Genomic DNA, 44683 nt, shown 5'->3' on the forward strand with positions numbered 1-44683 from the left:
GCTCCCAGGCGGTCAGCCCGGCGCCCTGGTTGCGCGGTCGCGTCTCGTCGACCCACACATGCACCGGGATGCCGGCATCGTGCGCCTGGTAGATCGGCGAGGTCGCCGTGCCCCAGTCGACGGTGGCCAGCCACCCGGCATTGCAATGGGTCAGGATGTTGACCGGTTCGCCCCCACCCTTGCGCGCGGCGATCTCGCGGATCAGCGCCAGCCCGTGCCGGCCGATCGCGTGGTTGACCGCGACATCCTCCTCGCAGATCTCGCCTGCCTTCGCCCAGGCCGCGGCCGCGCGCTGGTCTTCGGCCAGCGGGGCGACATGTGCGGTCACCGCGTCGAGCGCCCAGCGCAGGTTGATCGCCGTCGGCCGGGTCGCGGCCAGCAGGGCGGCGGCCTGCGAAAGGCCCGCATCGGAAGGATCGCGCGCCAGCGCCATGGCGAGGCCATAGGCGGCGGTGGCGCCGATCAGCGGCGCGCCGCGCACCCACATGTCGCGGATCGCCGTCGCAGCGGCGTCCAGCGTCGCCAGTTCCGTGGTGACGAAACCATGCGGCAGCCGCGTCTGGTCGATGATGTGCACCGACCGGCCATGCTCTGCCGGCCAGATGGAGCGGTGGGCAACGCCGTCGATCTTCATGACATCTCCGTACCGATGGGGCCGATCCCTGTCGGGGAGGTAAAGCATGTTTTCGCCGTGTCCACCACCTGCGGGCGAAAAGGCGGCCCAAAAGCGCATGCGACAAGGGCGGGGTCCTCGCGAACCCCGCCCTTCTAATCCTTCGCAGCCGAGGCCTCAGGCGGTTTCGGTCAGCACCGCCTCGAAGCCCTCGAACTCCGGTGGCCCGAGATAGAGCGGCTTGTTGTCGCCCGCGCCCTTGTGCGCGTCGCGGAACGCCTGGCTCTTGGTCCAGGCGAGGAAGGCGTCCTTGTCCCGCCAGATCGTGTGCGAGGCATAGAGCGTGTGGTCCTCGCGGTCCGGACCCTTCAGCAGGTGGAACTCGACGAAGCCGTCCATCTCCGCAAGGCGCCGCTCGCGGTTGCGCCACACTTCCTCGAAGGCGTCCTCGTTGCCGGACTTCACGCGGAAGCGGTTCATCGCAATATACATCAGACAGTGTCTCCCTCTTCTGATCCTGGCCCCTGCGGGGCAAGGTGGACCGCCGACCGCTCGCCGACAAGGTCCTGCAGGGCCTTGCGGAACGCGGTCTGGCCGGTGCTGCGCAGCGGCACGAACGGCTTGTTGAGCTTCTGGCAGATCTTCTTGGCCCGCAGGCAGGCGTCGTGGCTGACGCAATTCACCGGGCAGAAGACGCAATCGACCGACGGCAGCAGGTGGTCGAGCCGCTGCGGCGCGTCCTCGACGCCGCCGTCATGGTGGACGAAGGTGGTGTTGAACGCCTCGGCGATGCCGCGCAGCCGGTCGCGGTGGCCATGCATGCCGCCGACATAGAGGATTGCCTTCGGCCGTGCCGCCTCGCCCGCCGGCACCGGCGCGTTGTGCGCCATCGCCGCCCCGGCCGCCACCCTGGCCGCCCCATTGGCCGTCATGCCTGTCGGCTGCGCCGCCCGGCGCCGCGTCCAGACCCCGCTCTCGCGCGTGGCAGCACGAAGGTAACGTCCGGCAGGTCGAGCCTTTCCACGATATGCGACTGCATTTCCTCGGGCGACTGGCCGCGGCCGTGAACCAGAACGCAAAGCCCCTTGGCTCGGCCGCGGGCCCGCAGGTGGAGAGCCTCTGCCCTCATCAGGTGAACTCGGCCGCTTCCAGGCCCTGACGCAATTCGTCCTCTCGGTCCTTGAACCAGGGCGGGAAGACCAGCGTCTTGCCGATCTGCCCGGGAGGTTCGTCACGCGCCCAGCCCTCCGGAGTCGTCCAGGCAAGCTCGAAGAGTGCGCCGCCTGGCGAACGGACGTAGCAGGACTTGAAGTAATTTCGGTCCTTTTGCTCGGAGATATCGGTAAAGCCGAGCCCCTCGATATGGGCGCGCAGCTTGAGTTGGTTTTCCTCGTCGCCGGTGTTGAGTGCCAGATGGTGAATCGTACCGCCGGAAAGGGTCCATGTACCTTGAGGGCTCTCACGGTCAGTGATGACCTCCACACGCTGGATGACACCGCTTGCGTCGGGCACACGATAGACCGTGCCTTCGTCCGAATCCGCTTCCTTCTCGAGCGGCAGTGCGACGGTCATGAAGTCATCCATGCACGTTCGGTCGAAACAAGCGACGACCGCGCCGTAGATGCCCTTGATACCGTGGTCCGCGCTGATGCCCCCTGCCTCGTTGGCAATGGGAGTTCGGTTGTCGCCGTCGCTCTCGACCAGTTCGTGTGGGATGCCGCACGGGTGGGCGAAGATGACGCGGTCCGCCCCGAAACGGGTGATCTTGTCCGCCTTGACGCCCCGGCCGTTCAGCCGGTCGACCCAGAAGTCGGCCGCTCCCTTGGGGATGGCCTGCAGGATGGCACGGGACTGGTTGGTCCCCCGACGCCCGTATACGCCCGGCTTTCGGAAGGGAAATGTCGTGATGATGGTCGAAGCGTCGCCATCGGGCGAGCCGTAATAGAGGTGATAGACCGGGATCACGCCGTCGAAGAGCACCGTGCGTTTAACGGAATAGAGACCCAACGTCTTCGTATAGAAATCGAAATCCTCTTGTACCCCGTCCGTGGAAAGCGTCAGGTGGTGATAGCCGCTGATCTGAGCCAAAATGAAATCCTCCCTGGATATGCGACTTGGTGGATGCGGGCTTGCGCAACGCCGAAAATCCGGCCGGACAATCCCTCATTGGCACCGTAACGACGTTACGCACGCCCGCCGTCAGCCCGCCCTCCTCCGGATGGAACGCGCTGTCGAAAGGCATATTTGTTGTGAAGGAACTTGGCGCGGCGACCGTCACCGCCCTGATCCGCAACGCCGGCACCGATCGCGAGAGTCGAAACGCGAGTTGACCCCTGGCCACCGATGGCGCACGTGACTTCGCTTCAGCGTATGGATTTCCATCCATCCGTCCTTCCTCCCGTCTCATAACCGTAGCGCATGAGGACATGGACGTTTATGCGATGTTGGACGCCTTACATCGCGTTTTGTTATAAGAGGCATAAGTAACAAATGACCTGCGGAAGAGGAATGAACCGCTAGTGCCCGTCTCCATTTTAGGTGACGAGGGAAGAGCGTGCGCCACTCCGAAGAAGCGCCGGTCCATATCGAGGGTTTTGGCGGGTGGCCAGCCGCTACCCGCGCCAGAAGCATGAGGGGGTCAACTACAGGAGGTATAATTAGAGTCGGGACAATCCAGCGCTTCAGATGCCGCTGGAAGCTCCGGGAGGCAGGAGACTGCGCTGCGCCATACCAATTCCAATGGCGCGCTACCGCATTCAGCAATGCGATTTCATCTGCTTACATGCCGAGCGCTGAGGAGCGTGCAAGCAAAAGGCGCCTCTCAAGGCGCCTTTTAAGCTCTTACTTTCTTTTGGAAAACTGGAGCGGGCGATGGGATTCGAACCCACGACCCCAACCTTGGCAAGGTTGTGCTCTACCCCTGAGCTACGCCCGCATCAGTTTGTGGCTGCCGGCCGCGACCGGCGCCTGAGGTGGGCTGTATATGAACCAAGGCGCTACGGATTGCAACAGTGTTTTTCGCGCGTCGCGGGCTGTGGATGATCAGTGGATTTCCGGGCCCTTGCAAGCTTTGCGCGAGCCCCGGCTTGTGCGGAACCCGCCGCCTCGGCTAGATCGTTGGAGCCTCGGTTCGCGAGGCGAAATCGAGCCTTCCCGCCGGAAATCCGGTTCCCAGGATCAGGACAGGAGCCCATGCCGGCCAGCCGCCAGGACCTTCTCGCTTTCTCGACGGCCTCGCCATCGACGTCACGACGCGCGATCATCCGGCCGTCTTCACGGTCGCCGAATCCACCGAAATCCACGACGAAATTCCCGGCGGCCATACCAAGAACCTGTTCCTGAAGGACAAGAAGGGCCGCATCTTCCTCGTTGTGGCGCTGCATGACACGGAGATCGACCTGAAGTCGATCCACCAGCGCATCGGCGCGCAAGGACGGGTCTCCTTCGGCAAGCCCGACCTCTTGATGGAGGTGCTTGGCGTACCACCCGGATCGGTGACGCCGCTCGCCCTGATCAACGACCGCGACGCGCAGCGCGTCACGCCGATCTTCGATGCGACAATGATGGAGGTCGAGCCGCTCAACTTCCACCCGCTGGAGAACACCGCGACCACGACGATCTCGCGCCAGGGGCTGTTGGCGTTTGCGCGCGCCTGCGGTCATGAGCCGCTGATCATCGCCGTCTCGGACAAGCAAGGCGCGGTTTGAATTTTGCCGCCGATGCGCCCATGTTAGGCGCAACAGGCGGGAGCCCTCCCGATCGCCCCGATCCCATCGCGGCGGGCCGAAGGGATCCAGACGAATCACGCCGCGGACAGGCTCATGCAGGCCGTCCGCGCAACCGGGGACGACAGGGTATGAGCAACGACGGTTTTTCGGTCGGAGGCAGCTTCGGCGGCTCCTTCGGCGGGGGCGGCTACGGATCCCGTCCCGCCCCGACGGGCGGCGCCGGCCCCGTGGCACCCGCCCCGGCGGCCGACGTCATTCGCGACGTCACCACCCAGACCTTCATGGCCGACGTCATCGACGCCTCGCGCAAGCAGCCGGTGCTCGTCGATTTCTGGGCACCGTGGTGCGGTCCCTGCAAGCAGTTGACGCCGGTGCTGGAAAAGGCGGTGCGCGATGCGCGCGGCGCCGTCATCCTTGCCAAGATGAACATCGACGACCATCCGGAAGTGGCTGGCCAGCTCGGCATTCAGTCGATCCCGGCGGTGATCGCCTTCAAGAACGGCCAGCCGGTCGACGGCTTCATGGGCGCGCAGCAGGAAAGCCAGGTGAAGGCGTTCATCGAGCGGGTCGCCGGCCCGATCGGGCCGAGCGAACTGGAGCAGGTGCTGACCCAGGCCGAGGCGGCGCGCGCGGCCGGCGATCTGGGTCAGGCCGCACAGCTCTACGCCGCCGCCCTGTCGATGGAGCCGGAAAACACTGTGGCGATCGGCGGCCTGGCCCAATGCTATGTTGCCGCCGAGGCGCTCGACAAGGCGCGCGAGGTGCTGGCGATGGCGCCGGAGGCGGCCGCGTCCGATCCGGCGATTTCGGCCGCCCGTGCGGCGCTGGAGCTGGCCGAACAGGCCAGCAGCCTCGGCGATCTCGCCGGTGTCGAGGCACGCATCGCCGAAGACCCGTCCGACCACCAGGCCCGCTTCGATCTGGCCGTGGCGCTCGGCTCCAGCGCCGCGCGGCGCCAGGAGGCGGTGGACCAGTTGATCGAGATCGTGCGCCGTGACCGGGAATGGAACGAGGACGGGGCGCGCAAGCAATTGCTGCAGTTCTTCGAGGCCTGGGGCCCCAAAGATCCGGCCACCGCCTATGGACGGCGCCGCCTGTCCGCCGTGCTGTTTCGCTGATCCCCGCGCCCCGGACTTCCGGCCGATACGACCGTCCGGAACGTGGCGCCCGTTTCCGCCTCGCGACCCCCGTGACTGGCCGCGAGGCGCCTGCGCGCCCATATAGGAAGAGAGAAGGCGGGCCGCGGCCCGCCGCAACGCTTTCCAACGGGTGATCCGACATGCGCGCCGGAAACGCGATCTATTCCAATTTCTCCGACCTGCCGGCGACGGTGCCGCTGTTCCCGCTTGCCGGCGCGGTCCTGCTCCCCAAGGCGCAGATGCCGCTCAACATCTTCGAACCGCGCTATGTGGCGATGATCGACGCGGCACTGAGCGGCGAGCGGGTGATCGGCATGATCCAGCCGGACTTCGCCTCCGGGCGGGCCGAGGAGGCCGTGCCGCCGCTGGTCGGCATCGGCTGCCTGGGGCGCGTCATCGCCTTTCAGGAAACCGGCGATGGCCGCTACCTGGTGACACTCACCGGGATCGCCCGCTTCCGCCTCGAGGATGAGCTCGCAACGCTCACTCCATATCGGATCGGGCGCATCGCCTCCGCAGGCTTCGCCGAGGATTTCGCCACCGGCCTCGGCGAGGACAAGGTCGACCGCGACGGGCTGGTGAAGACGCTGCGCGCCTATCTCGACGCGAACGATCTGGAAGCGGATTGGGACAGCATCGACCGCGCCTCCACCGAGGTGCTGGTCAACGCGCTCGCGATGATGAGCCCCTATGGCCCGGCGGAGAAGCAGGCGCTGCTGGAGGCGCCGGACCTGCGTACCCGTGCCGAGACCCTGGTGGCACTGACCGAGGTCGACCTGGCGCGCCGCAGCCGCGACGACGGCGGGGTGACGCTGCAATAGCGCGGGCCGCCCCTGGCTCGCTACGCCTGGCCTGATGGTTCCCCCAGCCTGTTGCATTGCCGCGGGTGTCGTGGCAGCAATCGGCGCAGCAGCCGGGCTGCAAGGTCCGCACCGGAGAGAAGACGAGATGGCGAGCGAACCTGTCCACACACTCGACCGCAAGCTCCTGGAGCTGCTGGTCTGTCCGCTGACCAAGACAACGCTGGAATACGACGCGCAGAAACAGGAGCTGATCTCGCGTGTCGCAAAGCTCGCCTATCCGATCCGCGACGGCATCCCGATCATGCTGCCGGACGAGGCGCGCCCGCTTGACGATAGCGACACGGCCTGACCGGGTCGCACGCGGCAGGCTGAAACGACAAAGGGCCGGCCTCCCGCAGGAGCCGGCCCTTCGCAGTCGTATTGCAGAATTCCGCCTTGGTCAGGCGCTCAGTGCCTCCAGTTCGGCGACGATGGCATCGCCCATGGCCGCGGTGCCGATGGCGCTGTCGCCCTTGCCGGCGATGTCGCGGGTACGCAGGCCCTTGTCGAGCGTCGCCGAGATGGCCTTCTCCAGCAGGTCCGCTTCCTCGACGAGGCCGAAGGAATAGCGCAGGCACATGGCAAAGCTGGCGATCATCGCGATCGGATTGGCCGCGCCCTTGCCGGCAATGTCCGGCGCCGAGCCGTGCACCGGCTCGTAGAGCGCCTTGCGCTTGCCGGTTTCCGGATCCGGCGCACCGAGCGAGGCCGAGGGCAGCATGCCGAGCGAGCCGGTCAGCATGGCCGCGACGTCGGACAACATGTCGCCGAACAGGTTGTCGGTGACGATGACGTCGAACTGCTTCGGCCAGCGGACCAGTTGCATGCCGCCGGCATCGGCCAGCATGTGCTCCAGTTCAACGTCCTGGTAGCCGTCCGCGTGGGCCTGGGTCACCACCTCGTTCCACAACACGCCCGACTTCATGACGTTGCGCTTTTCCATCGAGGTGACCTTGCCGCGGCGGGTGCGGGCCAGCTCGAAAGCGGCGCGGGCGATGCGGTCGATCTCGTAGGTCTCGTAGACCTGGGTGTCGACGGCGCGCTTCTGGCCGTTGCCGAGATCGGTGATCTCCTTCGGCTCGCCGAAATAGACGCCGCCGGTCAGCTCGCGCAGGATCAGGATGTCGAGGCCCTCGATCACCTCGCGCTTCAGCGACGAGGCATCGGCCAGCGCCGGATAGCAGATCGCCGGGCGCAGGTTGGCGAAGAGCTCCATGTCCTTGCGCAGCCGCAGCAGGCCGGCTTCCGGGCGCACGTCATAGGGAACGCCGTCCCACTTCGGGCCGCCGACCGCGCCGAACAGCACCGCGTCCGACGCCATGGCACGGCCCATCGCCTCTTCCGAAATCGCCTTGCCATGCGCGTCATAGGCGCAGCCGCCGACGAGGTCTTCCTCGGTCTCGAAGCTGGCGGTGCCGCGCGCGTTGAACCAGCCGAGCACCTTCTTCACCTCGCCCATGGTCTCGGGGCCGATGCCGTCGCCGGGCAGGAGCAGCAGTTTGTAGGTCGTCATGGAAAGCGTATCCTCGTAGATTTTCCGGGAAGGGCGGAAGAGATGATCTTTCAGGTTTTTGCTAGAACGTCGCGCGCCGCTTGGCAAGCACGCGCCTCACCAGGCAGCGATGCTGCCCAGTTCGACATTGCCGCCGCAGACGAGCACGCCGACCCGTTCTCCCGGCGCCGGCCGGTAGGCGCCCGAGATCAGCGCCGCAAGCGCGGTCGCCCCGCCAGGCTCGGCCGCCACCTGCAACTCGGCCCATAGCCGCGTCTGCGCCTCGCGGATCGCCTCGTCGGTCACCAGCAGGCTCTCATCCACATGACCCGAGCAGATCTTGTGCACCAGATCGCCGCAGCGCCGGGCACCGAGACTGTCGGCGGCGAGGCTGTCGACCGGCACATCGACCGGCCGGCCCGCCTCCAGCGCAGCGTTGAGCGCGCGCGAACCTTCCGGCTCGACCGCAACGACCCGCACCTTGCCGGCCAGCCACAGCGCGCAGCCGGAAATCAGCCCGCCGCCGCCGACCGCGATCAGCACCGTGTCGAGATCGGGCACCTGCTCAAGCCACTCCAGCGCCACCGTACCCTGGCCGGCAATCGTGCCGGGCGCATCATAGGCGTGAATGTCCATCGCGCCGGTCTCTTCCCGGTGGCGGGCGCAGGCTTCGGCCGCATCGGCATAGCGCATGCCGCCCACATGCAGCCTTGCGCCGGACGCGCGAATGCGGGCGATCTTGGCGGGCGCGGAGGTCTCGGGGACGAAGATGTCGGCGGGGTGGCCGAGGACGCCGGCCGCATAGGCGACGGCCGCGCCGTGATTGCCGCCGGACGCCGCGGCAGCGCCCGCCTGCGGAACCTTGGACGACAGCAGCGTGTTGAAGGCGCCGCGCGCCTTGAAGGAGCCGGTGTGCTGGACAAGCTCCAGCTTCATCGACAGCGAGGCATCAACGCCGAAGCTGCCGGCGCCGCTCTCGACCACCGGCGTGCGGCGCACCCGGCCGGCGATCCGCAGGGCAGCGGCCTCAATGTCGGCGGCGGTGACGGAAAGACGCGTTGCGGCCGGATCGGTCATGACATGGCTCCGTGAGAACATGATTGGGCGGGCAAGTCGGGCAGGCCGGCGGCACAGCGCGGCCCCTGCCAGCAACCTTTCGGCGCGCCGTGCAACAGCCGCGCTTCGCCCGGCGGAAGATGAACCCGGTCGAGACGATCTGCGGTGCGGCGCGCTCCTGCGCGGCGAAGGGCGGTCCGGAAGCGGATGCGGGAAGGCATCTTCCCGCATCCGCTCCTGCGTCAGGTCGACGGCATCGCCGTCTCGACCAGCTTGACCCAGTAGGAGCAGCCCACCGGGATCAGTTCGTCGTTGAAGTCATAGGCCGGGTGGTGGAGGTTGGCGCTGTCGCCGTTACCGACGAAGATGAAGGCGCCCGGACGCTCCAGCAGCATGAAGGAGAAGTCCTCGCCGCCCATGGTCGGGGCAACGTCCGTCACCACATTGTCGTCGCCGGAGATCTTGCGGGCAATGCCGGCGGCAAATTCGGTCTGCTTCGCGTGGTTGATGGTGATCGGGTAGTCGCGCTTGTAGTTGACCTCGGCCTTGGCGCCGAAGGCGGCGGCGATGGTCGGCACGATCTCCTTCAGCCGCCTCTCGGCAAGGTCGCGGATTTCCGGATCGAGCGTGCGCACGGTGCCGCGCAGGCGTGCCGTCTGCGGGATGACGTTGTCGGTGAAGCCGCCGTTGAAGGCGGTGATCGACACGACGACCGACTTCAGCGGATCGACATTGCGGCTGGCGATCGACTGCACCGCCTGGATGATGTGAGCGCCGACCAGCAGCGTGTCGACCACCTCGTGCGGCTTGGCGGCGTGGCCGCCGACGCCCTCGATATCGATCTGGATGCGGTCGGCGGCGGCCATCATCGCGCCCGGGCGAATGTGGAAACTGCCGAGCGGCTCGCCCGGCATGTTGTGCATGCCGTAGACTTCCTGGATGCCGAACCGGTCCATCAGCCCGTCGTCGACCATCGCCTTGGCACCGCCGCCTCCCTCTTCGGCCGGCTGGAAGATGACGATCACGGTGCCGTCGAAATTGCGGGTCTCGGAGAGATACTTGGCCGCGCCGAGCAGCATAGCGGTGTGGCCGTCATGGCCGCAGGCATGCATCTTGCCCGGAACGGTGGAGGCGTAGGGCTTGCCGGTGATCTCGTCGAGCGGCAGCGCGTCCATGTCGGCACGCAGGCCGATCACCTTGCTGGAGCCGTTCGACCTGCCCTTGATGACGCCGACCACGCCAGTGCGGCCGATGCCGGTCACCACCTCATCGACCCCGAAGGCCTTCAGCTTGTCGGCGACCAGCTCGGAGGTGCGATGCGTGTCGTAGAGCAGCTCGGGATGGGCATGGATGTCACGGCGCCACTCGGTGATCTCCTCGGCGAGATCGGCGAAGCGGTTGATGATCGGCATGATGGTCCTCTGGTCTTGTCGGGAGGCGTATGAGACTGCGGCGCGGCCGCGAAGAGGCGCGTATCTGACGCCGAAAACGGGGACTTGCGCAAGTCCCGGGGCCAATATGCCGGTCGACTTTCCCCCATCCCGCCTCGCCGCTGCGTCAGGTTTCCGACGGCAGCAGCTCGTAGACGCTGGTGCGCTTGACCTCGTAGTCCTCCAGCGAGCGGTTCACCGGCACATCGAAGGTGGCAAGATGCTGCATCCGGTCCTTCGGCAGATAGGCGCGGCCCGGATCGCCGACGAGGACGCGGGAGCCACGGGCAAGCGCCCGGTCGGCCCAGGCCAGCACCCGGCTTGCCATCGGCTTTTCGTAGAAGACGTCGCCGGTCAGGATCACCTCGGCGTCGGGCGGGGCAAGGTCGAGCGGATCCTCGCCTTCAAGGGCGAAGCAGACCCCGTTCAACTCCATGTTCAACTGCGCGGCGGCGAGCGCGAAACGATCGATGTCGCAGGCCGTCGCCCGCGCCGCGCCCGAGCGCATCGCCGCGATCGCCGCCAGTCCCGAGCCGGAGGCGAAATCGTAGACGCTGCGGCCGGCGACCAGCGACGGTTCGTCGAGGATGTGGCGCGCAAGCGCCTGGCCGCCGGCCCAGGCAAAGGCCCAGAACGGCGGCGGCAGGCCGATGGCGCCGAGATCGTCCTCGGTCTTCTGCCACAGCGCCACCGCCTCGTCGGCCAGGTGCAGGCGGATCTCCGGCGCGTGCGGGACCGGATGGATCCGCGTGTTCGCCAGCACGAAGGCGCGCGGATCGACGGTCGCGCTCATGCGTCCGTCAGGCCGCCCATCTCGCAGACGATCTTCCACTCCTCTTCCGTCACCGGCTGCACCGACAGGCGCATGGACGTGACCAGCGCCATGCCGGCCAGCCGCGGCTCGGCCTTGACGTCGCCCAGCGTCACCGGCTTCGGCATGTCGCGGACCGCGCGGATATCGACGCATTCCCAGCGCGGATCGTCGGTGGTGCTGTCGGGATGGGCAAGCGCGCAGACCTCGACAATGCCGACGACCTCCTTGCCGATGTTGGAATGGTAGAAGAAGCCGCGATCGCCGAGCTTCATCTCACGCATATTGTTGCGGGCCTGGTAATTGCGCACGCCGTCCCACTGCTGACCGGCGTCGCCCTTCGCCTTCTGCATCTCCCAGGACCACGCGTCCGGCTCGGACTTGAACAGCCAGTAGCGCATGCTTCACGCCTCCGGGTTCTTGATGACCCAGTTCCAGGGCCGGATCTCGACGCTCTCGAAGAGGCCGGCGCGGGCATACGGGTCCTCGGAGGCGACGGCCAGCGCCTCGTCCCGGTTCGCGGCCTCGATCACCACCAGCGAGCCGGTCATGCCGCCGTCGTCGTTGAGGAACGGGCCAGCCGCCTTCAGCTTGTCGCCCATCGCCTTGAGGAAGGCGAGGTGGTCGGCGCGGTTGTCGAGGCGCGTCTGCAGCGCGCCCGGCTTGTCGGTGCAGATGAGGGCATAGAGCATCGGCGGGGCCTCCCGGTTCGGTTCGCGGTGAGCCGGCGCCGCGCGGGCGCCGGAGGATCATGCGGCATAGATACCCGGTTCGCACAGCTCCGCAAGCTTGGGCGGCGCTACCGCCTCAGCTTTCCCGGCGCAGCGGCCGGGCCATCAACTGTTCGAGCGCGTCATCGACGCCGATGCGGCCAGCCAGCACCTGCGCGACCGCCGCCGCGATCGGCATCTCGACCCTATGGCGGGCGGCAAGCTCGACGGCAACGGCGGCGGAATGCACGCCCTCCGCCAGCTTGCCGGTCGCCGCGAGCTCGGCCACCGTGCGGCCCTCGCCGAGCGCCATGCCGAAGGCGAAGTTGCGCGATTGGACCGACGAGCAGGTCAGCACCAGATCGCCGAGGCCGGACAGGCCGGTCAGCGTCTCGGGCCTTGCGCCCAGCGTCAGGCCGAGCCGGCTGAGTTCGGCAAAGCCGCGGGCGGTCAGTGCCGCCAGCGCGCTGGCGCCCCAGCCCTTGCCCGCCACCGCGCCACAGGCAATCGCCAGCACGTTCTTCAAGGCGCCGCCGATCTGCGCGCCGAGCGGATCAGTCGAGGCATAGGGACGGAACTGGCGGCTGGCGAGCGCCAGTGCCAGCGCATCGGCCAACTCGCCGTCTTCGGCGGCCAGCGTCACCGCCGTCGGCAGGCCGCGGGCGACGTCGGCGGCAAAGCTCGGACCCGACAGGATTGCCGCCCGGCAGCGGGGGGCGGCCTCGGCCAGCACCTGCGTCGGCAGCAGCCCGGTGTCGCGCTCGATGCCCTTGGCGCACAGCACCACCGGCAGGCCAGGTTGGGCGAGCGGGGCGATCGCCGCCCCCATGGCGCGCGTGGTCTGGGCCGGGGTTACCAGCAGCGCCGCATCGACGTCCGCGAGCGCGAAAGCAAGGTCGGTGGTCGCCGCCACCTTCGCGTCAAAAGCGATGCCCGGCAGATAGGTCGGGTTTCCCCGACCTTCGGCGATTGCCGCCACGATGTCGGCATCCCGCGCCCAGACAATAGCCTCGCGTCCGGCCCGCGCGGCGGTGAGCGCCAGCGCACTGCCCCAGGCTCCGCCGCCGAGCACCGCGATGCGGCGGATCTCCGGCGCCCTGTCCGCCGTCGCGCTCACCGGTCGATCCCCAGCCGGCGCGCCAGTTCGGCGAGCGGGGCATGAAAGCCGGTAAAGAAGCGGTCGGGGGTCAGCCGCAGCGCCTCGCCGACATCCATCCAGAACAGTTCGAAGCGGATCGGATCGCCGCCGGCCGACGGCGTCATCTCATAGTGCTCCCAGCGAGCCTGGCGCGTCTCGTTGCCCCGCAGCCGGCCATGGTAGAGCCGGCGCGCATGGATATCCCGGCCCTGGGCATTGTCGAACAGCACGGTCTGCTCGCACAGCGCATCAAGGGCGCGGGCGACCTCAAGCCCGGTTTCCTCGCGAAACTCGCGGCAGGCGGCGGCCAGATGGCTTTCGCCCGGATCGACCGTGCCGCCGGGCACCTGCAGCCCGACCTCCGGCTGGTCGGGCTGGCGGAAGACCAGCACCTCGCGCCCGGCCGTCAGGTAGATATATGCCTTGTGTTTCAGCCGATCGAAGCGCTCCGGCACGGCGTCGCACAGGACGCCCTCGAAAAAGCGGGGGTCAGCGGTCACGCCTTGGCTCCCTTGCGTCCCGATCCGATCACGGCGGCGGCCTCCACGTCCAGCGGCCAGCGCGGCCGTGCGGGTGCATCACGTTCATCCAGAACCTCGCCGGCGGCATGCGCCTGCGCAAGCCTTTCGATGCCGGCCCAGGCGATCATTGCGGCATTGTCGGTGCACAGGCGGCCTGGCGGGGCGACGAGACGCGCGCCGGCCTTGGCCGCCTCACCTTCCAACCGTGTCCGGATCGCCGCATTGGCGGCAACACCACCGGCGATCACCAGCACCGGCTCCGCATTCGGATGACTCTCGGCGAAAAGGGCGAGCGCCCGCCGGCTCTTTTCGCCGACCACATCGGTCACCGCCTGCTGGAACGAGGCGCACAGGTCCGCGACATCGGTCGGCGACAACGGCGCATTCGCCTCGGCGGTGGTTCGAAGAGCTGTCTTCAGCCCCGCGAAGGAGAAATCGATGCCCGGCCGGTCGAGCATCGGCCGGGGCAAGGGGAAGCGCGACGGATCGCCACTCCTTGCGGCCCGCTCCACCGCCGGCCCGCCGGGAAAGCCGAGCTGCAGGAGCTTCGCCGTCTTGTCGAAGGCCTCGCCCAGCGCGTCGTCGATGGTCGAGCCGAGCCGCCGGTAGCGGCCAACACCCTCCACCAGCAGGAACTGGGTGTGGCCGCCGGAGACCAGCAGCAAGAGGTAGGGAAACGGCAGGCCGTCGGTCAGCCGTGCCGTTAGCGCATGGCCTTCCAGGTGATTGATGGCGATGAGCGGCTTGCCGGCGGCCAGGGCGATGGCCTTGGCCGTCGTCAGGCCGACGATGACGCCGCCGATCAGACCGGGACCGGCGGTCGCCGCCACCGCGTCGAGATCGTCGAAGCCGACGCCGGCGTCCTTCAGCGCCGCCCTCACCAGCCCATCGAGGATGCGGATATGGGCGCGCGCGGCAATCTCGGGTACAACGCCGCCGAAGGCCTCGTGCTCGCCGGTCTGCGAGCGGATCACGTCGGACAGGATCTCGCGGCCGCCGTCCGGCGCAAGGCGCACCACGGCGGCGGCGGTCTCGTCGCAACTGGTCTCGATGCCCAGCACCGTCAGCGGCCCCGCAGGAGCGCTAGCAAGGGGGAAACTTGAGCCGGCCGCATTGGCCGATGCGCTTTCAGGTCTTATCATCGCGGTTCTGCCTAACGGACGCACCCCGCCTAACACCAGGGACAAGTTTCTTGCAAACAAAACATTCCGGCCTCCCCTTGCGCATCGGCACGCGCGGCAGCGCCCTGGCGCTCGCCCAGGCGCATGAGACCCGCGACCGGCTGATGGCTGCCCACGGCCTGCCGCAGGAAGCCTTCGAGATCGTCGTCATCAAGACCTCCGGCGACCGCATTCTCGACCGGCCGCTCTCCGAGGTCGGCGGCAAGGGCCTTTTCACCAAGGAGCTGGAAACGGCGATGCTGGAGGGGGAGATCGACATCGCCGTGCATTCCTCCAAGGACATGCCGACGGTGCTGCCCGACGGGCTCGAAATCATCGCCTTCCTGCCGCGCGAGGATGTGCGCGACGCTTTCATTTCACCGAAGGCCGCGCGGCTGGCCGACCTGCCGCAGGGCGCAGTGGTCGGCTCCTCGAGCCTGCGCCGCCAGGCGATGATCAAGCGCCTGCGGCCGGACATCGAAGTGGTGACCTATCGCGGCAATGTCCAGAGCCGGTTGCAGAAGCTCGCCGACGGCGTCGTCGACGCGACGCTGCTCGCCAATGCCGGCCTGCGCCGGCTCGGCCTTGCCCATGTCATCACCTCCTTGCTGGAGGTGGAGGAATTCCTGCCGGCGGTCGGCCAAGGGGCGATCTGCATCGAGGCGCGCGCCGACGACGCAAAGACGCGCGAGATGATCGCCACCATCCATGACGGAGAGACCGAGACCTGCCTTGTGGCCGAGCGCGCCTTCCTGCGCGAGCTCGACGGCTCCTGCCGCACGCCGATCGGCGGGCTGGCGCGCCTTTCCGGCGACCGACTGGTGCTGGAAGGGCTGATCCTGACGCCGGACGGGCGCACGGTGCACGAGACCCGGCGGGAGGGGACGGCGGCCGAGGCCGAAGCGATGGGCCGCGATGCCGGCGCCGAGCTGAAGCGCCGCGGCGGTCCGGACTTCTTCGCGTATTGAGCCATGGCCCATGTTCTGGTGACCCGCCCGGCGCCCGCCGCCGACCGCAGTGCCGCCCGCTACCGCGCGGCCGGTCACCAGGTCTATGTGGCCCCGCTCCTGGCCTTTGCCCGGCTCGATCCCGGGCCGGATGCCGTGCCGCCGGCAGAGGGGCTGGCAGCGATTGCGGCGACCAGCGCGAGAGGCGTCGAGGCGGCCCTGCCGCTTCTGTCGCCTGCCCACTATGCCCTGCCGCTTCACGCGGTGGGAGAGGCGACCGCTCGGGCGGCGCGGGTCGCCGGCTTTGCCGAGGCCCACGCGGCGGACGGCGACCTTACGGCGCTCGCCGCAGCGCTGAAGGCAGGTGTTCCGGCCGGCGGCGTGGTTCTGCATCTTGCCGGGCGTGACCGTTCGGGCGACCTTGCCGGGCTGCTCGCACCAGCCGGACTCGCCTGTCGGCTGGTCGAGCTCTATGCGATGGAACCGATAGGCAGCTTGCCGCAGGAGATCCGTACGGCCCTGTCAGCGCATACGGAGCCGGTGCTCGCGCCCGTCTATTCCCGCCGCTCCGCCCAGGCGCTGGCCACGGCCCTTGCCGCATGGGCCGATCGACCGCCGTTCCGCTTTCTCGCCATTTCAGCGGAAGCGGGCGAACCGCTGGCCGATCTCGGACCGGTGGAGGTGGCGAAAACCCCGGACGAAGCGGGGCTGCTGGCGCTGCTGCCGGGGTGACGCCACCCGGCTGACGCCTCTTTCGAAGCTGCGGCGAAACTCCCTTCGGGGCAAATTTGTTTTGCACCGCAAGAGCGGCGAACATAGACAAAGGGGTGAGGGGCAAGGACGCCGCCGGACGCGCTATACTGGCCACGTGCCGAGAACCGGCCCCGGTGAAGGATCGAAGGGAGAGACCGTTCATGGCTGCCGACAGCAAGAAGCCGGACCTCAGCAGCACCGCTTCGAAGACCGCTGATCCAAAAGCGGGCAACCCGAAGCCGGCGACCGACACCAAGGCGGCCGCGGCCACTGGGGCGGGCCGCAAGCCGGTGACCATCGACCTGCAGGCAAAGGAGGTCGGCGCAGCGAAGGCCGGTTCGACATCGTCCGCGTCCTCCGCCAGCTCTTCCGCTTCATCTGCCGCCGCCGCGCCATCCGCATCTTCAGCGGGTGCCAGCTCCTCCGCAAAGCCGGCAAGCGGCGCAACCTCCTCCCCGTCCGCCGGCAGCGCGAAGCCCTCGAGCGCCCCCCCCTCGCCGGCAACCGCCTCGACCGCATCCGGCTCGGGCAGCACGCCCCCCGGCAGTTCGCAGGTCCCGTCCGGGTCTTCGGGTCCCTCTTCCGTCTCCTCCTCGACCACCGGCGCGAAGCCGGCCTCGGCGGCGACAACTTCCGGATCCTCGCAGTCGGCGGCCGCCACATCTTCTGCATCGTCCCCGACCGCATCCTCGGCATCTGCCGGTGGGAGTGGCCCTGCCGCAAGCGCCGGGACCGCAACCACGGAGACGGCAAAGCCGACCTCCTCGACAACGCCCTCGGCTGCGAGCGCGGCGTCGAAGCCTCCACGCGACAAGCCGGCCGCAGCCGGCGACGCAAAGTCCTCGACCGGCTTCGGCGGCCTGCTCGCCGCCTCGTTGATCGGTGGGGCCGTGGCCCTTGGTGGCGTCTGGGGCGCCAATCAGGCCGGGCTTCTGTCCTCCGGCGCTATCTCGACCGAGTTTCAGTCGGCATTGACCGCAGCGCAGAGCCGCATTTCCGGCCTCGAGACGCAACTTGCCGGCCTGGCCGAGCGGGAAACGCCATCGGCTGCGGTCGAGGCGGGCCTGAAGGCCGCAGAAAGCCGCATCTCCGACCTGGAGGCCGCGTTGCGAGACACCGGTGCTGCCCCGGACGCGGCTACGGGCGCCTTGCCCGAGGAAGCCACGGCCCGCATTGCCGAGATCGAGACGGGCCTCGCCGAGTTGCGCCGTTTCGTCTCCTCCGGCGGGGCTGGCGAGAGCGCCGGTCTGGCCAGCCTGCAGGAAGCCCAAGATACGCTGGATGCCGCTCTCAAGCAGGTCTCCGACGATCAGCAGGCGCTGACCGCCCGCCTCGGCGAACTTGCCGCCAAGCTTCCCGACACGTCGGACCTCTCGGGCGGCCTTGCCGAGCTGCGCGATCGCGCCACCACCCTCGGCCAGGACCTGGAGGACTTGAAAGGGTCGCTCACCGGTCTCAGGCAGGAGCTCGACACGCTCTCGAACGGCCAGACCTCGCTGGCCGCGCGGGTGGAGGAAGGCGTCGCCAGCCTGACCGCACGCCTGACGGCGCTGGACGACCGGCTGTCGCCGGTGGAGGCCCGCATGGGCGATGTCAGCGCGCGGGAGACCGCAGCCCGGGCCGTCGCCGTCTCGTCCTTGCGCGCGGCGATGGACCGGGGCGAACCCTATGCCACCGAGCTTGCCGCGGTCGCCTCGGCCTTGCCCGAGGGCACCGACCTGTCCGCACTGACGGCGCGGGCGGACCGCGGCGTTCCCACGCGCTCAGTGCTGAAAGCGAATTTCCCGGCCGTTGCCCGCACCATGGCCGCGGAGATCGACGCCCCCGCCGATGGCGACCTCGTCGGCGGGCTGCTCGCCAATGCCCGGGCGCTCGTCTCGATCCGGCAACCGGGCGAGAGCGATGCGGCAACGCCGCAGGCAGCACTCGGCCGCATGGAGGCGCGCGTCGACAGCGGTGATCTCGCCGGAGCGCTGACTGCCTACGAGGAACTGCCGCAGACGGTGCGCGCCGCCGGCGCGGACTGGGTCGCAGATGCGCGGGCACGGCTTGCCGTCGACGCGTTGATGGACCGGGTAACCGGCGACGTGCTGAAATCGATGGGCGGATCGGCCGCGCCCGCCGCATCGAACTGACAAGCGCCGCGCCAGGTACGCGCCAACCGCCGGGCAACGAGCCGCCGGGAGTAGAGACGACATGATCCGCTTGCTGATTTTCATCGCCCTGATCTTCGCAGCCGCACTTGGCATGGCCTGGATCGCCGACCGGCCAGGCCTCGTCACACTGGACTGGCAGGGCTATCGGATCGAGACCGGGCTGATGACCGCGGCCGTGGCGCTGCTGGCTTTGCTCGCCATCGGCATCTTCCTGTGGAACCTGGCGCTGTTGCTGATGCGCTCCCCCGGCCTTGTCGGCCGCTTCTTCCGCCGCCGCCGCCGTGATCGCGGATATGATGCCCTGTCGAAGGGCATGCTGGCACTCGGCGTCGGCGATGCTGCCAGCGCCTCACGCCATGGCGGCGAGGCGGCAAAACTGCTCGGCCACGAGCCGGCAGCCGCGTTGCTGCTCGCCCAGAGCGCCCAGCTCGCCGGCCGCCACGAAGAGGCGCGCGGCCGCTTCGAGGCAATGCTGGAGGACCCGAGCCTCAGACCGGTCGGTCTGCACGGGCTCTATGTCGAGGCGGAGCGCGTCGGCGAGCCGGTCGCCGCCCGTCACTATGCCGAAGAGGCGGCGAAGCTGGTGCCGGGCCTTGCCTGGGCCGGCCGCGCGGTGCTCGGCTACCAGGCCGTCGCCGGCGACTGGGCCGAGGCAATCCGCTCGCTGGAGCGCAACTACGCCGCCAAACTGGTCGACAAGAAGACCTTCCGGCGCCACAAGGCGGTGTTGCTCACCGCCCAGGCGCTGGAACTGGAGGACCGCGATCCCGACCAGGCCAAGGGGCTGGCCTCCGAGGCGCATGGGCTCGCGCCGGACCTGGTGCCAGCCTCCGTCGTCGCGGCAAGGCTTGCCACCCGGCGCGGCGACATTCGCAAGGCGATGAAGGTGGTCGAGGCCACCTGGAAGCTCTCTCCGCATCCGGACCTGGCCGATGCCTATGCCCATGCGCGCACGGGCGATTCTGCGCTCGACCGGCTGAAGCGCGTCAAGGCGCTGGCGGCGCTGCGCGCCCACAATGCGGAAGGCGCATTGGCGCTGGCGCGCGCCGCGCTGGAAGCCTCGGACTATGGCCTCGCCCGTGCCCAGCTCAAGGCGGCGATGACGCTGGAGCCGACCCGCCGCGTGTTCCTGCTGATGGCGGAACTGGAGGAAAGCCAGCACGGAGACCGTGGCCGCGTGCGCGAGTGGCTCGCCCGCGCGGTGCGCGCGCCCGCCGATCCGGCCTGGGTCGCGGATGGCGTGGTCAGCGAGACCTGGGCTCCGGTCTCCCCGGTAGATGGCCGGCTCGACGCCTTTGTCTGGACCTCGCCCCCCGCCATGCTCGACCATCACGACACCTCGCTTGAAGCGCTGGATGAGGCGATGTTCGAGGCGCTGCCTGCGCTCGCCGCCTCTATACCCGCGACACCGGAGGAGGTTGCCGCCCTCAACGCCGGCCCGGCAGTCGAGGTCCTGCCGGCCGATTCCGCGTCGGTCAGTGAACCGAAAGCACCCAAGTCCACGGCAGAGGAGGCGAAGCCTGCCGCAGCCGAACCGGCGGCGCTAGCGCCGGACGCGGGTTCCGCAGAGCCTGCACCGGCCGCACCCACTCCTGAACCGGATGCCCTCAAGCCGGACGCTTCCAAGCCGGAGGCCCCCGGCGGCAAGGCAGCGGCTGTTTCAACCAGCAGCACCGCGCCCCTGCCGGCGGCGACCGTCGCCCCGCCGAGCAACACAAGCGGCGCCGATGCGAAGGGCGCCGCGACCAGAGAGCCGGATCTGGCGCGACCGATCGAGTTTCCGTTGAAGCATATGCCCGACGATCCCGGCCCGGATGCCGGCGAGGATGTTGAGCCGGCAAAGAAGCCCGGCTACCGCTTCTTCAACTGACGGCGGTCCCCGGACATGCCCGCCGCCGCGTGCGCAGGTCCATCCGGCCACGGGGTCGAGGACGAGAACGGAAAGGGGCGCGGATAACACCCGCGCCCCTTTCTGCTTTTGGCATTTTCCAAGTCGTTCGGGAGGTCCCGTACCCGGTGACCGTGCTTCAGGCGCCGCGGTTCTGGCGGTTCTCGATCAGGTCGTCGACCACCGCCGGATCGGCCAGGGTCGAGGTGTCGCCGAGATTCTCGAAACTGTCCTCGGCGATCTTGCGCAGGATGCGGCGCATGATCTTGCCAGATCGGGTCTTCGGCAGGCCGGGAGCGAACTGGATCAGGTCCGGCGAGGCGATCGGGCCGATCTCCTGACGCACCCAGGCGCGCAGTTCCTTGGCAAGCTCCTCGGTCGGCTCCTCGCCGGCCATCAGCGTCACATAGACATAGATGCCCTGACCCTTGAGATCGTGCGGGTAGCCGACGACGGCAGCCTCCGAGACCTTGGGATGAGCGACCAGCGCCGATTCGACCTCGGCGGTACCCATACGATGACCGGAGACATTGATGACGTCGTCGACGCGGCCGGTGATCCAGTAGTAGCCATCCGCGTCCCGCCGGCAGCCATCGCCGGTGAAGTACATTCCCTTGTAGGTCGAGAAATAGGTCTGCACGAAGCGCTCGTGGTCGCCATAGACCGTGCGCATCTGCCCCGGCCAGCTATCGATGATCACCAGGTTGCCTTCTGCCGCTCCTTCCAGGATCGAACCTTCCGCATCCACCAGCGCCGGCTGTACGCCGAAGAAGGGCCGCGTGGCGGAGCCCGGCTTCAACGCGGTAGCTCCCGGCAGCGGCGTAATCAGGATGCCACCCGTCTCCGTCTGCCACCAGGTGTCGACGATCGGGCAGCGGCCGTCGCCGACATTCTCGTGATACCAGATCCAGGCTTCCGGATTGATCGGCTCGCCGACCGAGCCAAGAATCCTGAGCGACGCGCGCGAGGTCTTCGTCACATGCTCGGTGCCGGCCCCCATGAGCGAGCGGATCGCCGTCGGCGCGGTGTAGAAGATCGTCACCTTGTGCTTGTCGACCACCTCCCAGAACCGCGCCGGCGAGGGATAGGTCGGAATGCCTTCGAACATCAGCGTGGTCGCGCCGTTGGCCAGCGGACCGTAGACGATGTAGCTGTGGCCGGTCACCCAGCCGACATCCGCCGTGCACCAGTAGATGTCATCGTCCTTGCAGTCGAAGACATACTGGTGAGTCATCGAGGCATAGACGAGGTAGCCGCCGGAGGTGTGCAGCACGCCCTTGGGCTGACCGGTCGAGCCGGAGGTGTAGAGGATGAAGAGCGGGTCCTCGGCGTTCATCTCGACCGGCGGACAGACGTCGGATACGCCCTCGCGCGCCTCGTGATACCAGACATCCCGGCCGTCCTTCATGGCGACACTGCCGCCGGTGCGCCGCACCACCAGCACCTTGTCGACCGGAGCCTTCTCCACCGCCTTGTCGACATTGGCCTTGAGCGGCACCTTGCGTCCGCCGCGCAATCCCTCGTCGGCGGTGATCACGACCTTGCTCTCGCAGCCCGAGATGCGCTGCGACAGGCTGTCGGGCGAGAAGCCGCCGAAGACGATCGAATGGATCGCGCCGAGCCGGGCGCAGGCCAGCATCGCATAGGCGGCCTCGGGGATCATCGGCAGATAGATCGTGACCCGGTCACCCCTGGAAACACCGAGATCCTTCAGCACGTTGGCGAAGCGGTTCACCTCGCCGGCGAGCTCCCGATAGGTGATCACCCGGTGCTCGGACGGGTCGTCACCCTCCCAGATGATCGCCGGCTTGTCGGCACGGGTGGCAAGATGCCGGTCGACACAGTTGGCCGAGACGTTCAGCGTGCCGTCCTCAAACCACTTGATCGAGACATTGTGCGGGTCGTAGGAGGTGTTCTTGACCTTCGTATAGGGCTTGATCCAGTCGATCCGCTTGCCATGCTCGCCCCAGAACGCTTCCGGATCGTCGACCGAAGCGGCGTACATCTCGTTGTACTTCGCCTCGTCGACCAGGGCCGACGCGGCGATCGCCGACGGAACCGGATAGAGATTTTCGGACATACGGAACCTCCCAGTATCTCAAGGTGCGCGCGCAACAGGGAGCGCCCCCTCGTTGTCGCCGCGCATTATGAGGATCGCGGCTCGGGCCGTCCACTTCGCAGCAATCGTTCTTTCGTAGGCAGGGAAGGACGTTGCGTCAGCTCATCAACCCGAGGATCACCCCCTGCACCAGCAGTACCGCAAGCCAGTGGCCGCCGTCGATCAGGGTCAATCCCCATGAGGCCCCCTGGAAACGGTGATTGACGGTCAGGCTGGTGGCAAAGAAGCCTGTCCAGACCAGCACGGCGGAGAGCACTCCGTTGCCGACGCTCATCGGCCCGGCGTGGTAGATGATGCCGGCGAAGATCAGTGCCATCAGCAACTGGCACAGGAAGCTGGTGACCAGAAGCAAAGGCCGGAGGCGAAGTTCGGTCTCTGTCAGGCGCGCGGCGCGGGCCCAGAGTTTGCCGAAAAGGCCGTACCACACAGCCCCGGCGGCGAAAGAGGCAACCGCTGCCGCCAACACGGCAACGAGATCGATACCGTCGAACATCATCAGCCGAACCCGTCCTTCCGTTACGGTCGCGTCAGGCGACCAGAGTTTCCAGCCCGGCCTGCTCAAGGCCGGCGGCAAGATCCTCCAGGACCTTGCGCCGCTCAGCCGCATCGCCCGCCAGCAGATGCACCAGCGCAGCGTCCCGATCCCCCTCTGCTGCAAGGGCAAGGGCGCGAGGCAGGGCTGGGCCGCGCCGGATGCCCTCGCGGTCGATCTCGCCGATCCACACGCGCCGCACGGAGCCGATGGCCGATGTCGCGCCAAGGCCGACCACCATCACAGCGTTGCGGCAATCCTCCAGGGCATCGAGGCCCAGACGGGAAAACAGGTAGCGCCGGCCGGAGGCCCCCGCAAGGTAGCGATAGCGGTCGCCAAGGCCGAGCTCTTCGGCCGCTCTTGGAGAACTGGCCTGAGCCCCTGCCGGTTGTTCGGCCCGCGGTTCCGCCTCCGCCCCGGCCGGCGCTGCGACCTGCCTCCCGATCCGCTCCGCCTCCGGAGTTGCGCAATGCGCAACCGGCCCCGCCGCCGGCGGAGCGGTGAAGGAATGTTCCGTCCCGGCAGTCCCGCTGTCATCGACATCTGCGGGGATGCCTGGAGGCAGGGTCGCGACAGGTTCGATCATGCAAGGATACTAGAACATACCATGAACTTTCGCCAGCACAAAAGCACCGCCGGCAGCGGGCCTGACTTAGGTCGTGGCCTCATGCTTTTGCCGAAATCGGAGCCTGCCCCGGCAATGATATGCCAGGAGGTTCGCGCAGACCGTTTCTCGCCGGAATTATGAGGTCACAGCCTAGTGTGGTGAATTTGAAATACGCCTCATTTTTGCAGCGTGCCGGTGAGCGTATTTCAAATTCGAAAACCACACTAGAAACATAGATTTGCTAGTCACCCTTTTGAATCTGAAGTTCGTTCAGAGCATGCCGAGACATGTGACGAACTTCAGATTCGGGTGACTAGAGCCCGCCGAAGTGGAACGCCTTCGTCTCCAGATATTCCTCGATCCCCTCCTGTGCGCCCTCGCGTCCAAGGCCCGAGGCTTTCACGCCACCAAAGGGCGAGACTTCATGGCTCAGCGCCCCGGTGTTCAGCCCGACGATGCCGAATTCCAGCGCCTCGCCGAACCGGAACGCCCGCGCCATGTCGCGGGTGTAGAAATAGGCGGCAAGGCCGAAGGGCGTGCCGTTGGCCAGCGCCAGCGCTTCGGCCTCGGTCTCGAAGCGGAAGATCGGCGCGACCGGCCCGAACGTCTCCTCGCCCGCCAACCGCATGTCGGGCCGTGCACCAGCCAGAACCACCGGATCTGCATAGTTCGAGGGCAGGTTGCGGGCCCGCGTGAGGCGCGTGGCGCCCTTGTCCAGCGCATCAGCCACATGGGCGTTGATCTTGTCGATGGCTGCGACGTTGATCATCGGCCCGATGGCGACACCGGTCTCTGTTCCCGGCCCGACCTGCAGGGCATCGACGCGCGCGGCCAGTCTTTCGGCAAAGGCATCATGGAGGCCCGCCTGCACCATGATCCGATTGGCGCAAACGCAGGTCTGTCCGCCGTTTCGGAACTTCGACACCATGGCGCCTTCGACCGCCGCCTCCAGATCGGCGTCGTCGAAGACGACGAAGGGCGCATTTCCACCCAGCTCCAGGCTCAGCCGCTTCAACGTCGGGGCGCATTGCCCGGCCAGAAGCGCGCCAACGCGGGTTGACCCCGTAAAGCTCAGCTTGCGGACGACCGGGCTCCCGGTCAGGGCCGCGCCAATCGCCTCGGGTCTGCCGGTCAGGATGTTCAGCACACCCACTGGGATCCCCGCGCGTTCGGCCAGAACCGCGAGTGCCAACGCCGAATAGGGGGTAAGGTCGGACGGCTTGACCACCATCGTGCAACCTGCCGCAAGTCCGGGAGCCACCTTGCGGGTGATCATCGCGATCGGGAAGTTCCAGGGCGTGATGATGGCACAGACGCCGACCGGCTCCTTCAGCGCCAGGATCTTCTTGCCGGCCACTGGCGAAGGGATGAGCTTGCCGTTGATCCGCCGCGCCTCTTCCGCGAACCAGCGCACGAAGCTGGCGCCATAAGCGACCTCGGTGCGGGCTTCCGAAAGCGGCTTGCCCTGTTCGGCGGTCAGGATCTGCGCCAGATCCTCCGTGCTTTCCAGCATCAGGTGATACCAGCGCATCAGGATGTCGGCGCGCTGTTCATGGGTCCGGGCGCGCCAGTCAACCATCGCCCGTTCAGCGGCGGCGATGGCGGCATGGGTTTCATCCGCCGTGCAGTCCGGCAATCGCCCCAGCATCGCTCCAGTGGCAGGATCGTTCACATCCATCTCGGGACGGGTCAGCCACTGACCGTCGATCAGCGCGGCGTTGCGGAACAAGTTAGGGTCTTGCAGCTTCATCATGTCTCCTCCAGCGCGGCAGGAAGTGCCGCTGCAGTCGCAGTGCAGTTTCAGGGCCTTCACAGGGCGATCAGTACGGACTTCGAACGTCGGTTCGCGCGATAGGCCTCGCGACCCAGATCCTTGCCAAGCCCGCTGGCCTTCCATCCGCCCGTGGGCAGAATGTGGTCGCGCGAGCGGTTGTAGCGGTTGACCCAGACCGTTCCGGCCTGGAGTTGCCGCGTCAGCCGCAACCCGCGGGACAGGTCCCGGGTGAACAGGCCGGCACAGAGGCCATAGGTCGGATGCGCTGCCAACTGCATCGCCTCGTCCTCGGTTTCGAAGGTCTGGAAGGTCGCCACCGGACCGAAGATCTCCTCCGTCACCGCCGGGTTGGATGCCTCCACGCCGGCCAGAAGCGTGGGCCGGTAGTAGCTCCCCTCCCCCTCGAACCTGTCGCCGCCGCAAACGAGGTCCGCCCCGGCACGGCAGGCCGCCTGCACGATGCCGTCGATACGCTGGAGCTGGGTCAGCGAGATAATGGGCGAGAAGCCAGGCGTTTCGAGCCAGGTGGCGGCCGGGCGCTCGGCCGCGAACCTTGCGACCAGCCGGGCCGCCAGATCTTCGGCAATCGACCGGTGCACGATCATCCGCGATCCGGCGACGCAGAACTGCCCCGCATTGGGAAGGATGCCGCGCGCAAGACAGTCAGCCGCAAGATCGAGGTCCGCATCGTCGAAGACGACCATCGGGCTTTTGCCGCCCAGTTCCAGTGTCATCGGCCGGATACCCGCCTGCGCCACGTTCCGCATGATCAGGGCGCCGGCCCGCGTCGAGCCGGTAAAGGAGATCTTGGCAACCTCGGGATGAACGGTCAGCGCCTTGCCCGTGACCTCTCCGTCCCCCAGCACCACATTGACAAGCCCCGGCGGGATCCCGGCCCGAACCGAGAGCTCGGCCATGTAGAGGGCGGACCAGCTCGTCAATTCCGACGGCTTCAGGACGACCGCATTGCCCGCCGCCAGGGCCGGCGCCAGCTTCCACGCCGCCATCGATATCGGAAAGTTCCAAGGCGTGATCGCCGCGACTACGCCATAGGGCTCATCCGAGATCCAACCGACCTGCCGATCCGATGTCGGCACGAGGTCGCCCCCTTCCTTGTCGGCGAACTCCGCGAAGAAGCGGATCTGCTCGGCCGAAACGGGAATGTCGCCGGCGATGACGTCCGCATAGGGCCGCGACGAACAGATCGCCTCCAGTCGGGCGAGGGTCACCGCCTCGGCTTCGATCAGATCGGCCCACCGTTGCAGCGCGCGCAGCCGGTCCCGCGGGGTACAATTTCCCCACCCTGTGCGCCGCAGCGCGGCGCCGGCCGCAGTCACGGCATGGTGGACGACATCGGCATCGCCGCGCGGCACACCCTGCAGGGCACGGCCGTCCGAGGGGGCCGTCACGCCGATCTCCGCTGCCCCCGCGACATACCGCCCATCGATGAAATGGGCGGACGTGAGGGACACGTCGGACGGGTCGAAGGCGAGACTCATTTCGGGACCTCTTCGGGCACGCAGCGTGACTGGAAGAAGGTGCCGCCCGCAAAGCAGCGAATGCTGTCGTATGGGTCCAGGTCGCAGCAGATTCCGCCGTTGTCGCTTCCTGTCCGACAGAAGATTGCGCGGGGCGCGTCCGGGTGTCCGGCGCAGTTCGGACCCCGCCGGCATGGACGGCGTCAGAACTCGGCGACCTTGCCCCATTGGCTGTGGCCGAACCGGGCCAGCCGATACTGTGCCGTCTCGGTAATCGGGGTCCGGCCCAGGATCAGGTCGGCGATCAGGTGGCCCACTCCCGGCCCGATGCCGAAGCCGTGGCCCGACAATCCTGCCGCAAGAACAAGACCGGGAATTCCGATGTCGGCGTCGATCACCGGGACCCCGTCCGGGGTGCTGTCGATATAGCCGGCCCAGGCGGCCTGGACCGAAGCCGCGCGCAGGGCCGGCAACAGCGCCTGTGCCCGGCCCAGGGTTTCCGCAATCACCCGGGAGGACGGCCGGGGATCGAGAATGCGTGTCCGCTCCATCGGCGTCGGCCGGTCCAGAGCCCATCTCCGGCGCGTCTCGAACCCGGCGGCCCAGCCTTGCCAGCCGCCGGGGCGCAGCGACCGCCAGCGCCGGGCGAACATCGGCAGGAAATGCCGCATCCCGGCGAGCGCCCCGGGAGTCGGATCCAGGCTGGCATACCCGGAAATGGCCAGCGTACGGCCGCCGTCGCCGCGCCGCGTTACCGAGACGGCAGCGGTGTGCAAGGCATCGGGCAGTCCGTCAACTCCGGGTGCCAGAGCAAGGATCGAGCTGCGCACCGAAGCCTGAGGAAAGACGATCCCCAACTGGTGCAGGAAACTTGCCGACCAGGCACCACCTGCCACCACGACCGACGCCGTGCGGATCCTCCCAGCCTCGGTGATCACACCGCAGACGCGGCCGGCCGCCAGTTCGATCCCTCGCGCCGCACAGGCCTGAACCACATGTCCGCCGTGTTTCTCGATGCCGCGCGCGATCATCGGCGCAGCGCGCGCCGGATCCGCGATGCCATCGGTTGGCGACCAGACACCCCCGAGCCAGGGTCGCCCGGTCGCAGCGCCGCGGGCCGTCGCCTCCTCGGCGGTCAACATCCGCGTGTCCACGCCGACCCCGCGCGCGAACCGGCCCCACTTCGCCCAGCCCTCGAGCTCCACCGGATCGTTGGACAGATACAGAAGGCCGCAACGGGAAAAACCCAGACTGTTGCCGATGTCCGCGGCCATAGCCTCCCACAAGTCGAGACTGCGGGTGGACAGCGGCAGTTCGCGAGCATCGCGGTTCTGCTGGCGGCACCAGCCCCAGTTGCGGCTGGACTGCTCGGCTCCCACGGCCCCCTTTTCCAGGAGAACGACGGTCTGCCCGGCCCTCGCAAGCCAATACGCCGCCGACACCCCGACGATGCCGCCACCGATCACCACGCAATCTGCAACCGGCGGCAGAATGTTCGGCGTGTCGATGAGCAGCAGCGGCGCGGACATGTCGGGCTCCCTTGATCTCGCACACCCTAGCCGGGGCGACACAGTGCAATGTTCCGGAATATCGGGGCCGGACGGCATTTCCTGTTGAACGGACGTAGGAAATAGAATGCTCTAGATCAGGATAGCGCCTTACGCTCCGCAGGGAGTTGGGAGCGGCGCGCTTGCGGGGCATGGGTATGACGACACCGTATAAACTCGACAGGATCGACATCAGGATTCTGGCCGTGCTGCAACGCAACGGCAGAATCACCAATGTCGAACTGGCCGAGGAGGTGCACCTGTCACCGTCCCCTTGCCTGATGCGGGTGAAGAAGCTACAGCAGGCGGGCTATATCACCGGCTACACGGCGCAGATCGATCTCGCCCGCCTTGGCGAGACGCTGACAGTCTTCACCGAATTCACCCTCAAGAACCACCGCCAGATCGACTTCGCCCGCTTTCAGGAGGCGCTGGAGAAGATCGACAGTTGCGTCGAGTGCCATCTTGTCTCCGGCGGCTACGACTATCTGGTCAAGTTCGTCACCTCGGGCATCGCCGACTACCAGACGATCCTGGAAGGGCTGATCGACCGGGACATCGGGATCGACAAATATTTCAGCTTCGTCGTTCTGAAGACCCCTTTCGTAAAACAGCAGATCCCCCTCACCCGCCTGTTCGTCGACCGCGACTGATCCCCCGCTGCGGGAAGGAACGCCCACCCGGGTCGTTTCAATACCCTTTCTGCTGATCGACAAGGCCCGGAACAGCGATTCCAAGGCGCAGCGCCCGGATGACCGCCAAAGCATGTCGCGCGCCCTCGGCCGGGTCTGTCTGCGCCGCGACATGCGGAGTGACGATGACCCGCGGATCGCGCCACAGCCAATGATCGGCCGGCAGGGGCTCGGGATCGGTCACGTCCAGCACCGCGCCCGACAGCCGGCCGGTGTCCAGAGCCTCGCGCAAGGCGGGCATGTCCAGATGCCCTCCCCGCCCGGCATGGATCAGGCCCGCTCCTGCCGGAAGCGCCGCGAAAGTGCCGGCACCGAGAACACCCCGCGTTTCGCTCGTCAGCGGCAGGAGGCAGACCAGCAGGTCGCTGCGGGCCAGAAACGCCTCGACGTCTCCCTCGGCGAAAACCGGCACGCTCCCCGGTTCCGCATCACGTCCGCCCCCCGAGCGCGACAGGCCCGCGACGTCGAAGCCCAGAGCCTGAAGGCTGTGCGCAGCCAGCCTGCCGATACGTCCCATGCCCAGGATGCCGACCCACCGCGCCGTAGCGGGCTGCACCGGATGGGGGCGCCACAGCCCCTGCCGCGCCTGGTCGATATAGAGCGGCAGATCCCGGTGCAGCAAGAGCGTCGCCATCACCACCCAGTCGCGCACCATCGCCTCGATGCCCGGCGCCAGAGTGCGCGACAGCGCGACCCCCGGCGGCATCGGCGGCAGGTGATCGACCCCCGCGCCCACCGAGATGACGGCGCGCAGATTGGGATAGCGGCCGAGGTCCTTGGGCGGCACCCAGCAGGCGATCTCGGTCACGAGCGCCGGGTCAGTGACGGCTTCTTCCCCTTCGAACATCGTTTCGCCTGCCTCCGACAGGATCGCCCGCCAGACCGGCGCCCGATTGGGCGTGGAGAGAAACAGCAGCGCCATCAGCTCAGCACGCTCCGGATCTCGGGATCGTCCAGCGTCAGGTCCAGCACCTTGCGGGTCCGCTCGACGATGGCGTCGATCTCACTTTCGGTGCAACACAGCGGCGGCGCATAGCCGAACACGCCCTGCGCGAAGGAACGAACGATCAGTCCCTGCTCCCAGGCCCGATCGAAAAGCCGGGTGGCAGCCTGAAGCGCTGCGGGCAGCGGGGTCTTCGCCGCCTTGTCGGTCACGAGCTCCACCGCCGCCAGCATTCCCCTGCCCCGCACATCGCCGACCAGCGGATGGTCGGACAGTCCGCGCAGCCCCGCCTGCAGCCGCGCGCCCATCCGGCGGCCGTTCTCCAGCAGCCCGCCCTCGTAAAGGGCAAGCACCTCAAGCCCCACTGCAGCCGAAACCGGATGCGCCGAATAGGTGAAGCCATGGCCCACGGCCTTGGCCCCCGCGCCGTCGGCGATGGTCTGATAGACGTGATCCGACATCAGCACCGCCCCCATGGGAACATAGCCGGAGGTCAGGCCCTTCGCGACCGTCATCAGGTCGGGCACGATGCCTTCGTCCTCGCAGGCGAACAGCGGACCGGTGCGGCCGAAGCCGGTGATGACCTCGTCCGCGACAAACAGAATGCCAAGCTCGGCGCAGGTCTCGCGCAGCGCCCGAACCCAGCCGTCCGGCGGCACCAGCACCCCGCCCGAGCCCTGGATCGGCTCCACATAGAAAGCCGCGACCCGATCCGGGCCGATCGCCTCGACCTTGGCGCGCAGTTCGGCGACCGAAGCCTCAATCACCGCTTGCGGATCACGAGCGAGCGGATTGCGGTAGAGGTCATGCGAGCTGATCTTGTGCTGCCAACTGTAGGGAATGCCGAAACCGTCATGGAACAGCGGCAACGCCGTCAGCCCGGCTCCCGCGCTGCTGGAGCCGTGATAGCCCTGCGCGACCGAGATGAACTGGTCCCGCTCGGGTTGCCCCTTTGCATGCCAGTAATAGCGGATGAAACGGATCGTGCTGTCCACCGCGTCCGATCCGCCAAGGGTGAAATAGACGTGGTTCAGATCGCCGGGCGCCCGCTCGGCCAGAGCCGCGGCCAAGCGGATCGGCGCTTCCGCGCCAAGATCGAAATAGCCGGTCGCATAGGGCAGCTCGCGCATCTGACGCATCGCCGCGGCGACCACGCTTTCCTGCCCGTAGCCGGCGTTGACGCACCACAGGCCTGCGAAGCCGTCGATCAACTCGCGCCCTTCGGCGTCGGTGACCGTGGCCCCTTTGGCCGAAGCCAGGACCCGCACACCGCGCGCCGCATGGCCATGAAACGACGAGACAGGATGAACCAGATGCTGTCGATCCAGCTCGACAAGCGAATTGGCTAGAGAGGGCTTGGACGGCATGTGCGCTCCGTGGGCTCAGCCCAGTGCCTGAGAGACAAGGGCATAGGTTTGATAGTCCGACGAGGGGTGAGAACGCGGCGAATGCACCATCGCCGTGCCGTCGCCGACAGGGGCAAGGCCAAGTGCCTCGGCATGCGGGGCAAGACCGTGTGCCTCGGTCAGGTCGACCCGCAGAAGGCGTCCCGCCATCCGTTCCGCCGCCGCCGAGATCAGCGCGCGCGCCGCGCCGACATCCCGTGCCACAACCGGGCCGACGACATGACCGCGACCGAAGCTGCGCAGGAAGGCAAACCCGCCATCGGTGCGCAGGGTCTCCCCGAGAGCCGCGATACGCGCAAGCAGGGCCGTCCGCTCCATCCCGCTGGCTGCCGTATCGAGCGCGGCCAGGGTCTCGAGATTTTCGGGTCCGATCCGAACCGGGCGCTCAGGCGGCAGGGCCCGGGCCAGCCCCTGGTGCTGCAGGATCCGTCCCCGCTCCACGAAACCGAGCTTGCGATAGAGCGGCAGGCCCTCCTGTGTGCCGACAAGCCGCATCTCACGGTCGCCAGCCAAAGCCATGACACGCTGCATCAACTGGCGGCCGACCCCCCGGCCGCGCATGCTCTCGGCGACGATGATCATGTTCAGCGTCGCGACAGGCCCGAAGGCCGAACACAATGCCGTGCCGACGAGCCGCTCGCCGTCCATCGCCGCCACGCCTTTTGAGACGGACAGGGTCAGCTCCCAGTCCTCGGTCCGGTGCAGCCAGCCGGCGGCCTGCGAGAGCAGGAGAGCAGCAGGCAGGTGCTCCGGTGTCAGCGGCACGAAATCGAGAGCCGGCAGTGCAGGTCGGTCAAGTCGGATCATCGTTGGGTTACCTGTCTTTTCCATACAAGCCTTGGTTCCCAAACTAGACGGGCCTGCACAGCATGATTGTCCTGTTCCCGCGCACCGGCGGCAGTTTGCGCCAAGCGCCACCGCACGGAGCCGCATAAAATGCCGTCAGCCACACAAGCTCACCCCAAGCCGGCGGATCATCGCGCTGGCGCCGTGCAACTCGTCCCGCGTCAGATATTCCTCCGGCTTGTGCGCACGCGCGATAGTGCCCGGGCCACAGATCACCGCCGGTATGCCGGCTGCCTGAAACAATCCGGCCTCGGTGCCGTAGCTGACCGCCCCCAACGGAGCCTTTCCCGCAAGCCGCGCGATCAGTCCGGCCAGCGGGTGATCGGGCGGCAGGGCTAGGGCGGGATAGGCTGACAGCGTCTCCACCTCGACCCCCGCGGCCTCGGCTGCGGCGGTCACCGGTGCCAGCAGCCCGGCGGGATCCACTCCCGCGATCGCCCTGGCCTCCAGTTCGGCCACGGCCGTATCGGGAATGACGTTCACCGCCAGTCCGCCGGCGAGGGTACCGATCTGCAGGCTGGACCAGGGTGGCTCGAAGCGCGGATCCTGTGGTCCGCTCTGCAGTGCCGCCGCCTGCCGCACCGCCGCGTCCAGCACCGGAACCAACGCGTGGATCGCGTTGATCCCCTGATCCGGGCGGGAGGAATGCCCGGCCACGCCCTCCGCGCTCAACCGGATCGCGGCCTTGCCCTTGTGGGCCAGAACGGGTGTCAGGTCGGACGGCTCCCCGATGATTGCCCCTGCGGGCGGTGCGCAAAGTCCCGGCATCGCCGCCAGAAGATGCGGCACACCGCGACAGCCGATCTCCTCGTCATAGGACAGCGCCAGATGGATGGGAGCGGTCAACGACAGATCGACGAGATCGGGCACCATGGCAAGGGCGGCTGCGACAAAGCCCTTCATGTCGCAAGCCCCCCGCCCGATCAGCCGCTCTCCGTCTGCACGCAGGACGAAGGGGTCTGCCTGCCAACCCGGTTCGCTGGCCGGCACCACATCGAGATGCCCGGACAGGACATAGCCCGGTCGATCTGGTGGGCCGATGGTCGCGAACAGGTTCGCCCGGTCGCCTTCGGGGCCGGGAAGGTAGTGGCAGACCACGCCCTGCGCGCCCAGCCAATCCCGGATGAACCCGACGATTTGACCGTTCGGACGGCCCGCCACGCTCGGGAACGCGACCAGACGGGCCAGCATGTCTTCGGCTGACATTGCCTCCTTTGCCATCTGTGCCGTCACTCTTCGATGAAAACATAGATCTTGCGGACCGTCTCGACCGTGCGCCAGCGTCCGACGAAGCCCGGCTTCATCACGAAACTGTCGCCGGCCCCGAAAGTCCAGGCCTCTCCATCGTCCGAGACGATCTCCACCCGCCCCTCGAGGATGTGACAGAACTCGAGCGTGTCGCCCTTGATCGAGCGCGTCTCGCCGGGCGTTGCCTGCCATATGCCGGTACGGACCTGTCCCCATCGGGCCGGCCCGGACAGCGCGCTGTCGAATTCCCAGGTGCTGAAGGCCGGAGCGCCGGCGATCAGCCGATCCTCAGCCGGCACGCTCGTGCGCGGGGCAAAGCCGGGCATGGAGGCAATCGGAACGATGGTGGTCATGGTCTTTGGCTCCTGGCGCGATCTGACCGGGCAACTTTGCCCTGGCCCCGGCCGCCATCGTCGCCGAATGCGCCGGCGTCACGGCAGGCTGTGCCGCTCTTCACCGAACAAACGCAATTTCCTGCGCTTGCACCGGCAAACGCGGCAAGGTCTGTTGCCAGAAACCGAGGATGCTGGGTCATCACACCTCATCGGAGACCATCATGACCTTCCGTCCCAAGTTCGTCACCTTCGACTGCCATGGCACCATGGTCTTCTTCAACATGGCTGGCGCCGCCCGCGACCACTTCCAGCATCTGCTGTCGCCGGAGCAGATGGAGGCCTTCATCCGCGATTTCTCGGCCTATCGGCTGGACGAGGTGATGGGCCCCTGGAAGCCGTATGCCGACGTGGTTCACAACGCGGTGGAGCGGACCTGCAAGCGCCACGGGATCGCCTTCGACCCGGCGGTGGCTGTCGAGATCTACAACCGGGTCCCCACCTGGGGCCCGCATGCGGACGTGCCCGAGGGCCTCGCAAAGGTCGCCAAGGAGATCCCGCTGGTCGCGTTGACCAATTCGATGAATGCCCAGATCCCGCATAATATTGCCCGGCTGGGCGCGCCCATCACCCATGTCCTGACCGCAGAAAGCGCGGGAGCCTACAAGCCGCGGATGCAGGCTTTCGAATACATGTTCGACACCCTGGGCTGCGGACCGCAGGACATCGTGCATGTCTCGTCCAGCTTCCGCTACGATCTGATGACCGCCCATGACCTCGGCATCACCAACAAGGTCTGGGTCAATCGCGGCCACGAACCCGCCAATCCCTATTACGGCTATACCGAGGTCCCCACCGTGTCGGCGCTTCCGGCCGCCCTGGGACTGTGAAGCGAGGGTGGCGATGAGATACCTGTCCTACTGGCACGATACGGCCCCCGCCTTTGCCGGCGGGCAGACAGCTCCCGTCGACGGCCGCTTTGACGTGGCCGTGATCGGCGCCGGTTTCACCGGACTGAACGCGGCCCGCAAGCTGGCGCGCGCGGGGGCGAGGGTCGCTGTCCTGGACGCGGGGCCCGTCGGTGCCGGCGGGTCGGGACGCAACGGCGGGCATCTGAACAATGGCATCGCCCATGGCTATGCCGATGCCAAGGCGCATCTGGGCCCGGACCGTGCCCGCGCCCTGTACCGCGCCTATGACCGCTCGATCGACATGATCGAGGACCTCATCGCCGAGGAGGGCATCGCCTGCGATTTCCGCCGGGCGGGCAAGCTGAAACTGGCCTCGAAGCCCTCGCATGTGGCGGCCTTGCGCGCGAATTACGATCTCGTCTCGCGTGAAGTCGATCCCGAGACCCGCTGGTTGGACCGGGCGGATCTGGCCGGCGAAATCGGCTCTGATGCGTTCCACGGCGCCGCATTGTTCGAGAAATCGGCCATGATGCACATGGGGCGTTACCTGACAGGTCTTGCCGAGGCCTCGGTTAGACACGGCGCTACCATCTGGGAAACCGCGCCGGTGACCGGTCGCGACCGGACGCGCGATGGCTGGGAACTGGTCACGCCGCGCGGACGGCTTCAGGCCACCACCGTCATCGCGGCGACCGGCGCCTATTCCGCCGAGGTGCCACAGGCCCCGCTGGGATATTTCCGCCGGCGCATCATCTCGATGGGCTCGTTCCTCCTCGCCACCCGCCCTCTGACCAGCGAGGAGGTCGCGGCAACGATGCCGGGCAACCGCACTTGCGTCACCTCGATGAACATCGGCAACTATTTCCGCCTTTCGCCGGACAACCGCCTGATCTTCGGCGGCCGCGCCCGTTTCTCGGCGGTTTCGGACCAGCGCTCGGACGCCAAGTCCGGCAAGATGCTGCGCCAGGCAATGGCGCAGATCTTCCCGCAGCTTGCCGATGTCGAAATCGACTATTGCTGGGGGGGACTGGTCGGCATGACCAAGGACCGCTTCCCCCGGGCGGGCGAAGCAGACGGCATGCTCTACGCTATGGGCTATTCCGGTCACGGCGCCCAGCTTTCCACGCTTCTGGGGCAGGTGCTGGCCGATCTGGCCATGGGGCGCAAGGACACCAATCCGCTCGATGGGCTGAACTGGCCGCCCGTTCCGGCCCTCGACGGCAAGCCTTGGTTCCTGCCCCTGGCGGGGCTGTGGTTCAAGGTGAAGGACCGCCTGTCCTGACGCTCAGCCCAGCGAATGGGCGGCGAGGCCGAAGGTCACGGCGCCCTCGCTCGCCCGGCGTTGCGGGCCGATCCGCATCTCGGTGACCGTGTCGAACAGCGCCATCCCGGACGCCGTCAGAAAGCTGCTCAAGGCGGGCCCCGGTGCCGGGACGTCCATCCGCACGAATGTGCCCTCTGCCTTGGCGATCAGGGGAGCGATGATCTGCAGTGCCATCTGCTCGGTCTCGGCGACCACCGGGCCGATCACCTGCCCCTTGCCGAAGCGGCGCATCAGGGCAAAGCCGCAGGCCTTGCCCGCGCGGGTGGCGATCACGCCGCTGGAGAGGTCGAGCAAGGCGTCGAGCATCCCGCCGCGATCGGCCCCAAAGGCGTGGGCGTCGAGCGCCTTGATCGCCTCGCTGTCAGCCTGCGACACCGCCGCCAACGCGATGCCCGAGACCGGGTCCGGCGATGAAACCGGTCGGACGATCCCCTGGTGCTGCCGGATCGGCCCGACCGGAATGAACCCGGCGCTTTCGTAGAGCCGATAACCGGAGCGCGTTGCACTGAGCCGCAGGTCGCGCGTCCCGCAGTCGCGCATGATCCGCCGCAACAGCCAGCGTCCCGCCCCTTGCGCCTGCAGACGCGGCGGCGTCACCATCATGCCGAGCATGGCAAAATCGTCGCCCATCGGGAAATACATGGCGGAACCGAGCGGGCGGCCGATTTCATCCAGGGCGATGTAGCCGTGACCCAGAGAGATGAACAGATCGAGGTCGTCGTTGCGGTGCGGCCAGAACACGCTGACCGTCAGCTCATACAGGAGATCCCGCTGCTGCGGGGTCACGGGAACGATCTTGGCGGAATAGGCATCGACCCGCAGCGTCGCGTCCAGATCGTCTCTCGCGTCGCCGCCAGCCGAATGCGCACCGCGCGGAGGCTCTGCAACTCGATCTCCAATGTCCTGGTTCATCCGCAACTCCCCTCCGAAGCCGCCAGGTGAACCGTCAGCGACATGGCGGTCGGAACCGACCTCTCCCTCTATATAGGGCAAATCGGCCAACAGATTCTTCCGTTTCGGACAAGGCAACGGAAGAATCTGTCGCAGCGGGAGGTGTTGCTGCGGTCATAGGGAAGCCATCGGCAGGCGGCCCGGCCCCATCACCAGCTCATCCCCTTGCAGGTGCCATCCTGCGACCCCGCTAATCTTCCAGGGCCTGTTCGGCCGCTCCGTAGACTTCGGCGAGATCGCGCAAATCCCAGTTGCCGCCGGTGAGCACGACACAGACCTTCTCGTCGGACCTCACCGTAAGCGATCCCGCCAGCAGGGCGCCGATCCCGATCGCGGCCGCCGGTTCCGCGATCAGTTTCGCATCCCTCGCCAGAGCACGCATGCCCGCGACGATATGCTCATCCTCGACCAGAACGATCTCATCGACGTATTTCTCGATGATCGGAAACGGGTTCTGGCCTGGCACGCTGATCCTCAACCCATCGGCGATGGTGTCTTTCAGCGGCAGCGACGTGCGCTCCTTGTTGAGCCGGCTGCGATGATATTTCGGTGTCAGGGACGGTTCCGCGCCGATGACGCGGACGGAAGGGTTCGTTTCCTTGATTGCGGTAGCGATTCCCGAGATCAGGCCTCCGCCGCCCAGCGGCACAACAATCGTGTCCACATCTTCCAGATCTTCGAGGATTTCGCAGCCGATCGTCCCCTGACCGGCCATCACCAGCGGATCTTCAAAGCCGTGAACGACCGCATAGCCGTTCTGTTCGGCGATCTCGTAGACCTTCTTCCACCTGGCGGCATTGTCACCGTCGAAAAGAATGACCTCCGCGCCCAAAGCCCTGGTGTTGGCAATCTTGATCCTTGGCGTGGTCACCGGAAGCACCAGCACCACTTTCACGCCCAGCATCCGCGCTGCGTAGGACAGGCCTTGCGCGTGATTTCCCGAGGAGGACGATATCAGGCCGTTGGCAATCTCTTCCCGCGACAGCGACAAGGTCTTGTTCAGGGCGCCGCGGATCTTGAAGGCGCCGGTGATCTGGAGTGTTTCGGGCTTCAGGTACACCTGACACCCGGCCGCGCTCTCGATCCTGTCGGCCCGCAACAATGGCGTATGGCGGATATGGGGCTTCAGCCGTTCGCGCGCCTCGAGAATATCCTCAATGGTCGGATGGTTGCGCATTGTCTTTGTCCTTCCCGTCCTTGAGACGCGGCCCCGGTTCGAGGAAATCGAAGGGCATCCCGAGGTTTCCCGCCAGTGCGTTCCTGTAGATCGCTGCGGCGGTCGTGTTGTCCTGGATGGCCATTCCGGTGGAATCGAAGATGGTCACCTCCGCATCGCTTTCCCGGCCCGGCTTCCTCCCCAGCAAGATCTCCCCGATCTCGGCATGGATGTCGGATCGGGCAATGATGCCCCGGTTCAACGGGTGCCATGTCTCGCCCTTCTCGACGCATTGCGACAGGGAATCGACAACCACCTTGGCATCCCGGAAAATCTCCGGATCCAGTTCCTGCTTGCCGCGCTGATCGGTTCCGATCGCAATGATATGCGTGCCGGGCCTGACCCAGTCGGCTTCGACCACCGGCCCGCTCCCGCGGGTCGTGGTGATCAGGATGTCGGCCTTCTCGACGGCGTCGCGAGCGGATTGCTCCGGCATCACCGGGATGCCGAACTCCCGTTCGATATCCGCCTTGAAGGCGGCCAGCGCGTCCGGGCTGCGATTCGCGGCATGGACCGCCTCGATCTTCATGATTTCGCTGATCGCCCGGATCTGCATCCGCGCCTGGTTGCCCGTCCCGATCGAGGCGAGGCGGCGGGCATCCTTCCGCGCAAGCAGCTTGACCGAAACCGCCCCCGCCGCCCCGGTCCTGAGGCCGGTGATCAAACTGCCGTCCATGATGCAGATCAGCGCACAGCTTCTGGCATCGAACAGCAGGATCGTGCCCATGCCGTTGGGCACGCCGTAGAGGGCGGGATTTTCGGTGAACCCGCCCGACGAGGCCTTCATCGAGATCAGTTCGCCGGCCTTGTGATAGCCGATCTTGAAGTCGATCTCGCCGTGGGGCGGCAGGTGTATGCCCGTGTAGCCTGGTTGCTCCACCAGACCGCTGTTGAGGGCCCTGTAGGCCTCCTCAACTGCGTCAATGACATCCTTTGTGGAAATCAGCCTTCTGACTTCGTCTTTCTTCAGAAGAAGCGTTGTCATTGCAGACACCTTGTTCCGGAGCGCGAGAACGGCTGCGCCGGCACTCTGGAGCCGAAGGCGCTCGCATTCTTGAAAGGACGGGCCGTTATCGGCGCGCACGCCACATCGCAAGTCGATCCTGCAGGGCGTAACCGCGGATGATCGCGGGCATGAACCATGGATTGCCCCGGTAGAACGGCACGGCGGCAGGCGGCCGGAAGTCGAAAGCGGTGCGAGCCTCCGCCTCTCGCCCCAGCAGCCTGTGGGCCGCCCGCATCCCCAGCCAGGGTGCCCAGACGACGCCAGACCCACAAAACCCGGTGGCGTAGACGACGCCGTCGCGCTCGAACAGGCGGGGCAGCATGTCGCGGTTCATCGCCACATTGCCGAACCAGCTATGCGTCAGGCGGACTCCCTCCAGTTCGGGGAAGAGCTCCACCAACCCGGCACGCAGGCGCAGCGTCGGCGCAGCCGGGTCGCCGACGCGCGAACTGTCGCGCCCGCCCAGCAGGATACGCCTGCCATCGGGAGAAGGCCGGTAATAAAAGCCCAGTTGCCTGTTCTCTCCCATCATCATCCGGCGCGGCATCAAATGCGCCATCACGGCGGACGGCAGCTCCTCGGTGGCGATCATCCGGCTGCGCACCGGAACCAGGCGCCGTCGCAGGTAGGGTGCCGCTCCGTCCGTATAGCCGTTGGTGCAGACAAGAACCTGCCCCGCCTCGACGGTCCCGGCTGCGGTTGCGATGCGGAACACCCGGCCGTCCCGCTCCATCGCCGTCACCGGCGTGTGCGCATGAACGACCACGCCCGCAGCCAGCGCGATGCGCAGGAGTTCGGCATGAAACTTGGCCGGGTGAAGGCCGCCGATATCCATGCGGACCGTGCCCCCGCGATAGAACCCGGTACCGATGTAGTCCCGCTGGTCCGCATACGGCACGGCATAGGATTCGATACCTAGCCTTTTCGCCAGCGCCTCGGCACCGCGGGCCATCTCGTCGTACTGGTCAAACCCCAGCGCGCCCTTGAACAGGCCGGTCAGCGCGAAATCGCAGTCAAGCCCTTCGGTGCGGATGAAGTCGTAGAAAAACGCTCGGGCGGTCTTGCCCTCTGCCTCGATGGCGAGCGCGGTCTGCTCGCCAAAATGCCGGACAAGCGTCGCAAATCCCGGGCGGATCGAGCCGCTGGTGATCCCGCCATTGCGCGACGAGGCACCCTCGCCCGGGTTCAGCGCGTCGAAGACCGCAACCGAGCGTCCTGCCCGCGCCAGGGTGAGTGCGGCGGCCAGCCCGGCATAGCCCGCGCCGACGATCACCACGTCCTGACGTGTGTGCAGCGGCTGGCGGGGCAAGGGTTGGACCGGGGCGGCCTCCCACCAATAGGGGGTGGATTTTTCGGCCAGTTTGGAGTGATTGCGCATCGGCGCCTCTTCAGATGGTGTCATGGCGCACATCGAGGGCGTCCCGCAGCCCGTCGCCGATGAAGTTGAAACTGGTAACGGCAATGGTGATCGCGGCACCGGGTATGATGGCGAGCCAGGGCGCACTGCCGAGATATTGCTGCGCACCGTTCAGCATGTTGCCCCAGCTCGGCAGCGGCGGCTGGATCCCGAAGCCGAGGAAGCTGACATAGGCTTCGAGCAGGATCGCCCGGGCCACGGTGAGCGTGGCGGCGACGATGATCGGCCCCATGGCGTTTGGAAGGATCTCGCGGAACATGATATGGGCCCGGCCCAGACCCAGCATCCGCCCCGCGAGGACGAACTCGCGCTCCTTGAGCGACCGCACCTCGGCCTCGACGATGCGGGCAACCTCCATCCAGCTTGTCACGGCAATGATAACCGTGATCATGACCGGGCTGGGCTTCAAGGCGGCCGCGAGCGCCAGCAGCAGGAAGATCGACGGATAGGACAGGAAACCGTCCACCGTGCGCATCAGCACCGCGTTGATCCAACCGCCCTGGTACCCTGCAATCACGCCAACCACCGTGCCGACCACGATCGAGAGCAGCATGGCCGTGAACCCGACGAGCAGCGAGATCCGCCCCGCCATCAGCAGCCTGGCCGCGACGTCTCGGCCAAGAGGATCGGTGCCCAGATAATGGCCGCCGGACAGGGGCGGAGCGAAACGCGCCCGCAGGTCGATGGAGAGCGAGTCATAGGGCAGGAGAGAGGGGCCGACGATGCAGGCAAGCGTCAGCAAGGTGATCATCGACAGCCCCAGCAGCGCCAGCCGATGCCCCATGAACCGGCGCATGACGCGGCTTTGCCACCAGCGGCTTGGCGTGTGAACAGCGGAAAACGTAGTCATTTCGCGATCATCCCGTTCCTGTGGACCTGGATCAGGCCAGACGAATGCGCGGATCGACCAGCGCGACGACGATATCGGCGATGAGATTGCCGGCAATGGTGAGAATGGCCGAGAAGATCAGCAGACCCATCACGACCGGATAGTCGCTATAGCCAAGGCTATCGAGGAACAGCCGTCCCATTCCCGGCCAGGTGAAGACGGTTTCCGTCACCAGCGCCCCGGTCAGGAGCGAAGGAAGCTGCACTCCGGCCAGGGTGATCATGGGCAGCAGGGCGTTGCCGACGACATGTTTCAGGATGACCCGGCGCTCGCCGACGCCCTTGGCCCGGGCGGTCTTCACGAACTCCTGGCTGATGGCATCGAGCGTCGCTGCACGCATGAAACGGCTCCAGATCGCAATGTGGACGAGCGCGAGAACCGTCGAAGGCATGATGAGGTGGTGCAGGTAGTTCAGGACCGAGCCGTCGCCGATCGTATACATGTTGCCCGCAGGCAGCCATCCGAGCTTCAGTGAGAACACATAGATTCCGATCAGCCCGAACCAGAAGGTCGGGATCGAGAGGGCGATCATCGCACCGACGGTCGCCAGATAATCAAAAGTAGAGTAGCGATGCGTGGCGCCGCGTATGCCGATCCACGTGCCGACGGCGACGGCGATCACCGTCGAGGATCCCATCAGCAGCAAGGTCGCGAAGATATGCCGGCCGATCACGTCCAGCACCGGGCTGCCGTCGCGAAACGATGTCCCCCAGTCGCCTTGCACAAGCCGCCAGATCCAGTCGAGATACTGGACCCAGAGCGGGCGGTTCAGCCCAAGCTGCTCGGCCAGCCGGTTCATGTCCTCCTGGGTCATGCCGGGGTCGAGGGCATATTGCGCCATTGGCCCGCCGGGAATGAGGTTCAGCACGACAAAACCGATGATCGACACGATCACCAGCAGCATCACGCTCTGCATCAGGCGTTTGAGCAGAAAAGCGGGCATGGCCCCCTCCCTTCAAGACAGGCGCCTCACGGCATGTCCGCCGCCCGCAACGACCTGGTCGCGGGCGGCGGAAAGTGCATTCAGGCTCGGAACCAGCCTGCCGCATGCCAGGATTCCGTGCGCGTGTTGCCATTGGGCACGTAGCCTTCGATGCCCTCCTTGTGTCCGTAGACCAGGGTGTTGGCGAACAGCGGCAGGAAGGGCAGATCCCGGCGAATGAGTTCCTGCACCCGGAAATAGATCTTCCTGCGCGCTTCGGGATCGAAGGTGCGGCTGCCCTCCTCGAGCAGGGCGTCGACCTCGGCGTCGGAATACTGCGCGTTGTTCGATCCGCTGCCACCCTTGGCGACGATGGCCTTGGTATGGAACCGGTTGGTCACGTCGGGATCGGCACCGATCAGATAGGTGATGCCCACCATGGCGGTGTCGAATTGCGACTGAGACCAGAAGTCTCCCCACATCACCGCCGAAGGAAGGTTCTCGATCGTCATTTCCACGCCGATCTCGGCAAAGGTCTGCTGGATGAACTGCTGCGCCTGCTCCCGCAGATGGGCCCCCGAGGTGGTGGAGTTCTTGAACGACAGCCGCACGCCGTCCTTGACGCGGATGCCGTCCGCCCCCGGAACCCAGCCGGCCTCGTCCAGAAGCTGACGCGCGCGGTCGAGATTGAACTCGTGCTTGGGAAGGTCCGGATTGTGATAGTAGGACTGCAGCGGCATGAAGGTCTCGGTCATGCCCGGAACACCGTAGTTCAGCCCATCGATGATCGCGTGGCGGTCGATCGCAAGATAGAGCGCCTCGCGAACGGCCCGGTCCTTGAACTGCGGCCGCTCAAGATTGAGGTAGATCGATTCCACCGACCCTTTGGGGACCAGCGTCACGACGCGGCCGGGAAGGTTGCGGGCCTCCTCGTAATTGTCCGGGGTGATGTAGGCCTGGCCGACCAGATCGATGTCGCCGCTGCGGAACTGGGTGTACAGCACGGTCATGTCCGGGATGTACTTGAAGATCAACTGCTCAATATAGGGCCCCTCGCCGAAATAGTCGGGATTCGCGACAAGCTCCAGATGGTCGCCGGCAATGCGCTTGCCCCATTTGAATGCGCCGGTGCCGACGGGCGCCTGGTTGAAGGCGGCCGTATTGGGATCCGCCTCCTTCTCCAGAATGTGCCTGGGCACGATGAAGGTCTCGGTCAGGAACGACAGATAGGGAGCGAATGCCCGTTCCATCCGCCACGTGATCTCGGTCGGCGACACCACGGTGATATCATGGAGCAGCGCATGGCCGGTGGTGCGCCAGGCGCGGAAATCGGGCTTGGTGATGAGCTCGAGGGTGAATTTCACGTCTTCGGCGGTGAAGGCTTCGCCGTCATGCCAGCGGACGTCGTCGCGCAGGCGGATACGCCAGTTCAGTCCGTCTTCCGAGATCCCGCCATTGGCCTGGGTCGGCACCTCCGCCGCCAGATTGGGCACGATGACACCCTGCGGATCAATGCGGAACAAGGCGTCGAACATCGAGAAGTGCACGCCGTCGTCCACCTCGATATGCGCCATCAGTGGATTGAACACCGTCGGCTCCTGCGAGATGCCGACGATGATCCGGCCGGTCGGGGCAGCCGGCGGGGTCTGGGCAAAGGCGGGCCTGCCCAGGAGATGGGGCGCAAAAAGCCCCGCCGCGCCACCTGCCGCAAACAGGCGAAGGGCGGCGCGCCGTGAATAGCCGGACTTGAGGAATTCGTTCTTGGTCATGTGGCACCCTCTCTTTTTGACGGTTGGTCCTTGCGATTAACTCTCGGCCGCTTCCGGTTTCTGCCCTTGCGGGCGCTCGCCCGGAATGGCGGCAACCAGTTCGCGCGTGTAGTCGGACTGCGGGTTGAGGAAGATCTGGGAGGGGGGGCCCTGCTCCACGATCTCCCCCTTCTGCATCACCGCGATCTCGTCGCAGATCTGGCTGGCGACGCGCAGGTCGTGGGTGATGAAGATCATCGAGACCCCTGTATGTCCGGGTTGTGTCATGATGCTTGCGGGACGGAGGCCGTTGGACCCCTGGTCGTTGTGAGACCGTAGACCGGCATTTGGCCCCGTCCCGCTTCGCATGATCAACCTGAACAGTTGCACG

General features: G+C 66.9%; 43 protein-coding genes, 1 tRNA gene and 2 pseudogenes (1 of these 46 cut by a window edge). 12 read left to right on the forward strand and 34 right to left on the reverse strand.

What is annotated here, in order from left to right; translation table 11 throughout:
* The 4 genes from mtnA to TSB10GB4_RS05265 form a co-directional block, all read right to left on the reverse strand.
* A protein-coding gene (gene mtnA / locus TSB10GB4_RS05250) for an S-methyl-5-thioribose-1-phosphate isomerase (RefSeq protein ID WP_186394856.1) crosses the window boundary here: on the reverse strand, positions 1-634 show its 5' portion. Its footprint begins 467 nt before the window's first position; 634 of the gene's 1101 nt are visible here — the first part of the coding sequence; it begins with the start codon at positions 632-634; the stop codon falls past the left edge of the window.
* Between the two features lie 156 nt (positions 635-790).
* Positions 791-1105 carry an antibiotic biosynthesis monooxygenase gene (locus tag TSB10GB4_RS05255; protein ID WP_186388918.1) on the reverse strand — a complete coding sequence of 105 codons (315 nt, stop codon included), beginning with the start codon at positions 1103-1105 and terminating at the stop codon, positions 791-793.
* Positions 1105-1545: a DUF2325 domain-containing protein gene (locus TSB10GB4_RS05260; RefSeq protein WP_186394857.1), complete on the reverse strand. Its 441-nt coding sequence runs from the start codon at positions 1543-1545 to the stop codon at positions 1105-1107. Before TSB10GB4_RS05260 ends, TSB10GB4_RS05255 begins: the two co-directional genes overlap by 1 nt.
* Positions 1546-1741: 196 nt before the next feature.
* On the reverse strand, positions 1742-2701 hold the full coding sequence (locus TSB10GB4_RS05265) for a VOC family protein (protein ID WP_186394858.1): 960 nt from the start codon (positions 2699-2701) through the stop codon (positions 1742-1744).
* Positions 2702-2742: 41 nt separating this feature from the next.
* Here TSB10GB4_RS05265 and TSB10GB4_RS05270 point away from each other — a divergent pair, with 41 nt between their 5' ends.
* The gene (locus TSB10GB4_RS05270) at positions 2743-2943 is read left to right on the forward strand and encodes a hypothetical protein (protein ID WP_208984455.1); all 201 of its coding nucleotides are present in this window, start codon (positions 2743-2745) and stop codon (positions 2941-2943) included.
* Positions 2944-3473: 530 nt separating this feature from the next.
* Here TSB10GB4_RS05270 and TSB10GB4_RS05275 read toward each other — a convergent pair.
* Positions 3474-3548: transfer RNA gene (locus TSB10GB4_RS05275), tRNA-Gly, on the reverse strand.
* Positions 3549-3609: 61 nt separating this feature from the next.
* Entirely contained in the window at positions 3610-3996 is a 387-nt protein-coding gene (locus TSB10GB4_RS24015; protein WP_371328860.1) for a hypothetical protein, read from the reverse strand.
* On the opposite strand from TSB10GB4_RS24015, the gene TSB10GB4_RS05280 reads away from it, so the two are divergent.
* The 4 genes and pseudogenes from TSB10GB4_RS05280 (at position 3922) to TSB10GB4_RS05295 (ending at position 6632) form a co-directional block, all read left to right on the forward strand.
* Positions 3922-4320 carry a prolyl-tRNA synthetase associated domain-containing protein gene (locus TSB10GB4_RS05280; RefSeq protein ID WP_371328862.1) on the forward strand — a complete coding sequence of 133 codons (399 nt, stop codon included), beginning with the start codon at positions 3922-3924 and terminating at the stop codon, positions 4318-4320. The genes TSB10GB4_RS24015 and TSB10GB4_RS05280 overlap by 75 nt on opposite strands.
* A gap of 149 nt (positions 4321-4469) precedes the next feature.
* Positions 4470-5459 carry a thioredoxin gene (gene trxA, locus TSB10GB4_RS05285; RefSeq protein WP_186394860.1) on the forward strand — a complete coding sequence of 330 codons (990 nt, stop codon included), beginning with the start codon at positions 4470-4472 and terminating at the stop codon, positions 5457-5459.
* Between the two features lie 161 nt (positions 5460-5620).
* Positions 5621-6277: pseudogene (locus TSB10GB4_RS05290) on the forward strand (LON peptidase substrate-binding domain-containing protein); the annotation flags it as partial.
* A 151-nt stretch (positions 6278-6428) separates the two neighbouring features.
* On the forward strand, positions 6429-6632 hold the full coding sequence (locus TSB10GB4_RS05295; protein WP_186387646.1) for a Trm112 family protein: 204 nt from the start codon (positions 6429-6431) through the stop codon (positions 6630-6632).
* Positions 6633-6722: 90 nt separating this feature from the next.
* Here TSB10GB4_RS05295 and leuB read toward each other — a convergent pair whose 3' ends face one another.
* The 9 genes from leuB to tsaD form a co-directional block, all read right to left on the reverse strand.
* Complete coding sequence (gene leuB / locus TSB10GB4_RS05300) at positions 6723-7835, reverse strand: 3-isopropylmalate dehydrogenase (protein WP_186394862.1); 1113 nt, start codon at positions 7833-7835, stop codon at positions 6723-6725.
* A 96-nt stretch (positions 7836-7931) separates the two neighbouring features.
* A complete protein-coding gene (locus TSB10GB4_RS05305; RefSeq protein WP_186394863.1) occupies positions 7932-8891 on the reverse strand; it encodes a threonine/serine dehydratase in 960 nt (319 codons plus the stop codon).
* Positions 8892-9112: 221 nt separating this feature from the next.
* Positions 9113-10282, reverse strand: coding sequence for a M20 aminoacylase family protein (locus TSB10GB4_RS05310; protein WP_186394864.1), 1170 nt, complete (start codon positions 10280-10282; stop codon positions 9113-9115).
* 145 nt (positions 10283-10427) lie between these two features.
* Positions 10428-11093, reverse strand: a complete 666-nt coding sequence (locus tag TSB10GB4_RS05315) for a methyltransferase (protein ID WP_186394865.1) — start codon at positions 11091-11093, stop codon at positions 10428-10430.
* Complete coding sequence (locus tag TSB10GB4_RS05320) at positions 11090-11512, reverse strand: EVE domain-containing protein (protein ID WP_186394866.1); 423 nt, start codon at positions 11510-11512, stop codon at positions 11090-11092. Before TSB10GB4_RS05320 ends, TSB10GB4_RS05315 begins: the two co-directional genes overlap by 4 nt.
* A 3-nt stretch (positions 11513-11515) precedes the next feature.
* Positions 11516-11803 carry a YciI-like protein gene (locus TSB10GB4_RS05325; RefSeq protein WP_186387652.1) on the reverse strand — a complete coding sequence of 96 codons (288 nt, stop codon included), beginning with the start codon at positions 11801-11803 and terminating at the stop codon, positions 11516-11518.
* A 115-nt stretch (positions 11804-11918) separates the two neighbouring features.
* Complete coding sequence (locus TSB10GB4_RS05330) at positions 11919-12938, reverse strand: NAD(P)H-dependent glycerol-3-phosphate dehydrogenase (protein ID WP_244296487.1); 1020 nt, start codon at positions 12936-12938, stop codon at positions 11919-11921.
* A complete protein-coding gene (locus tag TSB10GB4_RS05335; RefSeq protein WP_244296489.1) occupies positions 12935-13459 on the reverse strand; it encodes an NUDIX domain-containing protein in 525 nt (174 codons plus the stop codon). The genes TSB10GB4_RS05330 and TSB10GB4_RS05335 overlap by 4 nt, the downstream gene beginning before the upstream one ends.
* Positions 13456-14622 carry a tRNA (adenosine(37)-N6)-threonylcarbamoyltransferase complex transferase subunit TsaD gene (gene tsaD, locus TSB10GB4_RS05340; protein WP_186394867.1) on the reverse strand — a complete coding sequence of 389 codons (1167 nt, stop codon included), beginning with the start codon at positions 14620-14622 and terminating at the stop codon, positions 13456-13458. Before tsaD ends, TSB10GB4_RS05335 begins: the two co-directional genes overlap by 4 nt.
* Positions 14623-14672: 50 nt before the next feature.
* On the opposite strand from tsaD, the gene hemC reads away from it, so the two are divergent.
* The 4 genes from hemC to TSB10GB4_RS05360 all read left to right on the forward strand — a co-directional run bounded on the left by hemC (position 14673) and on the right by TSB10GB4_RS05360 (position 20366).
* Complete coding sequence (hemC, locus tag TSB10GB4_RS05345) at positions 14673-15608, forward strand: hydroxymethylbilane synthase (protein WP_208984456.1); 936 nt, start codon at positions 14673-14675, stop codon at positions 15606-15608.
* A 3-nt stretch (positions 15609-15611) separates the two neighbouring features.
* Positions 15612-16319 carry a uroporphyrinogen-III synthase gene (locus TSB10GB4_RS05350; protein ID WP_186394869.1) on the forward strand — a complete coding sequence of 236 codons (708 nt, stop codon included), beginning with the start codon at positions 15612-15614 and terminating at the stop codon, positions 16317-16319.
* Between the two features lie 911 nt (positions 16320-17230).
* A complete protein-coding gene (locus tag TSB10GB4_RS05355; protein ID WP_186394870.1) occupies positions 17231-18475 on the forward strand; it encodes a COG4223 family protein in 1245 nt (414 codons plus the stop codon).
* Between the two features lie 61 nt (positions 18476-18536).
* Entirely contained in the window at positions 18537-20366 is a 1830-nt protein-coding gene (locus TSB10GB4_RS05360; protein WP_186394871.1) for a heme biosynthesis protein HemY, read from the forward strand.
* A gap of 157 nt (positions 20367-20523) precedes the next feature.
* On the opposite strand, the gene acs is transcribed toward TSB10GB4_RS05360, so the two are convergent.
* From acs to TSB10GB4_RS05390, 6 genes are all read right to left on the reverse strand, one after another.
* A complete protein-coding gene (gene acs / locus TSB10GB4_RS05365; protein ID WP_186387658.1) occupies positions 20524-22464 on the reverse strand; it encodes an acetate--CoA ligase in 1941 nt (646 codons plus the stop codon).
* Between the two features lie 136 nt (positions 22465-22600).
* Entirely contained in the window at positions 22601-22999 is a 399-nt protein-coding gene (locus TSB10GB4_RS05370) for a DUF1761 domain-containing protein (protein WP_186387659.1), read from the reverse strand.
* A 31-nt stretch (positions 23000-23030) separates the two neighbouring features.
* Positions 23031-23621, reverse strand: coding sequence for a hypothetical protein (locus TSB10GB4_RS05375; RefSeq protein ID WP_186394872.1), 591 nt, complete (start codon positions 23619-23621; stop codon positions 23031-23033).
* Between the two features lie 334 nt (positions 23622-23955).
* Positions 23956-25395 (reverse strand): NAD-dependent succinate-semialdehyde dehydrogenase, encoded by a 1440-nt coding sequence (locus TSB10GB4_RS05380; protein WP_186394873.1) that lies wholly within the window; start codon positions 25393-25395, stop codon positions 23956-23958.
* A gap of 56 nt (positions 25396-25451) precedes the next feature.
* Positions 25452-26915 (reverse strand): aldehyde dehydrogenase, encoded by a 1464-nt coding sequence (locus TSB10GB4_RS05385; protein WP_186394874.1) that lies wholly within the window; start codon positions 26913-26915, stop codon positions 25452-25454.
* Between the two features lie 182 nt (positions 26916-27097).
* The gene (locus tag TSB10GB4_RS05390) at positions 27098-28423 is read right to left on the reverse strand and encodes an FAD-binding oxidoreductase (RefSeq protein WP_186394875.1); all 1326 of its coding nucleotides are present in this window, start codon (positions 28421-28423) and stop codon (positions 27098-27100) included.
* Between the two features lie 176 nt (positions 28424-28599).
* Between TSB10GB4_RS05390 and TSB10GB4_RS05395 the strand changes: the two genes are divergently transcribed.
* A complete protein-coding gene (locus tag TSB10GB4_RS05395; protein ID WP_186394876.1) occupies positions 28600-29094 on the forward strand; it encodes an Lrp/AsnC family transcriptional regulator in 495 nt (164 codons plus the stop codon).
* Positions 29095-29131: 37 nt separating this feature from the next.
* Here TSB10GB4_RS05395 and TSB10GB4_RS05400 read toward each other — a convergent pair whose 3' ends face one another.
* From TSB10GB4_RS05400 to TSB10GB4_RS05420, 5 genes are all read right to left on the reverse strand, one after another.
* The gene (locus tag TSB10GB4_RS05400) at positions 29132-30055 is read right to left on the reverse strand and encodes a glyoxylate/hydroxypyruvate reductase A (RefSeq protein ID WP_186394877.1); all 924 of its coding nucleotides are present in this window, start codon (positions 30053-30055) and stop codon (positions 29132-29134) included.
* Positions 30055-31443 (reverse strand): aspartate aminotransferase family protein, encoded by a 1389-nt coding sequence (locus TSB10GB4_RS05405; RefSeq protein WP_186394878.1) that lies wholly within the window; start codon positions 31441-31443, stop codon positions 30055-30057. Before TSB10GB4_RS05405 ends, TSB10GB4_RS05400 begins: the two co-directional genes overlap by 1 nt.
* Before the next feature lie 15 nt (positions 31444-31458).
* Positions 31459-32289 (reverse strand): GNAT family N-acetyltransferase, encoded by an 831-nt coding sequence (locus tag TSB10GB4_RS05410; protein ID WP_186394879.1) that lies wholly within the window; start codon positions 32287-32289, stop codon positions 31459-31461.
* 135 nt (positions 32290-32424) lie between these two features.
* Complete coding sequence (gene argE, locus TSB10GB4_RS05415) at positions 32425-33534, reverse strand: acetylornithine deacetylase (RefSeq protein ID WP_186394898.1); 1110 nt, start codon at positions 33532-33534, stop codon at positions 32425-32427.
* Between the two features lie 23 nt (positions 33535-33557).
* Positions 33558-33929: a cupin domain-containing protein gene (locus TSB10GB4_RS05420; RefSeq protein WP_186387669.1), complete on the reverse strand. Its 372-nt coding sequence runs from the start codon at positions 33927-33929 to the stop codon at positions 33558-33560.
* A gap of 200 nt (positions 33930-34129) precedes the next feature.
* Between TSB10GB4_RS05420 and TSB10GB4_RS05425 the strand changes: the two genes are divergently transcribed.
* Both TSB10GB4_RS05425 and TSB10GB4_RS05430 read left to right on the forward strand, forming a co-directional pair.
* Positions 34130-34798: a haloacid dehalogenase type II gene (locus TSB10GB4_RS05425; protein WP_186394899.1), complete on the forward strand. Its 669-nt coding sequence runs from the start codon at positions 34130-34132 to the stop codon at positions 34796-34798.
* 13 nt (positions 34799-34811) lie between these two features.
* On the forward strand, positions 34812-36101 hold the full coding sequence (locus TSB10GB4_RS05430; protein ID WP_186394880.1) for an FAD-binding oxidoreductase: 1290 nt from the start codon (positions 34812-34814) through the stop codon (positions 36099-36101).
* A 3-nt stretch (positions 36102-36104) separates the two neighbouring features.
* Here TSB10GB4_RS05430 and TSB10GB4_RS05435 read toward each other — a convergent pair whose 3' ends face one another.
* The 8 genes and pseudogenes from TSB10GB4_RS05435 to TSB10GB4_RS05470 all read right to left on the reverse strand — a co-directional run.
* A complete protein-coding gene (locus TSB10GB4_RS05435) occupies positions 36105-37145 on the reverse strand; it encodes a GNAT family N-acetyltransferase (RefSeq protein ID WP_186394881.1) in 1041 nt (346 codons plus the stop codon).
* Between the two features lie 139 nt (positions 37146-37284).
* Complete coding sequence (locus TSB10GB4_RS05440; RefSeq protein ID WP_186394882.1) at positions 37285-38271, reverse strand: threonine/serine dehydratase; 987 nt, start codon at positions 38269-38271, stop codon at positions 37285-37287.
* Positions 38249-39295, reverse strand: coding sequence for an ornithine cyclodeaminase family protein (locus TSB10GB4_RS05445; RefSeq protein ID WP_186394883.1), 1047 nt, complete (start codon positions 39293-39295; stop codon positions 38249-38251). Before TSB10GB4_RS05445 ends, TSB10GB4_RS05440 begins: the two co-directional genes overlap by 23 nt.
* 85 nt (positions 39296-39380) lie before the next feature.
* A complete protein-coding gene (locus TSB10GB4_RS05450) occupies positions 39381-40727 on the reverse strand; it encodes an FAD-binding oxidoreductase (protein WP_244296491.1) in 1347 nt (448 codons plus the stop codon).
* The gene (locus TSB10GB4_RS05455) at positions 40705-41583 is read right to left on the reverse strand and encodes an ABC transporter permease (protein WP_186394884.1); all 879 of its coding nucleotides are present in this window, start codon (positions 41581-41583) and stop codon (positions 40705-40707) included. The genes TSB10GB4_RS05450 and TSB10GB4_RS05455 overlap by 23 nt, the downstream gene beginning before the upstream one ends.
* A 31-nt stretch (positions 41584-41614) precedes the next feature.
* On the reverse strand, positions 41615-42565 hold the full coding sequence (locus TSB10GB4_RS05460; RefSeq protein ID WP_186394885.1) for an ABC transporter permease: 951 nt from the start codon (positions 42563-42565) through the stop codon (positions 41615-41617).
* Between the two features lie 80 nt (positions 42566-42645).
* A complete protein-coding gene (locus TSB10GB4_RS05465; RefSeq protein ID WP_186394886.1) occupies positions 42646-44313 on the reverse strand; it encodes a peptide ABC transporter substrate-binding protein in 1668 nt (555 codons plus the stop codon).
* Between the two features lie 36 nt (positions 44314-44349).
* A pseudogene (locus TSB10GB4_RS05470) lies at positions 44350-44562 on the reverse strand (ABC transporter ATP-binding protein); the annotation flags it as partial.
* Positions 44563-44683: the final 121 nt, after the last annotated feature.

Origin of the sequence: Stappia sp. TSB10GB4 (assembly GCF_900185745.1) — a bacterium.
Classification (GTDB): domain Bacteria; phylum Pseudomonadota; class Alphaproteobacteria; order Rhizobiales; family Stappiaceae; genus Stappia.

Excerpts from the sequence above, each read along its gene's own strand:
- TSB10GB4_RS05255 (WP_186388918.1), bottom strand. The coding sequence starts at position 1,105 with ATGTATATTGCGATGAACCGCTTCCGCGTGAAGTCCGGCAACGAGGAC.
- TSB10GB4_RS05260 (WP_186394857.1), bottom strand. The coding sequence starts at position 1,545 with ATGACGGCCAATGGGGCGGCCAGGGTGGCGGCCGGGGCGGCGATGGCG.
- TSB10GB4_RS24015 (WP_371328860.1), bottom strand. The coding sequence starts at position 3,996 with ATGCAGCGCCACAACGAGGAAGATGCGGCCCTTCTTGTCCTTCAGGAA.
- trxA (WP_186394860.1), top strand. The coding sequence starts at position 4,470 with ATGAGCAACGACGGTTTTTCGGTCGGAGGCAGCTTCGGCGGCTCCTTC.
- TSB10GB4_RS05295 (WP_186387646.1), top strand. The coding sequence starts at position 6,429 with ATGGCGAGCGAACCTGTCCACACACTCGACCGCAAGCTCCTGGAGCTG.
- leuB (WP_186394862.1), bottom strand. The coding sequence starts at position 7,835 with ATGACGACCTACAAACTGCTGCTCCTGCCCGGCGACGGCATCGGCCCC.
- TSB10GB4_RS05305 (WP_186394863.1), bottom strand. The coding sequence starts at position 8,891 with ATGACCGATCCGGCCGCAACGCGTCTTTCCGTCACCGCCGCCGACATT.
- TSB10GB4_RS05310 (WP_186394864.1), bottom strand. The coding sequence starts at position 10,282 with ATGCCGATCATCAACCGCTTCGCCGATCTCGCCGAGGAGATCACCGAG.
- TSB10GB4_RS05315 (WP_186394865.1), bottom strand. The coding sequence starts at position 11,093 with ATGAGCGCGACCGTCGATCCGCGCGCCTTCGTGCTGGCGAACACGCGG.
- TSB10GB4_RS05320 (WP_186394866.1), bottom strand. The coding sequence starts at position 11,512 with ATGCGCTACTGGCTGTTCAAGTCCGAGCCGGACGCGTGGTCCTGGGAG.
- TSB10GB4_RS05325 (WP_186387652.1), bottom strand. The coding sequence starts at position 11,803 with ATGCTCTATGCCCTCATCTGCACCGACAAGCCGGGCGCGCTGCAGACG.
- tsaD (WP_186394867.1), bottom strand. The coding sequence starts at position 14,622 with ATGATAAGACCTGAAAGCGCATCGGCCAATGCGGCCGGCTCAAGTTTC.
- TSB10GB4_RS05350 (WP_186394869.1), top strand. The coding sequence starts at position 15,612 with ATGGCCCATGTTCTGGTGACCCGCCCGGCGCCCGCCGCCGACCGCAGT.
- TSB10GB4_RS05360 (WP_186394871.1), top strand. The coding sequence starts at position 18,537 with ATGATCCGCTTGCTGATTTTCATCGCCCTGATCTTCGCAGCCGCACTT.
- acs (WP_186387658.1), bottom strand. The coding sequence starts at position 22,464 with ATGTCCGAAAATCTCTATCCGGTTCCGTCGGCGATCGCCGCGTCGGCC.
- TSB10GB4_RS05370 (WP_186387659.1), bottom strand. The coding sequence starts at position 22,999 with ATGATGTTCGACGGTATCGATCTCGTTGCCGTGTTGGCGGCAGCGGTT.
- TSB10GB4_RS05375 (WP_186394872.1), bottom strand. The coding sequence starts at position 23,621 with ATGATCGAACCTGTCGCGACCCTGCCTCCAGGCATCCCCGCAGATGTC.
- TSB10GB4_RS05380 (WP_186394873.1), bottom strand. The coding sequence starts at position 25,395 with ATGATGAAGCTGCAAGACCCTAACTTGTTCCGCAACGCCGCGCTGATC.
- TSB10GB4_RS05385 (WP_186394874.1), bottom strand. The coding sequence starts at position 26,915 with ATGAGTCTCGCCTTCGACCCGTCCGACGTGTCCCTCACGTCCGCCCAT.
- TSB10GB4_RS05390 (WP_186394875.1), bottom strand. The coding sequence starts at position 28,423 with ATGTCCGCGCCGCTGCTGCTCATCGACACGCCGAACATTCTGCCGCCG.
- TSB10GB4_RS05395 (WP_186394876.1), top strand. The coding sequence starts at position 28,600 with ATGACGACACCGTATAAACTCGACAGGATCGACATCAGGATTCTGGCC.
- TSB10GB4_RS05400 (WP_186394877.1), bottom strand. The coding sequence starts at position 30,055 with ATGGCGCTGCTGTTTCTCTCCACGCCCAATCGGGCGCCGGTCTGGCGG.
- TSB10GB4_RS05405 (WP_186394878.1), bottom strand. The coding sequence starts at position 31,443 with ATGCCGTCCAAGCCCTCTCTAGCCAATTCGCTTGTCGAGCTGGATCGA.
- TSB10GB4_RS05410 (WP_186394879.1), bottom strand. The coding sequence starts at position 32,289 with ATGATCCGACTTGACCGACCTGCACTGCCGGCTCTCGATTTCGTGCCG.
- argE (WP_186394898.1), bottom strand. The coding sequence starts at position 33,534 with ATGTCAGCCGAAGACATGCTGGCCCGTCTGGTCGCGTTCCCGAGCGTG.
- TSB10GB4_RS05420 (WP_186387669.1), bottom strand. The coding sequence starts at position 33,929 with ATGACCACCATCGTTCCGATTGCCTCCATGCCCGGCTTTGCCCCGCGC.
- TSB10GB4_RS05430 (WP_186394880.1), top strand. The coding sequence starts at position 34,812 with ATGAGATACCTGTCCTACTGGCACGATACGGCCCCCGCCTTTGCCGGC.
- TSB10GB4_RS05440 (WP_186394882.1), bottom strand. The coding sequence starts at position 38,271 with ATGCGCAACCATCCGACCATTGAGGATATTCTCGAGGCGCGCGAACGG.
- TSB10GB4_RS05445 (WP_186394883.1), bottom strand. The coding sequence starts at position 39,295 with ATGACAACGCTTCTTCTGAAGAAAGACGAAGTCAGAAGGCTGATTTCC.
- TSB10GB4_RS05450 (WP_244296491.1), bottom strand. The coding sequence starts at position 40,727 with ATGTGCGCCATGACACCATCTGAAGAGGCGCCGATGCGCAATCACTCC.
- TSB10GB4_RS05455 (WP_186394884.1), bottom strand. The coding sequence starts at position 41,583 with ATGACTACGTTTTCCGCTGTTCACACGCCAAGCCGCTGGTGGCAAAGC.
- TSB10GB4_RS05460 (WP_186394885.1), bottom strand. The coding sequence starts at position 42,565 with ATGCCCGCTTTTCTGCTCAAACGCCTGATGCAGAGCGTGATGCTGCTG.
- TSB10GB4_RS05465 (WP_186394886.1), bottom strand. The coding sequence starts at position 44,313 with ATGACCAAGAACGAATTCCTCAAGTCCGGCTATTCACGGCGCGCCGCC.